We start from the raw sequence: 57,671 nt of genomic DNA on the forward strand, positions 1-57,671 counted from the left end.
GATGACCTGACATTGCGTCAGGGCGATGAGGTCCCGCCGGACGGATTTGCTGAAATCACGCTCGCGGCTTCTCACGCCGTGCTGTTTGACCCGTTCTCTCCGGGAATGGGCGATGGACGTGGTGTTCTGGTCGATCGTCATCAGCGGATTGTTGGCGGCGCACCGCTGATTGGTCCTGCTGAACTCGAAGATGGTGTTCATGCGATTCACCCGACGGCCAGCCGTATCTCTGCTGTCCAGCAAGCTCAGACGCGTGGTCATAAGAGTGGCGTGTTCTGGCTGACGGGCCTCCCGGGCTCCGGCAAGAGCACTGTGGCTCGTGCGACAGAAGTTTCTCTGGCAGGGCAGGGTGTGAAAGCCACCATTCTGGATGGAGATACGTTGCGGGTCGGGCTGTGCAGCGATCTGGGCTTCTCGCCGGAAGACCGTCGCGAGAACATTCGTCGTGCGGCGCATGTCGCGAAAATTCTGTCTGAGAGCGGCCAGGCTGTCGTTGTCGCACTGGTCTCGCCTCTTCAGGCAGACCGTGATCTGGCGCGCCAGATTGTAGGTGAGGGCTTCCACGAGATTTTTGTGGATACACCTCTGGAAACCTGCGAACAGCGTGACCCCAAAGGGCTTTATGCTGCGGCACGTTCGGGAAAAATTCCAGAGTTCACGGGTGTTTCAGCACCTTACGAAGCTCCATTATCTCCGGAGCTGCGCTTGGGAGCTGACCGGACGGAGGCAGAGACTGTCAGTGAATTGACGGGCTTTGTGCTTCGGGTTGTGCAGCCCTGATTGCAAATAAATAAAATGAATTGAGAAACGGCGGGCTTTGTCCCGCCGTTTTTTTTGCTCAAAAGCCGTCTACCTCACGGTGCACGTGTCACGCGATCCCGGTCACATAGTTTGTCCTGTTCTCGAAAGAGAGGGAGAATTACCTCATTCTGTGTTGATCGTTTTAGGCCAAAATCTGGCTGCGTAAGTAGGCGATGAATACGTCTTCTGACCCGTAACTCCACATAGACATCACATAAAAAGTAACATTTATCACGTATTTATGTGATGAAATTCCGTAGAACAATCAGCGTCGTTTGTCACGCATAATACCCAATTATATCAGATAATTATGCATTAACGGCCTTTGCCATATCCGTAAAACATCATTCTAAATCCCAGTGGTAACAGCCTTTTTGTGACGAAATTCTCATTGATGAAGTTATTTATAACAGTATAGTTGTTACGAATCGGGTGCTCAAATCGGAGATGGACGATGGAGCGTGACGCTATCTGGGTTGGTACAAGCTGGAAGATGAACAAGGGGCCTGCGGCATCTGTCGCGGCCGCGAACGAGCTTGCACGGATGTCTTTCCCGGCAGCTATCCAGCCGTTCGTCATCCCACCATTTACGTCTCTAAAGGATGTCTGTGACAGGCTCTCAGGAAGCCGTGTGGCAGTAGGTGCGCAGAACATGCACTGGCAGGACGAGGGCGCCTGGACCGGAGAAATTTCTCCGACCATGATTTCGGAATGTGGTGCGGAACTGGTGGAAATTGGTCACTCAGAACGCCGGACCTATTTCGGAGAAACGGATCAAACCGTTAATCTCAAGGTTCATGCGGCTCTGCGACATGGATTAAGGCCGCTTGTCTGTATCGGTGATACGGCTGATGAATATTCTTATAACGTAACAAATGAAACTTTGGCACGTCAATTGAAGATCGCCCTTCACGGGGTGTCTGAAGACGATATTCCGCAGGTTCTCATTGCATATGAACCTGTCTGGGCCATAGGTGCGTCAGGGCGCCCTGCAGATGCGGCTTTTGTTGAGAGAACGCATAATTATTTGCGTAAGGTCCTGATTAACATTGCCGGATCCAGTGCAGGCTCTGCCGTCAAGCTCCTCTACGGTGGAAGTGTGACGCAGGACAATGCGGCCGGTTATGTCGCTCTGCCGCATGTGAATGGAGTGTTCGTTGGGCGGGCTGCTTGGAATGTGGAGCATTTTCAGGCGTTGGCTGAGGGGGTCATCGCATGATGCCCCAGGCAACCTTTGAAACGCGCTCTGCCTCTGCACGCCGCCAAAACATTTTGGACTATGTTCGGGATCGTGGTGGCGCACAGATTGACGAGTTGGCCGGACGTTTTGTCACCAGCCGAATGACTATTCACCGGGATCTTCAGGTCCTTTCGGAACGCGGAGTTTTGCGTCGTGTGCATGGGGGGGTGACTACGCCACCAAAAGCATTTTCAGAGGGCAGTATTTCCCAGCGCAGTCATCGTGCGATGGAGGCCAAGCAGGCTATCGCGGCTGTGGCGGCAGGCCTTGTCGAAGAAGGTGAAATCATTGCACTGGATGATTCAACCACATCTCGCGTGCTGGCTGAGCGTCTGACTGACAGTGCGTCTCTTACAGTTGTCACGAACAGCATGGGTACTGCGAACCTGTTCACCAGCAAGCCCAATGTAAATCTTCTGCTGCTTGGTGGTCGCTATAACATCGATTTTGACGCGTTCTTCGGAACACTGTGTGAGCAGGCCGCGGCATCGCTGCGCGTCAACACGCTGTTCCTGTCCGTCGCAGCAATTCGGGGAATGACGGCGTATCATCAGGAGCAGGATATCATCAAAGCCAAGCAGGCCTTGATGAATATTTCCGATCGCAAAATCCTGCTCGTGGACAGTACGAAATTTGGTGTCATCACGCTCAATCGTTTTTCCGATTTAACGGAATTCGATGTGGTGATCACGGATTCAGGTCTCGAAAAAGACCTGGAGGACACGCTCCGCAATGCGGGGATCAATCTGAAAATTGCGGAAATCTCCACCGTCAGGGCGCGCGGATCAAGCAACTCCCCTGAACGTAACCCATAAAGACGGAGAAAAATCATGCGTATTGCGATTGGAGGCGATCGGGCCGGAGAAGGTCTTGCAGGCCTCATTGCTGCACATCTTCGCGCCACAACGCCGCATACGGTTGTTGATATGTCCCATCCTGAAGATGATCATCCTGAGCTCTACTCGGAGCTAAGTGAGCGGGTCGGTCTCGCGATCACGCACGGGGATTTTGATCGGGGAATCCTGTGCTGCGGAACGGGAATTGGCGTTTGTATTTCCGCCAATAAAATTCCGGGAATTCGGGCCGCGCTAACGCACGACACCTATTCTGCAGAACGTGCTGCCCTTTCAAACGATGCCCAGATCATCACCATGGGGGCACGTGTCATCGGGCCGGAACTGGCCAAAAGCATTGTGGATGCCTGGTTGGCGCATAGCTTTGACCCGTCTGGGCCGTCCGCAGGCAACGTTGCGGGCATTGAAGAATTGAGCCGGAAATATTCCGAGCATCATCTACAAACATCCAACTGCTGAAAATACTTCCCCTGCTTCCGATCTGATGCCGGAACGGGTTATCTGGAAAGACGACGAACATGAAAAAAGCTCTTTTCCTTGGTGCTGTTCTGGCCGCAACGCCACTTGCTGCACAGGCCGCTGACACAAGCACGCCGCTGCGCTTTGTTCTGATTCCGAAAGTTGTCCATCCGTGGTTTGACAAGCTCAATACGGGTGCTCGTGCCGCAGCAGACATGATCACCAAAACTACGGGACAAAAGATCGAAATCGAATACCGTGCGCCGCAAACAGCTGATGTCTCTTCCCAGAATGACATCATAGAAAGAGCGATTGCTACGCATCCTGACGGACTTATTCTTGATCTGCTAGACGAGAAGGGAAATCGCGCTACGATGGATGAAGCCATCGAGCAGAAAATTCCCATGACCGTTTTCGACTCTCTTCCTCCGGAGGGTATGAATATTACGGCAGTGGGCGCCGATTTCTGTGAGCAGGGAACGATTGCGGCCGAACGGCTTGCCACACTAATTGGCAAAAAAGGTGAAGTGGCCATCATGATGGGTGTGCCAACAGCGCCCAACCACACCTTACGTGCAGAGTGTGAAAAGAAGGTCTTTGCAAAATACCCGGATATCAAAGTTGTCGCGACCGGGATCGACAACGACAGCATCGAGACAGGTCAAAAACAGGCCTCTGCCATCATGCAGGCGCACCCCAATCTCGTGGGATGGGTTGCCTGTGATGCATCTGGTCCTGTGGGCATCGGGCAGGCCATTCGGGAAAGCGGGAAGGCAGGCAAAGTCCAGGAAGTCGGCCTCGATAACCTGAACGATATGCTTCAGCTCATTCGGGATGGTGTTGCGGAATCAACAGCGTCCAGCCGCCCGGAAATGCAGGGTTACTGGGCTGTCGTCTCTGCATGGCAGAGCGCGATGGGGCAGAAAACACCCAAATACATCGATACGGGCATCGACGTCATCACCAAGAAAACCCTCTGAGTCTGGCTCTGAGGCAGGAGTAACGATCATGGCGGTTCTCCAGGTTGAAGCTGTCCGTAAAAGCTATCCCGGTGTGGTCGCGCTCGATCACGTCGATCTGACGCTTGAGCCGGGCAAAATCCATATCCTGGCCGGAGAAAATGGCGCGGGTAAATCCACGTTGATCAAGACCCTGACAGGTCTTGTCACGCCTGACGAAGGAAAGGTCCTGATCGAGGGGCAGGATGCTCTGGCGGATCATAGCCTTTTCTCCCGTATTGCTTACGTACCGCAGGAACTGAATCTGTTTCCGTCCATGACGGTGGCTGAAAACATGTTCATGCCGTTCCATCGTTCGGGATTTGGTCATCTGACGATTTCCCGGAAGGCCATGGAAGCGGAGGCATCCCGTTTTATCGAGCGCTTTGGGATTCATGCCCGGCCGGGACAGACCGTCAGTCGCATCAGCGTATCAGATCAGCAACTGCTTCAGATTGCGCGTGCGGCCTGCCGGGATGAGTTCAAGGTTTTGATCCTGGATGAACCGACATCTTCCCTCACGGCGAACGAGACGGAACATCTTTTCCGCATCATCACCACGTTGCGGGACAGTGGCTGTGCAATTGTTTTTGTCTCGCACAAAATGGAAGAAATTTTCAGTCTGGGAGACACAGTGACCGTTCTGCGCAATGGTCGCAGTGTTGGGACGTACCCGATGGACGGCATGACGGAAGATCAGCTTATCCGTCTGATGTCTGGCAGTTCTGTTCAGCTTGAAGAGAAATTTCAGCCGCGGGGTGCCATTGATGATTCTGATATTCTTCTGAGTGTGGAAGGCCTGACGGGACCGGGCTTTTCAGATGTCTCTTTTCAGCTCCGTCGTGGCGAAATTCTTGGTTTTGCGGGGCTGGTGGGGGCTGGTCGTTCGGAAGTGATGCAGACCATGTTCGGGTATCATTCCGCAAAATCCGGACGGTGCATGTTTAACGGTAAAGAAATACCTCGCGGCAGAACAGATCGGGCTGTGGCTATGGGCATGGTCTATCTTTCCGAAGAACGAAAACACCACGGTATTTTTCCGCTTCTGAGCGTGCGTGAAAATATCAGTCTTTCCGTGCTCGAAAAGATGAAGCGCGGTGGCATCATTTCTTCTGGTAAAGAGAAATCAATTGTTTCTGAAACGATCCAGAAATTCGATGTGCGAACATCTTCTGTAGGCAAGAAAATTGTCTTCCTGTCGGGTGGAAACCAGCAAAAGGCCATTATCGGCCGTGCCATGGCGCGTCGTCCTCGCATCCTGATTTTCGATGAGCCCACCAAGGGTATCGATATCGGCACGAAATTCCAGATTTACCGCATCATGCAACAGCTCGCGGAAGAGGGTGTCGGCATCATCCTCGTCTCTTCTGAAATGACTGAATTGCAGCGCTGCGCAACGCGAATCATCACCATGTACGGCGGTCGGACCACCGGGTCGTTCGACCAGGCTACCACTGACGTCAATACGCTTGTGGGCGCGATCATCGGCGCCACGGAGACCCGTCATGTCGCTTGAAACCACGCTCCCTGGAGCAACTCCCACGCCGCCAAAGGCGTCTTCCATTCGCGCGCTTATAGCCAGAATGGTCGCCAATCCGCTGGGTGGCGTCATTGGTGCGATGATCCTGATTTTCGGGATTTCGTGTCTGTTGTCGCCGCACTTCCTGACGTCATTCAACATGATCATCATCGCGCGTGCGCTTGCGTTCATCGGCTTGGTAACCATCGGGCAGGCCGTCTTGATGATCCTTGGCGAGCTTGACCTGTCCGTTGGTGCGATTGGTGGCCTCGCTGGCGTCGTTGGCGGCATGCTGATGGTGCAAGTCGGTTTGAATCCCTGGCTCTCGCTGGCTTTGTGCCTGTTGATGGGAGCGGGATGTGGCTTATTGAATGGCCTGCTGATTACTCAGCTTCGCCTGCATTCTCTGGTGCTGACCATCGGTATGGCGGGCGTCTATGGGGGCGCCAATCTGGTGGCGACACGCGGCGTCGCCATTACCGGTGTGCCGCATGAAATCAGCTTCCTTGGTAGAGGTCTTGTCCTCGGCGTGCCGGTTCCATTTCTGGTGCTGCTGGTCTGTCTGACGGTTGTTGCATTCGTCATGATGCGTACGCCTGTCGGGCGCTACATTTACGCCATCGGGAGCAACCCGCAGGCTGCAAGAATGCTCGGTATTCGCGTCAATGCCATTCGTATGGGCGCGTTCGCGCTCGCCGGTTTCCTGTCTGCTCTGGCTGGCATTCTTATGGTCGCGCGTCTTGGAACAGCACAGCCATCCATCGGTGACACATGGGTTCTGTCTCCGATTGCGGCAGCCGTCATTGGTGGTGTTGCAACTACGGGTGGTCTGGGCAGCCCGGTAGGCGCTGTGCTGGGTGCTGTGATCATTGGGATCATTGAAGACATCATCGTCCTCTTTGGCATCTCGCCGTACTGGCAGTCCGTTGTGAGCGGAGGCATCGTTGTGCTCGCCATCTCTCTGGACTCCCTCGCCCGTCATTACCTCAACCGCGACGCGTCCTGACCGTCAGCAGCTTTTCATCCTGATAAAGGAGAGACTCACATGACCAAGATCTGTGGCGATGCTTCCGAATTCGCAGCCTCGGCCCTGCATGGATACAGCATGGTGCATCGAGACCTTGTCAAAATGGTCCGGGGTGGTGTTGTGCGCGCCAAACCGGGTTCAAAAGGTAAGGTGGCTGTCGTCGTCGGGGGAGGATCAGGGCACTATCCGGCATTCATCGGATATGTGGGAACTGGTTTTGCAGATGCGGCCATTGCTGGAGATATCTTCGCGTCTCCGTCAACGCAGGCCATTCAAAGCGTCGTGCGTCAGGCTGATCTCGGGGGAGGCATTCTTCTGGGCTTTGGCAATTATGCTGGAGATGTTCTGAACTTCGGTATCGCCGCCGACAGGTTGCGGGCAGAGGGATATGACGTTCGCATTCTTGCAACCATGGATGACGTGGCCAGCGCGACAGAAAATGAGAGGGAACGTCGGCGCGGTATTGCGGGTGATCTGACAATTTTCAAGATTGTGGGCGCTGCTGCGGAAGAAGGGCTGGATCTGGACGCTGTCGAACAGATTGGTCACCGCGTAAACCATCAGACACGAACATTCGGTGTTGCTTTCGATGGCTGCACACTGCCGGGCGAAGCAGACAAGCTGTTTCACGTACCGAATGCCCGTATGGCGCTTGGGCTAGGTGTGCATGGGGAGCCGGGGATCGGGGAGGAGAGCATTCCAACACCGCAGGTCCTGGCACAGATTCTGCTGGAAAAAGTCCTAAGCGAATTGCCTGCCGGGGCATCCCGGCGTGTAGCTCTGACTCTCAACGGGTTGGGAAGCACGAAACAGGAGGAACTGTTTGTTCTGTGGGAAGCACTGGCGCCCCTGTTGGAAAAAGCAGGTCTGACGGCTGTGGCCCCTCTGGTTGGAGAATATGTCACCAGTCTTGATATGGCAGGCTGTTCACTGACCTTGACCTGGCTTGATGAAGAACTGGAGCGCCTCTGGTGTGCTCCGGTTGATACGGCTGCGTTGCGCCATGGCTTGATTGAAGAGGTAGGTACAACCTTTGAGGACGCGCCAGCCGAGACCAGCGTGACATACATGAAATCGTCCACAGCAGAAGGGCGGCGAGGCGGTCAGTGCGTCTCGGGAGTTATGAGCACCCTAGCCGAGGCTCTTGCAGTGGCAGAAACTGAGCTGGGTCATATCGATGCGGTGGCGGGAGATGGAGATCATGGGCAGGGAATGGCCCGCGGTTCGGCTGCCGCTAAAGCTGCGGCCGCCAGAGCGGCGATTTCAGGAGCTGGGCCTGCAACCACGCTTTCAGCGGCGGCAGACGCTTGGGCAGATCGTGCCGGCGGAACGTCTGGCGCTTTGTGGGGCGAGGGCCTGAGAGCGTTCAGTCTGGCGCTGGACGACAATGCGCTTCCTTCTTCAACGCAGCTTGCTCAGGGAGTAAGGCAGGCAATGGAGCGCATCATGTCTCTTGGGAAAGCCAAGCCTGGGGACAAAACCCTCATTGATGCTCTCGTGCCATTTGTGGAAATGCTTGAGCAGGAGCTTTCAGGTGGTGCGGCTCTGCCCGTGGCATGGTCTAAGGCTGCCAATGCCTCACAAGCCGCCGCCGAGGCTACGAAAGATCTTCTTCCTCGCATGGGGCGCGCTAGAACCCATGGTGAAAGAAGCAAGGGTCATCCTGATGCGGGGGCTCTTTCTCTCGCGCTTTGTGTCGGTGTGGTGGGAAAGGAACTGCAGACTCAGCTTCTTGAAGGTGAGCAAAAACGCACAGTTTCTCTGGGGGAGTAAGGGAAAACCGGACGCTTTCTCAGAGAAACGCGTCAGGGGAGGCTTTTCTTGAGAACTCCTGACCTGGCGAACGTGAAAGGTCAGGAGCTTTCTCACCAAAAGCTCCTGATCCTTTTAACGGCTTAGCCGAAAGAAAGCTGGAGCGCTGAATCGTCTTGGCTCTCCAGAAGATATGGCCCTGCGTTCAGAACCTGAACTTCCAGCATCCCGATCGCATCAGCATTCCGGTTCCCCAGAGACACCAGAGCATTGCCATTCGTCCAACGGGCTTCACCGTTGGTTTCAGCGTACCAGCCCGCATCCTCGGATGCAGAAAGATGGGACGTGATGGAATGGCAAACCGTGCTGTCCCAGAGTTTGATTTGCCCAACCAGAACGCCGAGATTGCGACGGTCATCAACAAATGGACCAACAACATCTGCTGGGCGGCTGCTTCTTGAAACCAGACGAACCGATGTGACGCCCGGGTGGATCTGGAACAGAACCGATCCCTGCATTGTCCGTGATGGATAAATCACGGTGTTGTCCGTCGTGACCAAATGCAGATCATGGTCCTCAGTTTGTTCTGCGGGACGCGATGTTTCGCCGATATCCAGCTTGATCGCACGTTCCAGAAGCGCCGTATAAAGCGGTTCGACCTGCTCGCGGTTTACACCTAGCGGCGCGGCAGCATCAGACACCCATGTCTGATTGTTCAGGCGAACAACATCTCCGGTCTGTTCGAACGAAGTGCGGTTTCCCGTGTCCAGATAGCTTTCAGCTTCTGCGCCATCGGCGATAAGAACGCCGTGTGTTTCGAGTTCCACATGGAAGATTTCGAAAAAGCTCTCGGACGTATCTGTCGTGATGGAACGACCATTGACCAGCATCCGCGCCGGAACCATCAGATCATTCAGATGCAGGCAGTGCTCCGAGGTAACACGCAGGTCCTTGTGTGGGACATTGTTGGCGAGTGCGTTGGCCTTGATGCAGACGGGCCATTTGTCAGGGTCTGTACTGGCTTTGACGTCCACAAAACGACGGCCCACCCAGCGGATTGGCTCTGGCTGAAGTTTGCCATTCCGTTTGACCATGACCAGATCGCCAATCTGCAAGGTTTCAACAGCCTTTTCACCATCTGGCGTTAAAATCATGGTTTTGGACAGATAGCAGACCGTCACCCGGATGCCGCCGCTATCGTACTGACCCGACGACGCTGAGACGTCGAACGTATGACCATTATAGGCCGTCGTATCCAGGCCCACGGACTGTACAAGCTTACCTGCTGAATAAACATTCAAGGTCGAGCCACTGACACTGGCTGACATACTGGAACCAGCCTTGAAGTCTGCAAATGTCAGCAGAGAGCCAGAGGTAATGTCCAGACCGCTGATAATGGCGCCTGAATGAACTGTATAAATTCCACCGGAAGACACCGTGGCGCTAATGGACGACGCACCAGCCTGTACGGAGAATTCTCCGCCATTGGCAACAGTCGTATAATAGTCCTTGGATGGGCCGTAGCTGTTGCCGAACTCCTGGGCAAAGCCACCAGAAGAAACGGTGACGTTACTGAGTACACCGCCTCGATTATTGATTTCAGCGCCGGAAAAAACCGTGACGTCTGTGACCGTCGCTCCGGAATAGGTGTAGAGCCGAGCGCCATTGGCAGCATATTTCGCGCCGCCAGAACTCAGTACGATGCCAGAGGCGCTTCCACTTTTGACATTGACAACGCCGCCTGAAGAAACAGCGATGCTGCTGGCTTTCCCGCCACCTAAGACATTCAGTGTGCCGCCACCACGGACAACGAAACCGCTTTGTGTCGTACCGCTAACGGTCGTGGAGCTGCCTGAACTGACTGTCGTTGTCATGTGATTCCTATGCTTCGTCGTCGACGCTGAATGCGAATGGTTTGTTTTAAGTAAACTAATGGTATGATTTCAGGTGGTTTTTGTAAAATGGAAATATTGATTTTCACGATTTTCCACGGCCGAAAGACCAAAAAGAAAACACTGAGTTTCTAAAAAGTCCTGATATTTTCAGGAGAAATACTTTTTGAGAAAAATTCATTCTAGAGGTTGGAGTTAATTGGAATTTTCATGTTGGATTCCGAATGTGAGATGGAGAGAGGCCAGAAAAGCGCTCTGATATTTTCAAATCGATAGATGGTCTGCGGTAGCATAGTGGTTTCTGGAAATGCCTCTCTCCCGGCAAACCTGAGAGGCCCATTCGAGATGTGGAGAGACTGATGATCTCGATAACGTCATGTCCCGAGGTCTTTGCTTAGAACAGCAACCCTAAGAAAGTGTTGATTGGAAGAAACGTTGGCGAATGGAATTGAAGAGGAATTTCCGGAAGCGGGAGCTTCACTGTAAGAGAATTTCCTATCGTTGATTTTGGCATCAGGGGCCTGTCTGTAATCTCATGAGTGTTTCTTCTGTCCCCGTGCGGCGGCGTACGCAGGCTGATCGTAGCGCCTCGACGCGTGCCAAGGTTGTGCAAGCGGCCGTCAATCTACTTCAGACGCAGGGCTATACCGCGACAACAATACAACGCATCGCAAAAGCGGCGGGTGTCAGTCTTGGGGCGTTGCAGCACCACTTCCCCACAAAATCACTGATTATGGCCACGGTCCTGCGTCATTATGCTCTGAAGCGCGCGCGCCTCTACAGGCAGGCCATCAGCAACAAGGAAACACCTGAGCAGCGTGTTGATGCCATGCTGGATACGATGTGGGCACTCGTGACCGCCGGGCCGGAATTTATTGCGACGGTGGAAATAGAGCTGGCAAGGCGAAGCGATCCGGATCTGGAAGAAGTGACGGCTCCGGTTCTTGCCCGCATTGACCAGTTCATGACGCGGTGGTTGTCCGGAAAGCGGGGTGTGGCGCCCAGTCAGGAGTTTATTGATCTGCGACTTCTGAATGCTGCGCTTTTGCGCGGGTTAGCAGTTGAAACGGCACGAGGCATTCCGCTGGAGGATCTCTATCGCTCCTTTGAAGTCTGGCGCAGATTTGCCCGCGAAGAATTCCTTCGAATTGCCTTGAAAACTCCCTGATTGAGAGGGCTGGAAACGTCCTGCACGTGCAGGGTCGAATCATTCCGATACGCAAATAATTTATCTTGACGCACAACAAACAAGTAGGTTGTATTGCTTTTATAAGAATTTGAATGGGAGCGTTGAGAGACCTCCCTCCAGCACAACAGGGTCAGACATGACAATGCCGCCTCTTACTGCTTTGCAGGTTTCTCCCGCCGAAATGGCCGAACGCCATAAGAAGGTCCGGGAAAAAATGGAGGCAGCCGGCCATGCGGCGTATGTCTCTTTTGATCCCGACAACATTTATTACCTGACAAATTTCGCTAATTTCGTTCATGAGCGTCCATTTGTACTGGTTCTGACTGCCTCTGACGCGACGTTCATTGTCCCCAGGCTTGAGATCCCGCATGTGGAGCGGCACAAGGTTGGTGCCCTGACACTTGCGGAGTATGCCGAGTTCCCAGCGCCTGCTGGAGCACAATGGTCTGATCGTCTGGCGAGCATTCTGCCAGCACAGGGTACAATCGGTATTGAGGCTGCCTGTCCGGCTTATTTGCAGGCAGCGATCGGACCTCGGTGCCAGATCCTGAATATCGTCGATGACGTCCGGCAGATTAAGTCTGCCCATGAGATTTCACGTATCGCGTGGACAAGTGACGTGATGACCAAGGCTCTTGCCATGATGATGGGCAAGGTCAAGCCAGGTGTGATGGTGGCTCAGGCCATTTCAGACGTGACACCCTATTTTTACCATCGCTGCCTGACGGAAGCACCGGCTTATAATGTCATGTCCAGCAAGGCCGCCGGTCTTATCCAGCCACCTGCTTATACAGACGATCCGCATAATTTTTCATGCCTGACCGCACCTTGTGAACCAGGAGGCCCGTTCATGGGGCTTATTGCGGGGCGCATTAACGGATATGGCGCGGAAATCGAGCGAACGTTCTTTCTGGATCATATCCCCGAAGACGCGAAACGCCCCTTCGATACCATGATGGAAATGCGCCATACGGCATACGGCATGCTTAAGCCGGGTGCGATTGGTTCCGAAATTGATGCGGCCTGCCAGGCTATTGCGCATCGCGCGGGCTATGACACGCCGCTGCACCGAACCGGCCACAGTTTCGGTGTTACCAGTCATGAAGCTCCGTTCCTTGCTTTGGGTGAAGATAACGTCATTCAGCCGGGTATGATTTTCAGTGTTGAGCCGGGAATTTATATCAAAGGGCAGGGTGGATACCGGCATTCGGATACAGTTCTGATCACTGAATCCGGATGCGAAATACTGACAAAATATCCCGATGAAAAAGAAAATCTTATCGTTCGTTAGGCCTGAGGCACACGCTGATTTTTCCTGACGAAGTTTGTTTTTTCATTCTCCCTTGTGTCGGGAACGCTATCGATGACTATTTCAGAGCGGCTGGAGCAGCTTCCGTTTTCCCGCTTTCATTACAAGCTCCTTCTGGTGGGAGGAGCAGGGTACTGCTTTGACGGGCTTGATGGAGCCATTCTGGCATTCGTTATGCCCGCTGTTCAGCATTTATGGGGCCTGTCCCTGTCACAGCTGGGGCTATTGGGCAGCTCCGCGTTTTTGGGATATTTCATTGGTGCGCTGTGTGCCGGTTTGATCGCAGACAGATGGGGCCGCCGATCCGTCATGATGTGGGCTCTGGCCTGCTACTGTCTGGGATCTTTGGCTTCGGCCTTCTGTACAAACTGGCACAGCTTTATTCTGACACGGATGATCGCGGGTCTTGGGACTGGCGCTGAATCCGCCATTATCGCTCCATATCTTTCAGAGTGTGTGCCGCGCCGTTATCGCGGAGCCTTCACTGGTGCTCTGGCCGGCTTCTTCTCGTTTGGTTTCGTTGCTGCGGCTCTGCTGGGTTACGCCCTGATCCCGGGATCTGCAGACGGGTGGCGTTGGGCGCTGGCTCTGACAGCCTGTCCGGTGATTTTGCTCCTTTGGTGGCGCAGATCTCTACCAGAATCTCCCCGCTGGCTTCAGATCGTCGGGCGTGGACAGGAAGCTCATGCTGTTCTCAGTGGCATCGAAAAAGAACTAGGGCGCCCATCGGTGGCTTATGAGGCAGAAAGCGCGCCGTCATCACCATGCACGCGTATGTCCAAGCAATTCACGCAGCTTTTGTCGTCACGCCTGCGTAAGGTTACCGTCATGAGCTGGCTTCTCTGGATGTCCATTACGTTCAGCTATTATGCGTTCTTTTCCTGGCTGCCTACGCTTCTGATCGCTCGAGGTTTTACCATTGCGCATAGTTTCGGCTTTTCAATCGCAATCTACGTGGCGCAAATCCCTGGGTATTTCAGTGCTGTTTATTTCAACGAAGCGTGGGGACGAAAAGCGACCATTGTAGGTTATCTAGCTGCCGCGATGGTCAGCGCTCTTGGTCTGGGGATGGCGAGTTCTTCGACCGCAGTTCTCGTATCCGGCCTTCTGCTCTCCTTCTTCATGAATGGAACGTATGCCGGGGTTTACGCCTACACTCCGGAGATTTTTCCAACGTCTCTCCGCGCGACGGGCATGGGAACAGCATCGGCACTTGGTCGAGTAGGAGCGATTGCTGCCCCGCTCTTGATTGGTGCCGCATATCCCAAAGTAGGCTTTGCAGGAGTGTTTGGTCTGACCGCCGTCATTTTGTTCGGTGGCGCGCTCAGTATCCTCCTGTTCGGGCCGTCCACCAAAAACCGTTCTCTGGAGGCGATTACTGGAGATTACGGCGTGTAAGTCACGTCTGTCTCCACGCGTCTCTCTCTACCAAATTCGCTCATGCGAATGCATGAAATACGCCACCTTCATAACCGGAGATATTCCGGGGAGACCTGAAATGTTCCGATATAACAATTATTTTCTTTTGTGCGGCACCGCTCTTGCCATGACGTTTTCTGTCTTTACGGAAACATCTGTCGCGGCCCCAATCACAAAGGGCGCAGTTCACAAACATGCATCTCACCCCAAAGCTGGGGCAACTGTACAAAAGCCTGTGTTGTCTCCCGTTCAGCATAATCGCAAGGCCATGCAATCTTCGCAACCTGAGACGATTATGGTGCGGCAGACGAGAAACGTGTTTGGGCAGGCGGCGAGACAGAAGCAGGGCATTTCAGTCACTCATATCGATGCTGCGGATCTTGCAAGGCATCAGGTGACCGACGTTAAAGGTCTGATGAATCTTGCACCCAATCTCACAGTGCAGCCTCAAGGTGCGAGTTCCAGTGTCAATTTTACATTGCGTGGGGTGGGGCTAAACGATTTTACCTCCAACAATACGCCATCCGTCATGACCTATGTAGATGGCGTAGCTTTGCCTATTGGATATATGGCAGGCGCTGCGATGTTTGATATGGCGGGTGTGGATGTCAGCAACGGGCCATCGGGTTATACGCACGGACAAACCGTAACGGCCGGTGAGATCAACGTTCAAACGGCAGACCCGACGAAGGCGCTTCACTATGGTGCGTCTGAAGACATTGCGACCTATAATCGCAGCATTACCAACCTCTACGTTTCCGGCCCCATCACCTCCAACGTGCAATACCGTATTGCTGGTTTTACTCAGCAGGGGGGAGGCTTTCAGAAGAACATCAACACAGGCCAGACTTTGGGAAATGCCAATAAAGGCGGTTTGCGCGCAAAGGTTGCCTGGCAGCCTGACGATAAGACGGACATCGTTTTTAGCGGGAACTGGATGCAGGATAATTCCCAGGCTACTGGCGTCTATAATATTCAGGATCTATCGAGAAATACGCCAGCTTACAGCAATAACAGGGATACCTCGTGGGGCTTTCGCCCGGAATTTCTCAAGTTGTCAGGCAATGAGGGACAGACAAAACCATCTTATAACAACACCTTCTGGGGAGCAGGCGTTAATATCACGCGGAACCTGGGATTTGCGAACCTGACGACTATCAGCGCATTCCAGCAGATGTATGTTCATAATCTCATGGATCTGGATGGCACGCGCTATGCGATCTATGACGTGGACGTCAACACGAACGCCAATATGTTCTCGCAAGAGGTCAAGTTAGCATCGCGTAACCCGCAGTCACGCCTTCAGTGGACGGTGGGGATGTATTATGACCGCACGCAAATGCGTTCTTCCATTTTTAATGATTATTCCCAGTCCGGGTCCCGGCCTTATGTGCAGCGGACGAGCTATAATCAGGATCAGCAGGCGTTCAGTCAGTATGGCCATTTGCGCTTTGCCTTTACCAAGCGGCTGCATCTTCAGGCGGGCCTGACGCATGAATCCGATGACCGTACGCTCTATAATATGCGGACTATGCGGTATAACACTCCGGCGTATCCAACGCCTTTTGACAACCGGTATGGCCGACATGGTGCTCTGACCAATCAGTTTTCCGGAATGGGCGGCATTGAATATCAGGCGTTCAATAATCTGATGTTTTATGGGTCAATTCGGAAAGGGTTCAAGCCGGGCGGGTTCACAGCCAACAATACGGTTGTTGAATCGCAGCTTAATCCAACAAAGCCGGAATCCCTTCTGGCGTATGAAGTTGGCTTCAAGTCCGATTATCTGCATCACAAGCTTCGTATCAATGGTGATGCATTCTGGTACGATTATCATAATCAGCAGATGATTGGTTTGGCCGTTATCCCGCGTTATGGCGTGGTCGGCCAGTACGTCAATATTCCCAAGAGCCGTATCTGGGGCGTGGAGATGGAGATTGATGCCAACCCGATCCCGGGGTTGGTTCTGCACCAACATATCGGATACGAGCGCGGGAACTATAAGGATTTCAACGCTATCGACTCAACAGCAGTCGCTCTCGCGTACATCAAGACGGGCGTGCTGAGCGCGCAGTACAAGAATTTCAATAACGTCGATATGGGAATTCCGAAGCTGACGCTTGAGGGCTCTGCGTCCTACAAGGTGAAGCTCGGTGAGGCATGGGGGCTGACGCCCTATGTCGATTACAGTTACCGCGGATCCCAGTTAAATATTCCTGGGAATAACCTTTACCGGCTGCCAGCTTATTTCCTGCTGGACGCTGGTCTGACGTTCGCACCTAAGAGCGGAAAATGGTCCGTCTCGGCCTATGCAAACAATCTGCTGAACCGCCATTACGATGTAACACGGGACACGGGTTTGAATGGTATTTTCGGCGTTCCCGGAACACCACGCATGGTTGGTGGTCGCCTGAAAGTAGACTTCTGATCACGGCAGGCAGGTTCGACAAATTGACGCCCTTTCCTGAACAAGGGCGTCAAGGTTTTAAATCTTTCTGGTGACCCGTTTCGTGTAGTCGCTTGGTGAGTATCCGGTGCTTTTCTTAAACGCCGCAGCGAAAGCACCCAGACTCTCATAGCCTACCGCGGCAGCTACGCAGGTGACCCTCTCGCCACGCGCCAGTTTTTCCTGCGCGCTGAGAATGCGGAGCTTCTGGCGCCAGATTGAAAATGACATCCCCGTATCAGCGGTAAAATGGCGCACGAAAGAGCGTAAGGACATTCCGGCAAATTTTGCCCAGTCCTGCTGTTCTCTCACATCAGCCGGATCACCGCTCAGAGCTTCTGTCACCAGTTTTAGCCTGACGTCTTTCGGGGCCGGCAATGTGACGGAACTGCGAGGGATGGAAAGCAGTTCATCCCAGAAGCTTTCAGCCAGGCGCGTTGTACGGTCATCCCATTTTTCATCAGCAATAACAGATGTCAGGCGCTCGGCTTGAGCCATTATCAAGCGCGTACTATCTGCGACAAAAGGTCTGACCGGAAGGGATGCGCACCTGTCTTCACTGACATACAGGCTCCATCCAGAAATTGCTCCATAAGAGCGAGCATCGTGATTTGTCTTCGGCGGGACCCAGAGAAATTGTCCCGGGCCGATCAGCCAGTAAGCCCCTTCAGTTTTGACGACCATAATCCCGTGTTCCATCAGAATAATCTGGCCGGTTTTGTGGATATGAAGGTCCGTTATACGACGCTGAGGTTGGCTGATCTGTCCTGCCGATAACCACGAGATGTCAGTATCTGTGGAAAGCATCCTTGGTATGGGAGAAGATATTTTGGCGCACATGAGTCGAAATATGACCTATTTTCGAGAGAGCGCCATGTTTTTTCCCAATATGATGTCTGATGACATTCAGAAAAATTAATGGAGGCTTCATGTCATTGGAAAAACACGAGCGTACAATCCGCCAGATGTTCGCCACTTTTACGGATTTCACCTCAGATATCAGTGAACTCTCCAATTTCATGACGACGGACTATCGACAGTTCGTCGATGGACAGGAGATGACGCTCGATGATCTTTGCACCCATACCATGGCTTTACGCAGCGGCCTCCGAAAGCTGGATATTAGCATCCAACATCTCATCTGTGCCGGTGACAGCGCGGCTACGGTGCATTTCGCGCGCGCTACACGTCATTCCGGCGAGCATAGCCTGATCAAAGTTATTGCGTTCTACCGGTTTCGAGGCGCCCGTATCTGTCTCGTGGATGAACTGACGCACGTCATTGAAGGTCATCACGAAGATAAAGCATTGGGATCGTTGCAGTAACAGGTTGCCCTGATGGCTTTGTTTGAAGCGTATCAGGGTAAAGAGACAAATGAGCTGAGCCGCTTTCAAATCGATTGCAAAATCAGAGTGAAGGCGGCTCAGCCAGAAAATAATTCCCCAATTAAAGCTAAGTTTGAGTCAGTAAGTGTTTTGAGGGGAGACGGTGTGAAATCCGTAAGTTTTATACTCCGTGCGAACGGTATTGTTTTCAACATGAACCATCATGTAGCCCTCAGGGGTTCCAAGATGTAGTCCGTGCCACCAATTTCCGCTGACAGCACCGCCAGTGATGAATTGGATGCCGTTATGTTCCACCTGTTCCAGAACGTGAGTATGCCCCTGAAAAACAGCCAGGACGTTATGTCCAGAAAGTAGGGCGAGAATTTCTCGTGTATTTACCGTGCTCAGCGCCTGGTGCTTGAAAAGAGACGGGCTTTCGTCAGCATAGGTGTAAAATGCGGTCACCATGGGAATATGCGTCGAAATAATAATCGGTGCTGTTGCAGGGACGTTCTGAAGATAGGCTTTCAACCAGCTTACTTGCCGTGCGTCAAAGCGCCCCTCGTAATCGCGATCTGGCGTGATTGTTACGGAGTCCAGAACGATGAAGTGAACACCTTTATGCTCAAAGGCATAATAGGTTTCGCCAAATGCCTTACGGAAAAAATTCTTTCCGAATTCAGCATTCTGCGTTGAAGCCCCGCTCTTGGCATAGACCCCAAAACAGTCGTGATTGCCGACAGTATGGTAAACCTTTTTGCCAAGCTCCTGCTCAGTCATTTCATACAGATCAAGCAGTTTATGAGCGCGAGGAAGAGAGACTTCCATTGCGTCATAAACGTGATCTCCACCCTGCAGGACAAAATCTGCTTGTTCTTTGGAGGCTGCCCGAAAGGCCATCTGGCAGCCTTTCATGGCATCCAGTTCTGGCTGGAGATGCGTGTCCGTTATGAACAGGAATGAAAAAGGCTCGTGTGAGATGGCTGGCGTGCTTTGTCCAAAAGCGCCCTTGACCAGAGTGGTGGACAGCAAGGCACCTCCGGCTCCCAGAATGCCGCGACGTGATAGTGATGGCATGAGAATTTTCCTTGGCTGATCAGAAGAAATGTTTGCTCAGGGTGAAAAAGACCTGCCGTGGAGCACCGGCCTGGAGCGTCTGATAGGCCCCGGTTGGATCACTGTTCTTGAAGCCGGTGGTGCCAATGCTGGAAATGTATCCCTTGTCGAAAAGGTTCACGACGTTGACCTGTGCTTCCAGCCCCTTGAGAATTCCCGGGCGATGGAAACGATAACCGGCTGACAGGTTGAACAGGACACGCCCTGGCAGTGGAGAGTCGTTCAGGAACGTGTAGAAACGGCGGCTCATATATTGGCCACCGAACTGGCCCCAGATGGTCCCGTCGTCATAAGCGAGCTTGAAGTTTCCGATGTTGCGTGGGGCAGCCACCACCTGCTTGCCCGAAATGCGCAGAATGGACCCATCAGAGCTTTTGATATTATCGTTGTAATGCGCGTCGTTATAGGACCAGGCGCCGTAGAGAGACCAGTTCCGGAAAAAGCGCCAGGTTGCTGCGGCTTCTACACCGCGAGATGTTACGCTTCCCACGTTTTCAAGCACATTCTGGTTGCCCACAATGACAGAGCTCATGGAGGAGGCGAGAAGTCTATTTTCGAAATCGACGTAATAGCCTGTCAGAGATGCCTGCACGCTGTCGTTATGGAAACGGTAGCCAAGCTCTTCTGTATTGGTTGTTTCAGGTTTCAGCTTGTTGTGGATGTACGAAAATCCTGCCTGTGTCGTTGAAAACGGTCCGGTTGAAGCTGACGCCGTATAGGCAGACATGTTGCGTGCGAAATCTGCAAAGATTTCATGGTGGCGATTAAAGCGATACAGAACGCCAACCTGAGGCAGAAATCCATTGGATGCGGAAATGGAGGCATTAATCGGATTTGCGCTTTGGGCGGTTGTTACAGAGCTGCTCGACACCAAAGATTTGAAGCCAGCATTTACACGGAGCTTGGGTGTGATTGACCAGCTGTCTTCCAGGTGGAACTGATAAACATGCGTGCGGAACGTATATTGCCACTGCACGGCAAACGGATTTTCATAAAAGCGCTGGAAGTTTGATGGGGTTACCCCTTCCTGAAGCGGGTAGAGCTTTGCAGCCTGACTGAAAAGATTGTTTTCAAACCAGAAGCCGGCTTCGATTTTATGGTTCCAGCGCTGATACGCGAGACTGGTCAGAACGCCTTCACGTTGCATTCGATATTCTGTTGTCGAAACAGAAAGCGGCGACCCTCCAAGGTTGGCAGGCGTGGGATCGTACGGATCAGACCACGTGCCCGGTCCACGGTCATAATGACCATAAACCGTCGTGGAGCCTGTCAGGTGCGGGAGTAGGTGATAATCGAATTTTTCGTAGCCCACCATGTCCTGACGAACACCGCCCCCACGATAATATGTATCGTCTGGTGATGTGTATGGAGAGGGCAGAGTTTGTCCTGCCTGGTAAGCACGGGCAATCTGTTCAGCCAGCTTATAGTTGTTGCTGATGTCGTCATGATTATAGCCAAACCGCTTGATCAGGCTGGTGGAAAGATCAAGATAATCGTCCTCGCGACGGTCATCAAAATCCAGGTAAGTGGTGGCTTTGACGGCGTCGCCCAGAGGCTGAATATATTTGAAGTTGAGCTGCTGTTGCTTTTGTTGTCCCCAGCCTTTCCACTTGTCTGCATACTGATAATCATAGCTGGCGTAGAATTTTCCTCCGCCCGGTAAAATGCCACTGTTGAGTCGCACAAATCCACGCCACGTGTTCGAGCTTCCCACGGTTCCGGAAACATCCAGTCCATAATGATCTGTTGGATCAATGGACGAAAACTGGATCGTGCCTCCAAGATTGCTGGTTGAGGCCGTGCCCAAGCCACCGGTGCCTTGGGCAAGGGTGACGGGGCCGTTATTTTCTGTCTCCAGTGCGCGCCCAATGGCTAGGCCATTGTTGTTACGGTACTGCATGTTTCCGAGTGGAATTCCGTCCAAGGTATAGCCGAGCTGATCGGTAAAAAACCCACGAACGGTAATCTGCTGAGCCCACTCGTAAGCCCCAAGAGGGTCGGAAGACTGGAAATTGACGCCCGGGAGCTCAGAAAGCACGACTAGGGGAGAGGTCCCTGGTGCGGCTTTGTGCAACTCACTGCGTGAGAGTGTCTGAACCTGTCTGGATTGTCCCGTACCAAGAACGACCATAGCCTCTTCACGGACTGGGGTAGACTTTTCGGCTACGGGGCGCGGAGTTTTTTTTGGCAATGCACCCCCTGTTTTGACGGTGATGGCGCCGCTGACATCTCGGGAAACAAGCAGGCCGCTATTCTGTGTGAGCCGCCGTAATGCCTCATCAAACGTGTATTTTCCGTTTAATGCGGGAGCTGTGCGTGATCCCAGTGCTGCCTCTGAAAACAGGATATCCTGATGGCTGATACGGGAAAGTTCTGCCAAGGCCGAGGAAAGTGATTGCGAACCAATATGCAGTTCCAGCGAGGGGGGAGTGGCTGAAAAAGCTGAGTCTGGCAAGCTTGCGAAAATCGTCGCGGCCAGCATGGCCTGTCGGAAGGACGGTCTGAGGCGAAGCATGAATGAGTCTCCGAAGCATAAAGCCGCAATGGGTGTCTGCTTCGTTGACGAATGGGAGGCGTATCCCCTCAGTGGAAAATGATCGTTGTCATTAAAGCTTAACGATCGTGATGGTCTTCTCAAAGCTGGCGCGAATGGGCAGAAAATTTTCAAGCAGGCGCGCGAAGGTCTCGTTCTGTCCAAAATGATAGAACCCTGAAATTCGCAGATTTGCAGCAGAAGGACTGATCTCCAGCTTTCTGGTCGAATAGCGGTTCATTTCATCCGCAACCTCCCTTAACGGCGTATCTCGAAATGCCAGTCGTCCACTCCGCCAGGCGAGTACATCTTCCAAAGACGGACGATCAATTAGCAACCTATTATCCGGCAAAATCGTAGCGCGTTCGCCCACCTTGAGTATTTGCGATCCGGCCATATCCGGATGTGCCAGAGCTGCTGCTCCGTTTAAAACCGTAATGGTGTTTTTAAGGGAGGACTTCGACAGATTGAACGTTCCTGAAATTAGCCCAATATTCCACTGATCAAGGTTTATCGTATTACGGGCTTCACAGTTTTTGAGGTTAACTTCGACCTGTCCATACAACAGATCCAGAGTGTTTTTTTCGCTGTGAATGGCAACGGAGCTGTCACTATCCAGTAGAATTGTCATTGCAGGTGAAACGGACACTCTAATTTGTTGACCAGTTCTGGTTGCTCGTATCGTCGCTTCTGCCGGGGCTGGAAGAAGAGCAAATGAGCCAACAGCCATCGCTATAGCGCCAGCCAGCATTTTGCGGCGGCTGAAGCGATATGCGGCGATAGTGAGTGGTGTTTCCGCAGAGTGCGAAGCGACCTTCCCGGATGCACGCCAAATAGAAGAAACAAGCTCGTACGCCTGCGCGTTGGCGGTATTTTGGTGATACCATACGGAAAAATGCTCGCGATCCTGCTCCGAACAATCGGGAGCATTCAAACGCGCAAACCAGAAAGCTGCCGTCTCATGAAGGGTAGGCATAAATCTTAATCCAAAAGTCTTTTTGTCAGAAAGGCCAAAGCTTTGCTGATATGTTTTTCCACATTGCTAATTGAGCATCCGGAACGTTTTGCAATTTGTGGGTAAGACAAGCCTTCGAGCCGATGAAGTAGAAATATCTCTCGTGTCCGCGGGTCGAGATCTTTTATGGCGCCTTCCAATATGTCCAAGCGTTGTCGAGACATGACTGTTTCAACGGGCGTGGGGCCTGTGCAGGGAAGTTCTCTTATATCGTCGTCTTCAACATAGGCAACGGGGCCATTCTGTTCTCGTCGATGACTGTCATAGGCTGTATTTTGGGCTGTTTTTACAAGATATGCTTCTACATTACGGATGTTGGATGGTTTGAGCTCCAGAAGCTTCAGAAATGCAGATTGCAACAAATCTTCAGAATCTCTGCGTCCTGTCCGACGCTGAATTTTGGATGAGAGAAGAGACCAGCATGACTGCGATTTAACCAGTTCCGTCATCGTGTATCACTGAGGCAAAAAGCGGAAAGGTCATTCCTGGATATGGAAAACACAGGCATCTCTTCCGTTCGTGGATCAATGCTTTGCCTGCTAATGGAACGGGATGCGTTTTTGAAAGGAATATCTTCTCCTTTCTTAAAACCTTCACAGAGTTACAAAGTAAGCCAAGGTCATTATGTCGAAAGATTTTATTTTTAAGGCGCACTCGTGTGACGCTGTGAGCACATAGTATTTTGAACTCAGAAGCTTTCGATACATACATTTTTAGTTTTCAAATGTACGATTTAAAAAATTGTAAAATTTTTATGCCTCTTATTTAAGAGGTGTTTGGGAGGAAACGTATTTCGATACGAAGATAATATTTTTATATTAAATTCCATACATAAAAAAATCATTATAAAACAATATGATATGCGAAAATTTATGTTTGATGGCGACCTATAGAAATATTGTATGCCTCGAGGGTACAGATTTTTCCAGAATTGTCTTCATTTGTATTGATTTACAACGACATTATCTGTTTGCAGAAATTTGCATATTGGCGCTAAAGGGCAGACAATCTGCGCCAAAGAGTGGAGGCTCATGGACAGAGGATATACTGACCTCGACGCCTTGGACCGTGCTGCAGGACAGAGAATAGAATCATGATTGAGCAATTTAATAAGAACGAAGTTTATAATAATAAAAACGTTGAAGCTGAGACAGTCTTGAAGCATCGGCTTTTTGGCATGGTTCTGGGGCTATTCTTGGCGCATGCCTATGTGGCGCTGGCTCTTTACTACACATATATTGACGATAAAAATCACTTCCACACAAGCTGGATGGCATTGTTCGGTTGCTTTGTCTCATCAATGATTTTTCTGTATCATATTGGTATATCGAAAGCGATTTCTGAAAAAGAAAATGGGATTTACGGGCGGTATTTCGCTCCCTTTATGTCGTCTTCGCTTTGGGGTTTCGTTTTGGTTGCCATAACCGTCATAACGATTATTCAAGGCCAGGCTTGGTTTGCACCGTATGAATATCTTGCATGGCCTCTGGCATTTGCATCCATATTCGTTGGATATTTTATTGGTCCGGCGATGGACCGCTTTTTCGGTTTTATCCTGAAGTCGCTTAGAAAATAATCAAGCGTCTTATCGATGAAAAACAAAAAATTATTAGAAAAATGGAACGAATACGTAGGCCTTTATAACGGGCCTATGTACCTCGCGATTGTAGAGGCTTTGGCGGCCTCAATCCGTAATGGTATTATTCACGGTGGTGAACGGCTTCCTACACAGCGGGAAATAGCCAGTGCCCTTGAGACAAACCTTACAACCGTAACGCGGGCATTCAGGGAAGCGCATCGCCGTGGACTGATTAATGCAACAGTAGGGCGCGGCACTTTTGTCAGGATGGGGGCCGAGGTCAGCCATTGGCGATCTCCCAAAGCGGCCATTGTTGACATGACGATGAATTTGCCGCCGATACCTCAAAATCCCCCACTTCAACGCATTATGCAGAGTGATCTTGCGGCTCTTTTGAAGAAGCAGAATATCTCCAATCTCATGTCATACCGCGTAACGGGTGGGACACTGGAAGAGCGCCAGCATGCGGTAAGGTGGATTGAGCCCGTTATTGGATCAAGACGTCCAGATGATGTGCTGGTTGTACCTGGCGCTCAGACTGCTCTTGCGGCAGCCATGAGTATTCTGACTAGCCCGGGCGACATTATTTTGACGGATCGTATTACCTATTCAGGGATACGGACCGTTGCTGATCAACTCGGGATTATTCTTGTCGGGGTAGATGGCGACGAAAATGGGTTCTTACCCGAACAACTGGAAATAGCCTGCCGACAATATCAGCCAAAAGCGCTTTATTGTATTCCCGCTATTCAGAACCCGACGACCGTAACAATGTCGCTGGAGCGCCGTAAGGACATCCTGAAGATTGTCCACGATAATCGTCTCTATGTCGTGGAAGATGATCCTTACAGTTTGCTGCACGACAATCCCATCCCTGCATTGGCCGCCCTCGACCATGGCCGTGTAATCTATATCTCTACCTTGGCGAAGGTTCTGAGCCCTGGCTTGCGAACCGCTTATGTGGCTCTGCCAAACGCCGAAATGACCAGACGCTTTGCTGTGGCCGTTCGCGCGTTTGCCCTCACAAACGCAGGACTATTGAGTGCACTGACATTGCGCTGGATGCAGACGGGACAGTCCAAAGAGATTTTGGGGTCTATTAAGCAGGAATTACGACTCAGGCAGTCGATCGCCCGAAACATTCTGGGGGATAGCCACGGCATGGATCCCAATGGTCCGCATGTGTGGTTAAAGCTTCCTGAGTGGTGGAGTAGCGTGGATTTTGTATCATATGCGCGCCATCGTGGTATCGCATTGGTCCCGAGCAACGTGTTTACAGTGGATGGTGACTTTCCGCAGCGAGCCAGAATTTCTCTCGGAAGTATCCTTGATATTTCCAATCTAGAAAATTCGCTCCATGATATCGTGACTATTCTCAGTCACAAAAGAGCTACAGATTTTTTATCGATCGTATGATGTGTAGAGCGGATGGATTCTGATCCATCTGTTGTCTGATTACCCTGTTATTGACGGGAGTTTTCAATATTCCGGGAGAACAGGCCTACCACGCCGCTCCTCGCTGTATGGTGATCGTGGTCTCTTCCTAAAAACGGACTAGTCTTGGGAAAGCGGGCCTGATGTTCGCTTTGTCCCTGTGGTGACAGACAAAGTTCAACCGCCAGCAATGCGGTCAGATGTGACAAACTTGCATCATGGAATGTCACATCTGGGTGATAAATAACATAAATATCATCGAAATATGAAAATACTCACTTTTATGATGTTCCTTTAGGTGCTGTAACGTTAAAGAAGCACCCACCCCGAATGACCCTGCTCACGGACGGAAGAAGACCCTAATGACGCAGTCCCTTGATGTTTCACGACGGCTCAGCGGAGAAGCGCTGACCAACTTCATCGCCACCATCTCTGCAACGGGTGGTCTGCTTTTCGGGTATGATACCGGGATCATATCGTCAGCACTTCTACAGATTCGGGAGCAGTTTCATCTCGATACGATCGGGTCCGAGATTGTAACGTCCGCCATCATTCTCGGTGCGCTGATTGGCTGTCTTGGGGCAGGTGGCATCTCAGACCGGTTTGGCCGCCGCCGGACGGTCATGCTTGCTGCCGCCTTGTTTCTTGGTGGCACTGCGCTTGCATCGGCTGCTCAAGGGGTTACGGTTCTTATCGTATCGCGTCTGATTCTGGGGCTTGCGATTGGTGCGGCGTCTCAGATTGTCCCCATTTACATTGCAGAAATTTCGCCGCCCAACCGGCGTGGACGCCTGGTTGTTGGCTTCCAGCTTGCGATTGTTTCGGGCGTCACGATTTCCTTCCTGACAGGCTATTTTCTCCGGGACAGCAGCTGGCGGATCATGTTTGGCATCGGCATGCTGCCGGCACTGATTCTCTTTGTCGGAATGGGTTTTCTGCCTAACAGCCCACGGTGGCTCGCGCTCAAAGGACGCACAGATGAAGCTCTTGCTGTTCTGCGTCGGGTGCGGTCTTCGGAAGAAGTTGCCCAGAATGAGCTTCAGGCCATCATAGACAACCATGATGAGCAGGCTCCTTGGTCAGAACTTGCCAAGCCTTGGGTTCGACCAGCGCTTATCGCGTCTGTTGGTATTGCGCTGCTCTGTCAGCTAACCGGCATCAACGCGGTTTTGTACTACGCTCCAACGATCTTTGCGGATGCAGGCTTCGGACAGGAATCTGCTCTTCTGACGTCCGTTGCGGTTGGCCTGGCGATGGTCTGCGCGACGGTCTTTGGTGGTTGGGCTGTCGATAACTGGGGCCGCCGGACACTGATCCTACGTTTGCTGCCTGGTGCAGTTATTTCCCTGATCGTGCTCGGTGCAATGTTTGCTCTTCATATGAAGGGCGGTGCTGGCGCATGGATCACGGTTCTCGCGATCATGGGTTACACGATCTGCAACACGGGTAGTCTGTCGGTTGCGGTCTGGCTGGTTGGTGCTGAGGTTTATCCGCTGTCCTGCCGTGGCAAAGGTATGAGCCTTGTCGCGGGTAGCCATTGGGGAGCAGATCTTCTGATCTCCCTGACGACTCTCTCGCTGGTTCAGGGGCTGGGTGCGCACATGACGTTCTGGCTTTTCGCCCTCGTCAATGCAGCGGCATTCCTGTTCGTGCTGCGCTACGTGCCGGAAACCAAAGGACAGTCTCTGGAACAACTTGAAATGAGCCTTCGAAACGGAACCTTTGCCCCCGTTCACAAGTCCTGACTTCAAGGAAAGCAATGCCTCAAAAAAAGCCGGCTCTCGCATGGAGCCGGCTTTTTTTATGCTCAGATTCGGCCGATCGAGCTGTAGTCAAATCCGGCAGCCCGCATGGTCGCGGGGTTCCAGATGTTTCTGAGATCAGCGATTGCCTTCCCTCGCATGGCTTTGCTCAGGCGGTCCGGATCAATGGCGCGAAACACGTTCCACTCCGTCAGAACGACCAGAATGTCAGCGTCGGTAGCTGCTTCCAGTGCATCCTCACAATAAATGACCCCGTCAGGAAGAAGCGCACGGGCAGGATCCATGCCCTCGGGATCAAAGGCCTGAATCCGGGCGCCTGCGTCATGAAGATGGGCGAGGATAGGTAAGGAAGCAGCCTCACGCATGTCATCAGTGTCTGGTTTGAAGGTCAGGCCTAAAACACCCACGGTCTTGCCTTGGACGGAGCCTCCAGCCTGAGCAATAATGCGTTCTGCCATGCGGCTCTTGCGGTCTTCGTTTACCGCCACGGTGGCTTCCACCAAGCGGGATGGGGCGCCAGCGTCACTCGCGATTGCTGTCAGGGCGCGTGTATCTTTCGGGAAGCATGACCCGCCATAGCCGGGCCCGGGATGCAGAAAGCGCCGACCAATGCGCTGATCGAGGCCCATGCCACGCGCGACATCATGGATATTGCCTCCCACTTTTTCGCAAAGATCAGCCATCTCGTTGATAAACGTGACTTTCATGGCGAGAAAGGCATTGGCCGCGTATTTGGTGAGCTCCGCCGTCTCAAGATCGGTGATGACGATGGGTGCCTCGATAAGATGCAGAGGGCGATAGACTTCACGCATGATTCTTGTCGCCCGCTCGCCCTCATCGGGACCCGATGTATCGATTCCGATGATCACGCGATCCGGACGCATGAAGTCCCCGATCGCGTTACCTTCGCGTAGGAATTCGGGATTTGAGGCAACGTCGAATGTGAGCTCGGGACGTGTTTCTCTTAGGATCCGCGCCACTTCGCGTCCCGTTCCGACGGGAACCGTAGACTTTGTAACGACGAGCAGGCCCTCTTTGGCCGATCGGGCGATTTCTTCTGTTGCAGCATAGACGTAGGTGAGGTCTGCATGACCATCACCTCGTCGGGTCGGGGTGCCGACGGCGATAAAGACAGCATCCGCCCCACTAATGGCGGCTGACAGGTCGTCTCCGAATGTTAGGCGCCCGGTCTCGGTATTCTTGGCAACAATGGCATCAAGACCCGGCTCATAGATGGGAATACGGCCTTCACGCAGGGCTGCCAGTTTCTTGGGGTCCCGCTCGACAACGGCTACATCTGAACCGAATTCGGCAAAGCACGCACCGGAGACCAGTCCGACGTAACCACCACCGATCATTGCTATACGCATAACAGAAACTCTCCAAGCGCTATGGGGTCTGCATAACCTGCGCACATTGAGGGAGCAAATCGGTGACGTCCCAACTGCTGGAATGGTGTGTCATCGCGTGGGGCGAACGCAGGCATTCGATGATGCAAAGGAGCGGAGTGCGGCTGGAAGCATTGTCAATTCGTTGGAATCCGCCAAAAGATCCCGTCCCTTTTTCGACCACTTCGCAATGCTCAAATTTGGGCTGTCAAAACGTCCGCTCACACGTATTGGGATATCGAGAGCAAAAAAGCTTGTTGAGAATGGTCGGCTCGCGAAAACAAGGTCTAACCACCGACGGTTCAGATCAAAATCTGCCTTGGCAGCCAGAACACCGGTACTCGTTTTCAGGCGCAGCGGAACAACTTTCCCAATCCCCTGGTGCATCTCCAGAACACCAAGCATACAGGTGATCGGTGTCGTTCCCTTGGCGTGCCGGAACAGTAGCCGAAGATCCATGGATGCAGCTTCCACGATTTCACGGGCAATTTCGCCTTTTTCCATGCTGACCGCGGCAACCAGATCGGCCTTCCGCGTAGCTTCGTTCAAAGTGCGGACATTATTTGCTGAAGCGATAATACGGATCGACAGGGCACCTTTGACCGGGACGGGAGCGAGACCGGCGGTACGGCGAAGGCGATCAATATCACCATGGGATAGAGCGATGTTGGCTGTGACGCGCGAATGTCCGCCTTGGTCTTCCATGTGACCGTTGGCCTGAAGCCCCGCGCCCAGATAACCTAGTGCTAAAGTGCTGACGTCAATGCGACCCGGTGTTTGGGATGCCTCCAGTTTCAGTTTCGAGAATGTAAGGGCGTTGTAGAGGATCTCATCTGCGGTGAGTTTGACGTGCAGAACCGGATCCGGATTGGCAGGGGCAATCAACGGAATATCGGTTGATCCGGAAGATTTTCCGGATGAGAGGGCTTTATTCAGATCATTGAGATCTACGCGGCCCAGATTCAGGTCTGTCGCAATGATATCGGGCTTGCCGTTACCGCCTTCGTTGAGATCGAAGGTCCCACTTTTTATTTTGCTGTTCTGGAAATTGCCTGAGGCATTCGTAAGATGCCAGTTGTCTCCGGTATGGCTGAAGGTTCCTTTCAGAGCCAATGGAACAGCAGGGTGAGTGCCCGATAGCCCAGCGAGTTCGAACACTGGAGACGCAGTTGGTGTGGAAAGGGCAATATTGCCGTTCACACCATCAAAGTTCAGAGCGTCTGTCAGGGTGCCGTCGAAATCGATGACAAGATCGCCAGAAGTAATATGTGCTTTAGCCCCATAGGGCTCTGGCGCGCGGCGTAGAACCTCAAGCGGCTGCATGGTGGCATCCAGCGTGACGGGAGTGCCGTTGTACGCGCCCTGAAACGCCATAATCAAAGGTGATGCATCATTATCGGACTGAAAAGTCACATGCTGCATGCCGACTTGATACGAAGAGCCCTTTGCGGAGCGATAAGTGACATCGCTGTCCGTAATCGTAGCGTTACGCAGTCCCGGAAACCAACTCAGGTCTGGCTTGTCAGAGCCGGAGTGTTCGGTCTCTGCATGATCGGAAGTTTTTTGAGGCTTAAAGCGCCAGTTAGGCGTCCGGTCCGGCGTTCGTTCAAAAAGACCTGAGAAGTGGTCAATCGTAACATCGCGTGTTTCAATTGGCCCATGCAAAAGTGAGGTCACTCTTATCCTAGCATGCAGGGCGCCCACACTCACCATATCTGGACGGCTCCCTCCCGGAATATTGGCCAGATGTAGGTCCTTGGCGTCTATCGTGATCCAGCTTCCAGCGCGAACGCGTAGAGAACCGATCTTGACCGTTCGGCCTGTGGCTTTTTCGAGCTTCTGGGTCGCAAGTGCAGAGAAATCTTTCTGGTCGATCCAGAACCAGCCGCCTCCGATGATCGCACTACAAACGACAAGAAGGCAGAGGAACGCCCCAAGAAGCCATTTAAGCAAGAGAAAGTCTTTCCAAATACCGAATATAAAATTCTACAATAACTGGAAGATCTCTGGAGCGGGAGAGTTTGTCTGGAAAAAATAATTTTCCGGAACATTTCATTGGGTTTCAAATGAATGCTGTTCAGAATGTTGACTGAATGCGTCCGACAACCGCATCTCCGTTGCGACCATAGAGGTTAACGGTGGCGGAAGAGCGACTGACAATGAAGTGGTTATAGTCCAGCATAAATTTAAAATAACGATTGGGATACCAGCTCAGGCCTGTCGCCCAGACAGTCTGCTGTCCACCACGGACGCCATCTGTATCGTCAATGCGGCTGTTTAGATCCGCCACACTGTAACGGGCTGCGATTTCCAGAGCTCCCCAACGATCATGCAGCGGGTCAAATTCCTGGTCCGGAGAAACGCCTGGGGCAAGAAATCCTCCTTCCTGAATGCTGTATCGTCGCGGGTTCCCAAACAGCGTGTACCCAACGGCCCCATACCACCCCTGAAATCCAAGTGAGGGCAGGCCGCCCGAGCGTTCGACACCAATGCGATAATACTCGGCTTTGACCAGGAGCCGCTTCCATCGCAATGCAAACTCCGGCCCTGCCGACCAGAGCTGTGCAACATTACTGATAGCGCCTGTGGTCATAAGAATGGATTCACCCAGATTGATTTCCGGGCGTTGAGCAAAGGTATAACTGCGGCCGGTTGCGCTTTTTGCCACCTTGAAAGACGCAATGGATGAAATGCCGACATGCATGTCCACATCTTTGGTCACGATCGGGCGCCCTGCGACCCGGAAAGTCCCGCCTGTCTGACTATCTGTGATGTTGTCCCCGATGCTGGCGTAATAACCACGTTCGTTGCGGTTACCCCATTCCTGGCCAGTGAAGTAACTGCCAATCCACCAGCGATCGGCATAGTGCATGCCGCCGACACTGAATCTGGCATCGTTAGCGGCGATCGTACGAACAAGGTCAATGATTGCCGGACGTTCGACAAACATGAAGTCATTCGAACTTTCCGCATCTTCTTCCGTCACACGCGGTTGAAAATATCCAACGGTCAAGACTGTGTTGTGGAGGCCGGCATAATTGATGTTGGCTTCATAAAGGCCGACCTGCCCATCATTATTGCCATGCCCAAAGTCGGGCGTGACGTTTGCGACCCAGTCTTTGTAGCGGAAAGTGAACGGAATGCGGAGACGCCGACTGTTGGACGTGAAGCTGTTGAAGTTGCCGCGGTCCTCCCCATTCCTACGTGAAACGCTTGGGAAACCTCCAAAATCTTCCTGAAAAGCCAGACCTATGGATAAGGCGTAGGCACCATCAGATGTCTTGAAGGTCGGGCGTCCATTGGGGAAGCCAATCTTGATCCCCCCAACGCTGACTTCCTCATCCTGGGCTGTGGCGGCCCGGAAATCCCGCCACGATGTCACGATACCGCGGTCAGATGGCGGCGTGTCCTGCGGGTGGGCACCAGGTCTGCGGATTGTAAGTGGGGCAATTGCCGGCATGGCCTGAAGGAGGGGAGGAGGCGGGAGAAAGGCCGCGCGTTGCCGGTAGGGATTCGCTTCTGTCTCTTCGCGCTGATGTGCCAGGACGGCTCGTGCCTGCCTGAGTTCCTCATTGCGCTCTTTCTTGAGTTTCTGAACTTCAGCCTGCATCGCCCGGATCTGGCGCTCCATGATTTCCAGTCTATCGGCAGAGAAAGCGGGAAGGGCGGGAGCCAGAGATAATAAAAGGGTCGTTGCTGCGAGGGAACTCAAACGGGGCAAAGAGACATACATAAGCAAAAGGGCGTCCTGGAGGGGCAGCTCGTCTGTCGGGGCCAATATCGCAAGCGTAATACAAGCGAAGGCCAACTACTTTAGACAGAAACCACAATGAGGTGCGTGTCATTGTGCGACAGGAAACTGGCTGCTGCGGACGATATTGTTCTTGTCTCATGCTCCATAAATGAAAAAGGCGGGTCGGATCCATGATCCGCCCCGCCTGTCTGAGAAAAGGTAGAGTGTTAGAAACCAGCCTGAATTCGGGCTGCAATAGAGTTTCCAGTGCGACCGTACAAATTGGTCGCCTGCATGCTGCGGGACACGATGAAGTGGCTGTAATCCAGCATGAAGCGGAAATGACGGTTGGGGTACCAGTTTAGGCCACCCGTCCAGACAGTCTGCTGACCACCACGGATGACATTGCTTGGGTTGGGATCGTTCAGGTTGCTGTTGAGGTCGATCACGCTGTAGTGGCCAACAACTTCAAGAGCGCCCCACTGGTTGAGAGCAGGGTTGAACTCTTCAGAAGACTTGACGCCAGGGGCACCAAACGCGCCTTCCTTATAGTTGTACATGCGTGGGTCGCCGAGGATCGTGTAAGCTGCGGAGCCGTACCAGCCCTGGAAGCCAGCAGACTTCAGGCCAGCGCCAGAGCGCTGAACGCCAACATGATAGTACTCACCCTTGACGATCAGGCGCTTCCAGCGAACGCCCAGTTCAGGACCGGCAGCCCACACCTGTGCGGCATTGCTGATCGTGCCCGTTCCAGCAAGGTTGGCTTCACCGATATCAAACTCGGGACGCTGACCAAAAGACGTGGAGCGCGAGCAGGAGGTGGTGCTCGTTCCAGTGTTGCAGGCTACGCGAAATGCGGAAATGCCTGATACGCCCACGTGGACATCCCAGTCCTTCGTGGCAACCGGACGGCCTGCAACACGAAGCGTTCCGCCTGTCTGGCTGTCAACGGTGTTGCTGCTGCCGCCACCATAATAGGTGCTGCCATTGTCAGAGCCATTGCGGTGGCCCCATTCCTGGCCCGTGAAGTACCCTGCAACCCACCAACGCTTTTCATAATGCAGCCCGCCAACACTGAAGCGGGCATCGCCAGCAGCGATGTTGCGGACCATGTCGGTAATGCTCGGACGTTCAAGCGTGAAGAAGTCGTTGGAGCTCTCGGAGTCCTCTTCCGTCACGCGAGGCTGAAAGTAACCGGCGGTAAGGATTGTATTGCGGAAGCCCGTGTAGTTCAGGTTGCCTTCATAGAGTCCGACATAGCCGTCGTTATGGTTCGCACCAAAGTCAGGCGTAACGGCTGCGACCCAGTTCTTGTAGCGGAACATGAACGGAATACGCAGACGGCGCATGTTGGAGGTAAAGCTATTGAAAGCGCCACGGCTTTCACCACGGCGTGGGCCCGAATTAAAGAACCCGCCAAAGTCTTCATGAAAGGCGAGGCCGATGGAGAGTGCGTAAGCTCCATCAGAAGACTGGATGGTGGGGCGGCCCTTCGGGAAGCCGATTTTCACACCGCCGACAGTAACTTCTTCGTCCTGGGACGTTGCGCGCTGGAAGTCAGCCCAGGAGGTGATGTCTGCACGGTCTGACGCCGGGCGGCCACTGTCCGGACCACCTGTGCCCTGCCGCACAGTGATAAGCGGCGCCGTGGATTGCTGGTGTGAGCCGATGTAGCTGCTGCGCTGACCGTAAGGATTGTTTTCAGCCTCTTCACGCTGGCGGGCAAGGACGGCTTTGGCCCGCTTGATCTCGTCGTTATGCTCTTTCTTCAGGGCATTCAACTGCGCCTGCATCGCGTGGATCTGACGTTCCATGATTTCCATCTGGTCAGCCGCGTGTGCCTGTCCAGCGAATATTCCAAGAGACATCAGGGTCGAAGTCGCCAGAAGAGCAGTTGTTCTTCGGAGAGAAAAAGTCATTGCCGTGGTGCGTCCTTGCATGAATGGCAGGTGATCCACAGCGGAGGTATCTGATTCCGTTTTTCGAAGAGTGGGAAGGTTTCATGACGGGAAAAAGACTCATTTATGACAAAGCCTGTCATCTCTTTGAAAATATGTGTCTTTTAGGAAAAGACGAATTTCTCCCGTTATTTGGCTCATTCGGGGAATGAAAAATGGGTGTGATATTTGTGCATCAGGCCCTCTGAGTCTGTCATGAAACTATCATGAGGCTCCCCCTGTTTCCCTTGAAGGGCTGGGGCTAGTACATAACTCCGTTTACCAATGCCCGGTTAGGGATCATCATGATTAAGAACAAGCTCGCGCTTTTCGGTTTTGTCGCAATGACGGCCCTTGGTTCTGTCTCGCTGTCTTCCGCCCGTGCTGCGGAAATCACGGGTGCAGGTTCCAGCTTTGCCGCTCCCATCTATGGAGCATGGGGTGCTGGCGCCAAGACGCAGATCGGCGTCAACGTGAACTATCAGAGTGTCGGCTCCAGCGCCGGTCAGGATCAGGTTATCGCTCGTACCGTCGACTTCGGCGCTTCGGACAAGCCGATGGCTGGCGATCGTCTGGCTGCTGAACACCTGTATCAGTTTCCGACCGTGATGAGCGGCATTGTCGTTGTCGCCAACGTTCCTGGAATCGAGCCAGGCAGCCTGCGTCTGGACGGCCCGACGCTTGCGGCCCTGTATGATGGCGAAATCACGGAATGGGATGACGACCGCATCAAGGCCCTGAACCCGGGTCTGAAGCTGCCGGAAACGGATGTTGCGCCGGTTCATCGCGCGGATGGTTCTGGCACGAGCTTTGTCTTTACGTCTTATCTGTCCCAGGTTTCCCCTGAGTGGAAGCAGAAGCTGGGTGCTGGCACGTCAATCGCATGGCCGGGTGGCTCTGGTGCTCGCGGCAACGACGGCGTGGCAGCAATGGTCAAGCAGACGGAAGGTGGCATCGGCTACGTCGAATATTCCTATGCTGCACAGAACCATCTGAATATTGCCCAGATGAAGAACCATACGGGTGCGTTTGTCTCCCCGACGCTCAAGAGCTTCGTGGAAGCCGCAAACGCTGCTGACTGGGTTCATGCTGATCATTATGCTGTGAACCTGCTCGACACGGCTGGCGCAGGCGCTTGGCCTATCGTGACTGCAACATTCGTTCTGGTGCCGACAAACCCGAAGGATGCAAAGGCAGCCAAGGCTGTTCGTGACTTCTTCGCCTGGGGTTTCCAGAACGGTGACGCGGACAATGCCCGCCTTGATTATGTTGGCCTTCCGAAGAGTGTGAAGGACAGCGTGCTGGCTGGCTGGGGGAAATAATCTTCCAGTCTTCCCTGTTTTCCTGATCGTTTCTGCTTTTTCGGGGATGGTCAGGGCGCATAAAAAGGCGTTGAGTACCGAAACGGGCTTCTCTTTAATGAGGGGCCCGTTTTCCTGTTTATCGCCCTGCCATGACGTGGTGTACTTTTGTCCACTTCCTCCACCCCTGATGCTCCTGTAACGACCCTTTCGCCGGTCGTTCGGATTTTGATCGGTCTTATTTTCATCCTTGGACCGGTTTCGACAGATATGTATCTGCCAGCATTTCCCATGCTGGAACATGATCTGGGGCAGGGGGCGGGTTCAGCCCAGTTGACGCTAACAGCCTGGCTCGCCGGGTTGGCGATCGGGCAGTTTACACTCGGCCCACTTTGTGACCGCTATGGACGTAAATTACCGCTTCTGCTGGGGCTGGTGGTCTATGTGATTGCGTCTGCCCTGCTGGCCGTGGTCACAAACTTCCACCTGTTCTGCATTCTGCGTTTCATCGCGGCCATGGGAGGGGCGACAACGTCGGTAGCGCCACGAGCCATGGTGCGGGACGTTGCTACCGGGCCTGCTGGTGTGAAGCTGATGTCCCAGTTGATGCTGATTTTTGGTCTTGGGCCGCTTCTGGCACCTTCCATCGGCAGTTTCCTGCTGGATCTGGGGGAGTGGAGACTGATCTTCTGGGTTGGCGCAGGGTTCGGAGTGTTGCTGTTCATTGGAACGTGGTTCCTGCTGCCAGATACGTTTCCACCAGAGAAGCGGTTTGCGCTCCCTTTTACAGGAGTGGTCACCCGGTATTGGGGGCTGATTACAGAGCCGCTGTTCTGCTCTGCTGCCATGGTTGCGAGCTTTGGCACCTTTACGATGTTTGCCTATCTTTCCAATGCCCCGGCTCTTTTTGAAGGCATTCTGCATTTTTCGCCGCGTCTGTTCGCCATCTTCTTCGGGCTGAACGCGGTAGGCTTCGTCATTGGATCACAGATCAATGCACGGATGGCGCAGCGCTTTCTGTTTACCAGAGTCATGGAATACGGAATGCTGGCTGTTCTGACTTTCACACTGCTTGGTGTGCTGGTTTGTTCGCTGGGGCTGGTTGGGCCACAAAACCCCTGGATACTCTGTATCCTGATCTTTTGCACGACGTCGTCGCTCGGATTTGTCGGGCCAAACGCTGGTGTTCTGGCCCTGACGCATCACGGGCATCAGGCAGGAGCAGCATCTGCCCTGATTGGTACACTGAACTGGACCATCGCAGGAGGCGCAGGCGTTTTAATGGCGCTGCTACCGTCACACTGGATCGGGTCCACATCAGTGGGCATGATGATCGGAATCATGGGCTGCTGGATCAGCGACTTGTGGCGTCGTCGTCTGGATCCGAATTCCTATTTATCCGTTCGTCACTGAAGCCCTGCTCGCGAAGAGCCAAGGCGTGACCAAAGGCTGAATGTCAGCCTTTGGAAGAAACGCGGTCAGCTGCAACAGTAGCGATCATCAGGGCGCCGATAACAGGCACGAATGCGACCATTGAGAACTGGGCGAGAAGATTGGTTGGCAGGCCGATCAGGTGGATCAGGGTCATGGACGTCATGGAATTTTTCTCCGTTTTACTTGCCGTTGATGGCGTGGGACGGGAGAAACTCCAGAAACCACTTTCAAGGCAACAAATGAAGACGCGGGATCAGACCTGCGTTTAACGCATAAATCCCTGCCAGAACTTTGCTGCAATTCATGAAATGCCCTCCCCTGACCCGAAGCAGCGATTATTTCACGTTTCAGTTCAGGGGTGTTCTATTGTCGCTTCCCTAGCAATTTAGGGTATCAAAATTTTGGAACTAGCCCATTCGCGCAATAAAATTGCGCGAGGCCTCAATTTTTCTTGGGGGACGAAAGAGAAAGCCCGTCGCGTCGTAGCCCGTGCCAACTGAGAAGCGTGTCCGCCAGAAAGAAGAAAAGAGCGCCAACAGTGCAGGCCAGAGCTATGCCGAAAAAGGCTAGCAGCCATGTGGATGTGCTTGCATCGCGCAGCGAGCCGACGAAAAGAGCCATTGCCGCGCCGCAGGTCGAGGCCCCGCCGATGGCGTTGAGCATGATGGCGGCGTCCAGAACAAAGATTCGCCGATGGAGTCTGAGTTCGTGGGCTGCCAGCCGTTCCGGTGTATAAAAAGGGTCTGGCGTATCGGTGTCGGACGGTGGGGCGGCCAGTTTTTTTCGTACGTCTTCGAGGTGGTCTGCCACGCGGGCAAGACGTGTGTTGAAAACGTTGATCAGTGTTCCAATGCCAGAAAGCATGAAAACTGGCGTCAGTGCGACTTGAATCAGATGGGCGGCGCTGTCGACCGCATCGGGGTCATAAGAAACAGGAAAAGGCATACCGCTCTCTATACTGTATCTTCCGAGAGCGAAAAGATGGCGTGCTCTGGAAAACATACCCCCGGATGGAGTAGGGAAAGACGACCATTTTCAGAGATGCTTGTCTTATGCCGATTTATCCCCGTCTATTGCGCTCCGCCTGTGCGATGCTTGGCCTGGGGATTGGTATGGCTCCGCTGGCATTCGGGCAGGCCGTGATGCATTGCTCGGGAACGGCGGCACAAGTTGAATTCGCCTGCCACACCTGGACGGAAATCGACCGCTCCGTTCATGGCGGTACGGATACTGTTATCATTCCTGTCGGTGGTACGGAGCAAAGCGGGCCTTACATGGCTGTCGGCAAGCATAATGTGCGGGCGCAGGTTCTGGCTGACGAAATTGCCAGACAGGCCGGGCAGACGTTTGTAGCCCCCGTCATTGCTTATGTGCCGGAAGGTTCAACCTCCCCGCGAACCTCTCACATGCGTTTTCCGGGAACGATTTCCGTGCCGCCTGCCGTGTTTGAGGGAATGCTGAAAGGTGCTGCTGAAAGCTTTCGTGTGCAGGGTTTCCGGAAAATCGTTTTTCTCGGAGATCATGGGGGCTATCAGGCGTCCATGGCGCATGTGGCCCAGGAGTTGAATACGCGATGGAAGGGTCAGGCTGCAGTTCTGGACCTACGCGATTATTATGAAGTTATTCCCCATCAGTATGCTGATGCCCTGAAAGCGCAGGGCCATGCAGCAGAAGTGGGTATGCATGCGGAGCTGAGCGATACGTCCCTGATGCTGGCCGTGGATCCGTCCCTGGTCCGTCAGGAAGCACTTCGCACTGCTCCAAAACCCAGTGTCACCGATGGCGTTTATGGCGGGGATCCGCGCCAGGCTACGCCCGGACTGGGACGTATCGGCACAGAGATGCAGATACGCACCGCTGTAACGGCACTTCAGTCCTTCAACAGGAGCCATCCATGAATTTCAAGACCCCCCTTCTGGCGGCGCTGACGCTGCTGGGAGCCTCTGCGGCGCAGGCCCAGACCACGGCTCCTGCGGACGCAAGTGCACCGATCCCTGTACCTCCGGCCCCGGCGGCTCCAGCAGCTCCGCCAGCTATGGTGCCTGTCTCAGCGCCAGCACCCGCTGTTTCATCTGTTCCCGTGGCCGCTCCGGCTGCTTCAGATGCGGTGCAAACCATTCCGGGCATGCCAGCCGTGATTGATCCGCACAATATTTATAGCGAGACCACGCCGTCCCATATTTCCCCGGCGATCGCTCATGATCCGGCGCGGGTTTATGTCCCGAACCTGCGTGGAAACAGCGTCTCCGTTATTGATCCGGTGTCTTTTCAGGTTGTGGATACCTACCCCGTTGGTCGCTCCCCCCAGCACGTCGTGCCATCCTGGGATCTGCGGACGCTTTGGGTGACCAACAACAGTGAGGGACGTCCGGATGGCTCCCTGACGCCGATCGACCCTGTGACCGCAAAGCCCGGCGCAAATATCGCAGTAGACGATCCTTACAACATGTACTTCACCCCGGATGGCAAGTACGCGATCACGGTAGCTGAAGCCCACAAGCGTCTTGATTTCCGCGACCCGCACACGATGGAGCTAAAGGGCTCAGTCGAGACGCCGGAGTGCAAAGGCGTCAATCACGCTGACTTCTCCATTGACGGCAAGTACGCGATCTTCACCTGCGAGTTTGGCGGTTATGTTGCCAAGGTCGATACCGTGAACCTGAAGATGATCGGTATGCTGAAGCTGTCCAAGGGCGGAATGCCGCAGGATATTCTGACGGCTCCAGACGGGCATAAGTTCTATGTTGCCGACATGATGGCTGACGGTGTGTTCGTTGTGGACGGTGACTCCTTTACCGAAACTGGCTTCATCCCAACGGGTATCGGCACGCATGGTCTGTATCCGAGCCGTGATGGCAAGGTCATGTATGTGGCGAACCGCGGTTCGCATCGCATTCACGGCAAGCGCGGTGGTCCGGGTGGAGTGTCCATCATCGATTTCGCGACGGACAAGGTCATCAAGACCTGGATGATTCCGGATGGTGGCAGCCCGGATATGGGCAATGTCAGTGCTGACGGCAAACTGCTCTGGCTGTCTGGTCGCTTTGACGATGTGGTTTATGCCATCGACACGGACACGGGGGCTGTCCGCAAAATTCCTGTTGGAGCAGAGCCTCATGGCCTGACCGTCTGGCCGCAGCCAGGCCGTTACAGTGTGGGTCACACTGGCATTCTGCGCTGATCTGAGATGAGCCGATGATGGAGACGTCAGTTGATGTCTCTACTGTTGAAAGCCCGGCAGAGATGCCGGGCTTTTTTTTATTACAGAGATCAGAGCGCCTCTGCGCGCGCTGGCGTTTGGCCGTTGTCGTTTCTGGTTTCACTTCGCGTGATGCCGGGCGCTATAGGCGAAGTCTGTGAGTGTGGACCAATTAGGGTCTCTTCGAGAGGGCCTTTTGGAAAGATGCTCCCTATTTCGCATGGACATGACGCCCGTGATGTGCGCACGAATACTTGCAAGAATTTTCCTCCCATATCCGGTAATGTCCGGAAACACATGAGAGAAAAGGTGACTCGAAGATGTTGATTGCTTCGATGTTGTGCTTCACTTTAACGGTTATTGCAGGCGTATGGCTCGGCCTTTGCGTTCTCCGGAGTAAGCGTCCGTTGAAGGCTCTGTTGCCAGTCCATGTCGGGTTTGCCCTACTCGGCGCAGTTTTCATGATTGTCGCACTGGCGAATGGTGACAGCCGACTTATGCTGAATGTCGCTTTAGCCGTGGCTGTTGCTGCCTTTGGCCTTCTCATGGGGTGGGCAAGGCGGCGGGGCTATGTGATTGCCCCGCTCTACATGTGCCATATTCTGCTGGCAGTGATGTTTTACCTGTCTCTGGTCAGCTTCACGCTCTTCCCAAACTTTTAAAACGCCTTCTGTAGGAATCAGGCTTTCTCAGGTGAGGGCTGAACGGTCCGCGGTCCTGTGTCGTTGGCGACCGTGAACTGCATGGTGTTGCCTGGTGGTGTGGTGGTGTAAGCTGTCGGCGTATAGAATTTGACGCCTTCTTCCGCGAAGCGGTTGGTCACGATACGGTTGAATTCGCGTTTGACCTTCCACTTCATCATCGGTGTGGTTCGGATGCTGCCAATCAGGGTGGCGCCTCCGCTGTCGCTCTGATCCACGCCCAGATCTGTGTAGTCGGACAGGATCATTGGCCCGAAAACCGGGTCAGCACGCATTTCCTTGACGGCTTTTTCCATGATGGCAGAGACGCGTGGCAGGTCTTCCGACAGATCAAGCTGCTGCTTGATGACGATCTGGTTGTAGCCGCGTGCCGTGTTGGCAATGGAGGACACGGACGAGAACGGAATGATGTGCAGATCGCCCGTAATGTCGCGCACCTTTACAGTCCGGATTGAGAGGTTTTCCACGGTTCCCGAGACGCCGCCTGTCGTAACCCAGTCACCGACCTGGATTGCGTCTTCAACGAGCATGAAGAAGCCCGTGATGAAATCCTTCACCAGACTTTGGGAACCGAAAGCGATGGCTGCGCCAAGGATACCTGCACCGGTCAGAAGTGGCGTTACGTTAATGCCGATCTGCGAGAGTGTCGTCACGGCAACGATGATGATGATGATGGCCAGAAGAACGGTGCGGATGATCGGCATCACCGTACGCAGGCGGGTTGCTCGGGAACGCTGGCCTGAGGTCTCGAAAGACGAGAGCTGCCGGTTCAGCATGATGTTGACCATTTCCCAGATTGCAGCAGCCACAGTCGCTGCAATCAGCATCGTCAGTGCGGTATCCATCAGACGACGGCCCAGGGCGTTCTTGATGAAGAAACCGAAGGTTGGCAGGCCCCATGCTTCTGTGATGGCAACCAGCGTGAGGAACAGAATGGCCCCCGTCAGCACCATGCGTGCAACAGGGTAGTATCGGTCAGCGCGTTTCTGAAGTTCCGGAAACCGTTCCACAAGCTGTGGATTGACGCGGAAAAACCGGTCCTGAAGCCCGTAGGCCAGAACCGCACCCAGACGGGACGCTACGAGCACACCGATCGTGACGCCTGTCGTTTTGAGAATCCAGGCGTAGCCGCCCTGCAGATGGGCTGCCCAGACAATCCAGAGGGAAATATCCAGGAACATGGCAGGCACCCACCACAGGCGCGTGATGGCGGCAATAACCGTCCACATTCCTGTTTTCTTGCCAACCGTGCTGGGCTGAAGCGCATTGCTGACAATGTGACGGATGCGCCAGATGAAGGCGGCGATCAGCACGTGTTCAACAAGAACGACGGCTCTGATCATGGCATCCGTCCCACGGGGGGCCAGATTGAACTGTGCGCCAAGTTCAGAGAGGCAGATGACAATGGCGGGAGCCGCAACCAGTACGTTCCACCACCGTGTCACCATGAAGGCTGTTGGCGTGCTGGCTGGCAAGAGCCGGATGGTCGGTGATCGTGGAGTGAGACCCGTCTCGACCAGAAGGTAGAGCGTGCGTGCTCCGGCATAAGAGTATGCGAGCGTCAGGATAACGTTCACAGTTCGCTCAGTCAGGGGCAGAACAAGCACCGCCAGACCTGCCAGAAGCAGGAATGCCAGAACAGGCAGGGCTTTGAGCAAAAAGTGTCCCAGAGCGTAAGGAATACGGGACAGGAAACGGAGCGTCTCGACCTGACGTCTCTGGTCTTCTGCACGGGTCTGGCTGGAGTTGCTGCTGGCGTCGGTGTCTGCTGGGAGAGGTGCCGGATCTGTTTCAGGGAGCGCCTGAATGTTCCGGACTTCCCGCGCCTGTGCCTTGAGCGTCAGGTTCTGGAGCGGTTTGCGCAGCATTAGCGCGATGGTCCGTTCAAGCCCCAGACCACATGCAATAACCAGCGCGGCAATTCCAAATGCATGCAGGATTGGCGCGCGTGTTTCTGCCGACAGCATCTGTGACCTGAACCAGTGGCCGACCAGCCCTAGATCACTGAAGAGGTTCAGGAAGTTGTGAACATATCCCAAAGACTGCGTACGAACGCTTTTCAGACCGTTATCAATCTCTGGCGACACGTCCGGCATGGTCGCGGCCTTGGAGGCAGGGCTTGCCGCAAGCGTGTCTGTCTGTTTGACACCACGCGCCATGAGGGAGAGCGTGTGTGTGAAGTTGTCACGCTGTTTGGGGTCATTCAGAACATTCAGAAGCTGCTGGGCTTCCTGAGCCGACAGGGGAGCCGACGTGGGGCTGACTGTCGCCGCTGCGGCTTTTGCAGGTGTTGTTTCTGCCCAGCTGAAGGGTGTTGCCAGCAAGGCCGTCAGGAAAACCAGAAAGGCCATGAAGGAATGGCGTTTCTTTTGACGGGGTGTTCGTGACTGGGCTGGCCGTGAAGGGGAACACATCGGTCTGAAATGTCCTTGATATGCCTTGAAGCTGGAGCATGTCCGCGCAAGGTGGGGTCTGTTCTGGCCGGGAGGGCCCTTTTCAAGCAGGAGTGCCACAGGATGAGGCACTCTGTCCAAAAAGTGATGCGTTATTCTGCGGCTTCCAGTGAAGGGATTGAGGCCGCTGTCCTGCTTTCATTGGCCTCCAGCGCTTCCAGTGCATCTGCATGGTCGATCCCCCACAAATAGAGCTGTTCAATGGGCTCGACGAAGACCTTCCCGAGAGATGTCAGGCTGTATTCCACATTGGGTGGCATGATCTGGTGGATCTCACGACAGACGAGTCCTTTTTCTTCGAGCTCTCTTAGTGTCTGGGTCATCATTTTTTTCGAGAGACCAGGAATGCTTCGCTGAAGGCGACCGGGGCGTGAACTTCCTCCCAGAAGGTGGAGCGTATGGAGGATCATGGTCGTCCATTTCCCGCTGAAAAGTCTCAGAACCCGGCGTGGCGCGCAGTCTTCGTCAAAGGGAGCCCGGCGATAGCGGGCCGGAAGGGAAGTTGTCATTTCTTGGGAACCTTTTGGTATCCAGGGCACAATATGGTGCCGTCTGGAACTGTTGGCGCCAAGGGCTCAAATGGATGGCGAACCACTTTTCGGGAAAGGAGACCCTGATGTCCCGTATTGCTCTTGTTGTCGGATCAACTGGAATTGTTGGCCAGACGCTCGCGACGCGTCTCGTTGCCGAGGGCTGGACTGTCTACGGACTGGCACGCCGGCCCCGGCACGACATGGCCGGTGTTCTGCCGATTGCGGCAGACCTGTTGGATCTGAACAACCTTAAGTTGGCCCTGAAGGATCTGACGCCCACACACGTATTTTTCTGTTCCTGGCTTCGTCAGCCCACGGAAGAAGAAAACTGTCGCGTTAATTCCGCGATGGTCCGCAATGTGTTTGAGGCACTTCCCGCCCCAGAGAGGCTTGAGCACGCTGCGCTTACAACGGGTATGAAGCATTATCTTGGGCCATTTGAATCTTATGCTTCAGGTGAGCCACCCCAGACGCCATTCCGGGAGGACATGCCGCGTCTGCCCTTGGCTAATTTCTATTACGATCAGGAAGATGTGCTGTTTGCCGCTGCGGAAAAATACGGCTTTTCCTGGAGCGTACATCGTCCCCACACCATCATCGGATATGCAGTTGGGAATGCGATGAATATGGGAAGCACTTTGGCTGTTTACGCGACGATCTGCCGCGAAACAGGACGTCCCTTCGTTTTCCCTGGCTCGCCTGTACAGTGGGATAGCCTTACCGACCTGACTGACGCCCGTCAGTTGGCCAGGCAGCTTCTCTGGGCGTCAACATCTGAAAGCGGATGGAATGAAGCCTTCAACGTGGTGAACGGGGATGTGTTTCGCTGGAAATGGCTGTGGCCTCGCCTTGCTGCATGGTTCGGTTTGGAAGCAGCACCTTATCCCGGCCACGCGACAGATCTTGAGGAAACCCTGTCGCAAGATGGAGACTTGTGGGCGCAGATTACTGAGAAATATGGCCTGACCGAAAGTCGGATCGATCACCTGGCGTCTGCCTGGCACACGGACGCGGATCTGGGGCGTCCTGTCGAATGTGTGACGGACATGTCCAAGAGCCGTCTGGCAGGGTTTGACGGGTGGCAATATACTCCAGACTCGTTCTTTGATTTGTTTGAGCGCCTGAGAGCGGAGAAACTGATTCCCTGAGACAAAAACCATAAAACAGGATTTATTTAGTCCTGTTTGTGGAAAAGCACTGTTTTCTCAGACATAGAGTGTTATGCAGGCTGTCCTGTTTTGTCCTGAGGGAATGAGACTACCTTGCGTCGTGTGTTAAGTCTGTTGGCCCTGCTTGCAGCGGGGATATGTGGTCTTGGTGTCAATGGGGCGTCTATTGCAGCGGAAAGCCCTGCTGTCGTCTCAGCCAATGATACGGCAACTCTGGTTACTGACCGTGATTCCATCGGTCCGGACCAGTCATTGCGTGTTGGGTTGAGGCTGCAACTTAAACCGGGCTGGCACACATACTGGATTAACCCCGGAGATGCCGGGGACACTCCGACGCTGGATGTAACGGCGCAGGGCGCGGCAACTGGCAAGACTTCGGACATCCACTGGCCGATGCCAGTTCGCCTGAGCGAAGGCGGTCTCATGTCCTATGCCTATGTCGGAGATGTGCTGCTTCCAGCCAGTCTGACCTTAAAAGGGACTGGCGGGACCACACTTCATGCGCATGCAGAATGGCTTGTTTGTGCCGAAGTCTGCATTCCTGAAAGCGGTGATTTTTCGCTGGCACTCCCTGCGTCTTCCGGTCCCGCTCCTGAAGGCGCTCAGGCTGGCCTGTTTCAGGCCGCAGATGCGAAAATGCCGATTCCGTCTCCCTTCAAGGCGCATGTTTCTGCTGATGGTGTCCTGACGCTTGAAGGCAGAGGACTGTCCTCCACAGCAGTTTCGGAAGCCTGGTTTTTGCCGGAAGAAGGTGGCCTGATTGATCAGGTTGCTCCGCAGCCGCTGAACGTTGGCAAAGACGAGCTTTCTCTTCACCTGAAGTTTCTGAAAACTGCTCATCGGGATGCGCCGCTTAAGGGGCTGGTCGTGTTGAAGGATGAGGCTGGTCAGGAAAGCCCTATCCAGATTTCTGCTGAACAGACGGTGGGTCCAACCAAAGTAGAAGATGCCGCAGCAGCGCCCGCGCCTGCTTCCGCAGACGCCGTACCAACGGGTGCTGGTTGGCTCCGTGTGATGCTGTTCGCTTTTGTCGGCGGTCTGATCCTGAATCTCATGCCCTGTGTTTTCCCGGTTCTGGCCATGAAAGCCTTATCACTGGCCAAGATGGGCGGTGTGGGGCGACGAGTGCAGTTGCAGAGTGCACTGTTTTACACGCTGGGCGTTACAGGAGCCTTCGCAGTTCTTGGTCTTCTGATGATCGGACTGCGCCTTGCCGGATCTTCAGCCGGATGGGGCTTCCAGTTCCAATCAGCGGGATTTGTGGTTGGTGTGTGCTGGCTGCTGTTTGGCATGGCGCTGAACTTGCTTGGCGTCTTTGAAATCAGCGCGGGGCGGTTAGGTCAGTTGCATCCACACGGTGCAGGTCATGCTGGCGACATGATGACGGGGCTATTGGCTGTCATCGTCGCGACGCCTTGCACGGCTCCGTTTATGGGAGTCGCCATTGCAGGAGCTTTGGGTGGCCCCGCTGTGATGGGGCTGCTGGTCTTTCTTTCCATGGGACTTGGGTTGGCAGCTCCTTATGTGCTGGTGGCCAGTGTTCCGGGTCTCGCATCGCGGATGCCAAAGCCGGGAGCATGGATGGGTGTGTTGAAGCAGGCCTTGGCCTTCCCACTTCTGGCAACCTGTGTGTGGCTACTGTGGGTGGCGACAATTGAGCGTGGTGTGAATTTCGTAGTCGTGGCAGGCGGCGGTCTTGTGTTGCTGGGCTTTGCGGCCTGGATCTACGGTATCGGGCAGCATCGCGCGATGCGGGAAGGTGGAAGGGGCACGGTTCTCTTCTGCCGTGTTGTAGCCGTTCTGTGCATGGTCGTATGTGGGGCAGGCTTGTCCCGTAGTCTTGCCGAACCGGTATCTGCAACAGCGACGTCTCCTGCCATATCAGCCGACAATCAAATTCAGTCGTTTTCAAATGAGAAGCTGGCAGACCTTCGTGCAAAGGGAGATCCGGTTTTTGTCGATATGACGGCGTCCTGGTGTATCACCTGCATGGTGAATGAACGGGTGGCGCTCGATGTGGACTCTGTCCGTAAGGCGTTCAGTGCGCGGCATGTCGCTTATCTCAAGGGCGATTGGACCAACAGGGACGCTGGAATTTCCGCTTACCTGAAAGCCCACGGGCGCGATGGCGTCCCTCTCTATGTTTATTATCCGGCGCATGGATCGGAAGTTGTGTTACCGCAGATACTGACGCCAGGTCTGGTTCTGGGAATTATTGGCCACTAAGTTCTCAGCTCATTTTGATACAAAAAGCCCTGCTTCACATGTGAAGCAGGGCTTTTTTTGTCTGACGGTCTTAACGATTTGTGTGCTGCGGATCATCCTGTGGGTTCACATAGGTCATGGTAAACGGACCTGTTCCCGAAACCTGCACAATGGCGCCTTGTGTCCCAGCTTTGAGTGCGTGCGGAACATTGGGAGGGAGATGAACAAACCCTCCGGCTGTCAGGATTTTTTCATCGTTCGCTGTGATGCTCTCGCCAATGTAATGATGCACACTTCCTGCGAGGACCGTGAGCATTTCATCCATGTTGTGCGTATGGGGGGGAATGGTTGACCCTGCGGGCATCATAACACGCATGGTAAAGGGGCCAGGCTTGTCTGAGGCTCCGTACAGGAAGGACATACGTGTTCCACTTGGGAACATGGGAGGCGCAGCTTTCCAGACAACATTCTCTCCGCCCTGAACAATTCGAATGTCGGCAGTCGTCTGTGCGAGGGCGCCGCTCCCTGACAGACAGCAGATGAGGGCGCTGGCAGAAAATATCCTGAGAAAAGACATTGGATTGTCCTTAGATGTTCTGGCTTATGCCTGCTCTTCCTAACGCGGTGTGGAGTTTGTCGTTCAGCATGCTGCTTCTGAAGTTATATCTCTGTCGGGTGTAGGAAGGTTTTTTCCACTTCTGCAATCACCAGTCTCGCGGCTCCGGAAAGTTGTCGCGCCTGATCTACACATAGAGCGAGTGTCAGTGGGGATACGTCCCGGTTTGAAATGGGGACAAAAGCCAGTTCGCCACTGAGAATTTCCTTCATAGCATCGAGCCGACTGAGAATTCCCAGTCCGACGCCCTCCAGAACCAGTGACTTTATCATCTGGATATTATCAGAGGATGCTGCAGGCTGGACGCTGACATTGCTGTCAATTTCCAGAATTTCAATCTGTCGCTGCAGCGCAAGAGGCTGCTGCGGCATAACCATCGGGTATTCAGCACAGATGCTGAAGCGGGCGTCCTTGTGTTGGGCAATCGGATGGTCGGGAAGACAGACGAAGCCTAAAGGATAATCGATATGGGTTCGGATCAGCAGGCCACGGGCCTGTGTCGGGTTCAGGAGAAGCGCAAAATCAACGTCTCCGCTGATAAGTGCTTGCTGAATGACAGCGTTATCCAGAACGTGAGTGCAGATTGTGATGCCTGGATGGCTTTTTCGGAGGTCTTTGAGAATGCGCGGCAGAAATCCTGTCGTCAGAGCATCTGGCAGAGCGATGTCCACCTGTCCCCGTCTTAATCCGCGCATATCTTCCAGTTGGGTGCGGACTTCCTGCATCTCCCGCGTCCATTGCTTGCCCTTGGTGTAAAGGAGTTCGCCAGCAGCGGTCAGTCGCAAGCCGCTGGGCAGCCGTTCGAAGAGGGGGGTGCCGAGCGCTTCCTCACCGTGCAGGATCTGACGATCGATGGCAGATGCCGCAATCCGCAGATGTTCAGAAGCCTTCCGGATCGACCCGTATTGGGCAACGGACAGGAAGTAGCGAAGGAAGCGGGAAAAAACCGGCATGGGATACGCTCTTTTTTCGAGAACGGCAGGGACGTTTTTCTGAGATATACGAGATTACCCCTCTATGAAACACTTCAGAGCGGCAGGTGAACCCTGTCATTTTGACATAGGAAGAAACTCTGGTCATTTCTTATGAAAGACCACGATCCTGTGCCCGTTCTTTAGGATAAGATGCTCATGACACGTTCTCCTTCCCCGACTGACGGCCTGGCCACCCTTTCGGCGCAGGTTCATGAGGATCTGGCGAAGATCAGGTATGCGACGGGGAACTGGAATATTCCGGTTCAGAAAGATGGGGAAGATGTTCTGGATGTTGCCATCATTGGCGGCGGACAGGGTGGTCTGACGGCCTGTTTCGGGCTGCGTCGTCAGGGTGTGACGAATGCACAGGTTTTTGAGCGCGCTGCGAAGGGTGGGGAAGGCCCTTGGGTGACATTCGCCCGAATGATCACGCTGCGGACGCCTAAGCATGTAACGGGGCCGGATCTGGGTGTGCCCAATCTGACGCCACAGTCCTGGTATGAAGCCCGGTATGGCAAGGAAGCCTGGCAGTCGCTCGACAAGATCTCGCGTCATGACTGGCAGTCTTATCTGGACTGGGTGCGTGATACCCTGGAGCTGCCGGTCGTCAACGATCAGGAACTGGTGCATGTGGAGTGGACGGACGGCCTGCTGCGCCTGACCTTCCGGAATGCTGCAGGTGTTGAGACGAAGCGCTGGGCGCGTCGGATGGTTCTGGCTACGGGGATTGACGGTGGCGGAGCATGGTTTGTCCCGCCGTTCATTTCGGAGAACCTTCCGAAATCGGTTTATGCCCATACGCACGAAACCATTGATTTCGACGCTCTGAAGGGCAAGCGGATCGGCGTTCTGGGTGCGGGTGCGTCCGCTTTTGATAATGCTGCGACGGCGTTGGAGTCCGGTGTCGGGCGTGTGGACTTGTGTCTGCGTCGTACGAAGATTCCGGCTATCAATCCGTATCGCTGGATGGAAAACGCGGGCTTTCTCGCACATTTTTCAGAACTGCCGGACCTGACCCGCTGGCGCTTTATGCGCTGCATTTACAATCTGAACCAGCCGCCGCCGCAGGATACGTTTTGGCGTTGCCGCAAGCATGAGAACTTTGCGTTCCATCCCGGTACGCCGTGGAATTCTGCGCGGATGGATGGCGATGAGATTGTGGTCGAAACGCCCAATGGCGAGATGCGCTTTGACTTCCTGATTATTGGCACGGGTTTCTCGATTGATTTGAAGCACCGTCCGGAAACACAGGATTTTGCGGACTCCGTCATGCTGTGGAGCGATCATTTCACGGCGCCGGAGGGAGAAGAGAGCACGCTTCTGTCCAGCCATCCGTATCTGGGCCAGCGTTTCCAGTTTCTGCCGAAAGATCCCTCCGATCCGAAGGCACCGATGCTGGCGGCAATCTACAACTTTACGTTTGCGTCCATGCCCAGCATGGGTCTTTCAGGGGCGTCCATCAGCGGCATGCGCTTTGGCGTTGAGAAATTGACGCGCGGTATTGCGCGTGACCTGTTTGTTGAAGATGGCGAGAAGCATCTGGAAAGTCTGCTGTCCTACGACACGGAAGAACTGATCAGCCTTGATCCGCCAACGGTTTGATGGGGGGCAGTCCAGATGAGCACGAACACCTATCCCCGTGATATGATCGGCTATGGCCGCACGCCGCCTGATCCGAAATGGCCCAATGGCGCGCGGATCGCGGTTCAGTTCGTCATCAACTATGAAGAAGGCGCGGAAAACTCGGTCCTGCATGGAGATGCGGGGTCGGAGGCTTTCCTGTCTGAAATGGTCGGGACGAAATCCATCGTGGGCGCGCGTTGTGCGCAGATGGAAAGCCTTTACGAATACGGGAGCCGCGCTGGGTTCTGGCGTTTGCAGCGCCTGTTTGAAAAGGCTGGCATGACCACAACCGTGTTCGGTGTGGCCAAGGCTTTGGCGCGCAACCCGGATGCGGTGGCCGCCATGAAGGAGAGTGGCTGGGAAATTGCCACGCACGGCCTGCGCTGGATTGATTATCAGGATTTCCCGGAAGACGTGGAGCGCGAGCATATTCGTGAGGCGATTGCGCTTCATACCGAAGTGGTCGGGGAGCGCCCGTTGGGGTGGTATCAGGGCCGCACCAGCCCCAACACGGCCCGTCTGGTCGTGGAAGAAGGCGGCTTTGTTTACGATGCCGATTCCTATGCGGATGATCTTCCCTATTACGATCGTACCCATGGCAAGCCGCAGTTAATCGTGCCTTACACGCTTGATGCCAATGACATGAAGTTTGCGGCACTCAACGGCTTTACCGAGGGCGAGCAGTTCTTCCGATATCTGCGGGATACGTTCGACATGCTGTACGCGGAAGGGGGGCGTATGATGTCTATCGGGCTTCATTGCCGTCTGGCCGGCAAGCCTGCGCGTGCGCTGGCGCTTCAGCGTTTTCTGGAGCATGTGGCATCCCATGAGGATGTCTGGGTCGCGTCCCGGCTGGATATTGCGCGGCACTGGATGAGTGTGCATCCGGCATGAAGACTTCCGATGTGAATGCCATGACGTCGGATGTTTTTGTCCAGACGTTTGGGGGACTTTACGAGCATTCGCCCTGGGTGGCTGAAGGGGCTCTGGCAGCGCGGCCATTTGCTGGTGTAGAGGCCATGCTTGCGGCGTTTTCTGCCGTTGTGCGGAATGCGGGCGAAGAGGCTCAGTTGGCATTGGTTCGGGCGCATCCTGAACTTGGTCATCGCGCGGGAATTGATCCGGATCTGACGGCGGAGTCTGCATCCGAGCAGGCTTCTGCCGGGCTGGATCGTATGACGCCTGCGGAATATGAACGGTTCAAGACGCTGAATGCGGCCTATGGGAAGGCTTTTTCCATGCCGTTTGTAATTTGCGTGCGCAAAGTTGCAGCGCCGGGTCAGGTGGCCAAGACGGTCATCATGGATGAAATGGAACGTCGTCTGGGCGGGACGCCCGAGGCGGAACTGAAGGAAGCCCTCTCGCAGATCGATGCGATTGCAGGGTTGAGACTGAAAGATCTGGTGGCATCATGAGCTCATTATCCACGCATATTCTGGATACGGTCTCGGGCCGTCCGGCAGCTGGGGTGTCTTTCCGGCTTTTTCAGGAAGACGCTGTTCTTTTCGAAGGCGTGACGGACCATGATGGGCGTTGCCCCGCCTTGCGGGAGATCCCGCTGGAACGTGGCACCTATCGTCTGGAATTCGAAATTGGTGCGTATTTTCGGGCGGCGGGGCATGTGCTGTCTGATCCGCCGTTTCTGGATATCGTGCCAATTGTGTTCGGTCTGGGTGAGGGCACGCATGCGCATGTTCCGCTGCTCGCTGCGCCTTATGGATATTCCACATATCGTGGAAGCTGAAACCTGATGGCGTCTGATACTTCTGCGGTTCATCCGGTTGATGAGAAGCTCCCGCTCTGGCGGTTGGGGGCTTATGGCTTCCAGCATATTCTTGCGTTCTACTCAGCCGCGGTGATTGTTCCGATCCTTGTGGCAGGGGCTTTGCACCTGCCACAGGAAACGCTGATTCATTTGATTGATGCGGATCTGTTCACCTGCGGGATTGCGTCCTTGTTGCAGTCAGTCGGGTTTGGACCGGTGGGTGTTCGTCTGCCGCTTCTGCAAGGTGTGACGTTTACGGCTGTTGGCCCGATGATCGCCATTGGGTCTGCGGTAGGCGGTGGAACGCCGGGGCTTTTGTCGATCTATGGATCGGTGATTGTGGCGGGGATCGTCAGTTTGCTCATCGCACCATATTTTGCGAAGCTGGTTCGGTTTTTTCCGCCTGTGGTGACGGGGTCGATCATTCTGGTGATTGGGCTAGCGCTTTTGCCGGTGGCTGCCAATGACATCGTGTCTGGCCATGGACCGGGCATGGTGCAGGATCAGGTTCCGCTGCGGAGTCTGTGTTACGGGCTGGGAACACTGGCGAGTATTCTGCTCGTACAGCGCCTGTTTCGTGGCTTCATTTCAACGATTGCTGTGTTGATCGGACTTTGCATTGGTACATTGGCGGCGTGGCTGATGGGCGATGCCCACTTTGGAGGCGTGGCGTCTGCGCCGCTCGTGTCCATCACGCAGCCGTTTTTCTTTGGGACGCCAGCTTTCCATGTAGTGCCGATCCTCTCCATGGTGATCGTCATGGTCATCACCATGGTTGAGACGATCGGCAACGTTTATGCGACTGGCGAGATCGTCGGGAAAACCATTACCCGAGAGGATATCGCGCGGACGCTGCGAGCTGATGGTATTGCAACGCTGTTGGGTGGGGTCTTCAATTCCTTTCCCTACACCTGCTTTGCGGAGAATGTCGGCCTGGTTCGTATGACGGGCGTGAAGAGCCGCTGGGTTGTGGCGTCTGCGGCTGTCATCATGATGATGCTGGGGTGTCTACCAAAACTCGGAGCAATTGTAGCGGCGGTTCCGTTACCCGTTCTTGGCGGGGCCGCTCTTGCGATGTTCGCGACAGTGGCTGTGGTTGGTGTTCAAACCCTGACGCGGGTGGATTTCAACCGTCAGAGCAATGTCATCATCGTGGGAACCAGCATCGGACTGGGAATGCTCGCGACGGCACAGCCTCATATCTCCGATACATTTCCGATGTGGGCACAGATTGTCTTCGGAAGCGGTATTACTCTTGGGGCATTGTCCGCCATTTTTCTGCACCTGTTGTTCAACGTCCGTCGGACACTGGCTGTTGATCCGGAAGCAGAAATTGTAGTGGCTGATCTCCCAGATGAGAGAATTCTGATGGGGCTGCCTGTTGAGTCTGAAGGGCCGGTGACCGATGGGCGGCAGCGCAGATTCGGCTGAAGCCCTTCGGGTCAGATATTAATCCCGGCTGTGAACCTTCTGACCAGCCACATATGTAGCCTCGATGCTACGGTCATCGCCTAGCATTGTGAGGGCAAACAGGAGATCGGACAGGGTCTCAGCCGTCTGGGTCCGGATTTTCCCGAGAGGTGTTGCAGTAGGATCGAAGATACAGAGATCTGCATGCAGGCCGGGTTTGATGGCGCCAATATGATCCTCAAGCCCTAAAGACTGAGCACCTCCGGCGGTTGCCAGCCAGAGACCCTGAGCAGGATGAAGTTTCGTGCCTAACCCCTGAGCGACCTTGTAGCCGTCTGAGAGGACCTGAAGCAGAGACAGGGAGGGGCCAGCTCCCACATCGCTGCCAACGCCGACTTTGACACGTCGCTCGGGTTTCAAGGCATTGAATAGGGGGAATGACCCGCTGCCCAGAAACTGGTTGGAGCCGGGGCAGTGTGCGATGGAGCAGCCTGTATCATGGCAGCGCTGGAAGTCTTCTTCCTGTGCATGCACAGCGTGAGCCAGAATGGCGCGAGGGCGCAGAAGCCCCGACTTGTTATACACGTCCAGGTAGGATGAACGGTCGGGAAAGAGTTCCTTGACCCATTCGATCTCAGACCGGTTCTCGAGCAAGTGCGTCTGCATGAAGAGGTCAGAGCGGGTAGCAAGGAGAGATCCAGCCAAATCCAGTTGTTCGGGTGTGCTGGTAGGGGCAAAGCGTGGTGTGACGGCGTACAGCTGTCGTCCGCGACCATGCCAGCGTTCGATAAGAGCGGCAGACTGATCGTAGCCTGTCTGGGGGGTGTCTCGCAGGTTGTCAGGCGCATTGCGGTCCATCAGGACCTTCCCTGCGATCATGCAGGTATTGAGGCGTTCTGATTCCTCAAAAAATGCGTCTACGGATTCCGGATGAACCGTGCAGTACACGGCGGCCGTTGTTGTACCGACGCGGAGAAGCTCTTTCAGGAAACTGCGGGCGATCTGGCGTGCATAAGTAATATCTGCGTAACGGGCTTCAGCAGGGAAGACATAGGTCTCCAGCCATTCCAGAAGCTGTTCCCCATACGAGGCGATCACAGGGAGCTGGGGATAATGGACGTGGGTATCGATCATTCCGGCTGAAATTAGCCGGTCTGGATAATGATCTACGGTAGTACCTTCCGGGATTTGGTCTCTCAGATCTTCCCATGCGCCTGCAGCGGTGATGACGCCATTTTTGCAAAGAATCAGGCCGTCTGGCTGGTGCGTGAGTGCAGCCATTGGGTCGACCGTAAAAGGGTCAGCATGGAAGGTCAGGAAGGGGCCACGGATTGCAGTATGCTCTGTCATGATCCTTTGGGTATCGCATAGCATTTCCGCTCTGGGAACGATCTGTCTTGAATGGGTGAACGTTTCTTTTAATGTCCAAAGATCTTGAGTTCATTTTAACCTTGGCACTGTTTTGTGGCAGACTGTGGAAAGTCTCTTTTCAAGAGACGAATTCAGGTTTGAACATGGTTTTGGACTTTTAATATTAGCCTGCTTTTGTGGGTGCGGTAGAGGCGGGTTTCTGTCTCTGTACGGCCTGCGGGAACGGTTTGGAGACGCTTTTACTGATGTCTGATGTGACCTCTGTTTCTTCCCAGCCTGCAGAAACTGTAACGCCTGCCTCCGGTCTTCCACAGGAAGGTGCTCCTCCTGCCGACGGTAATCCCGTGCAGAAGGAGGACGAGAAGAGCCCCTATCTGGCCATTCCATCTGTTCCCGTTGTGGAAGGAGGGCAGGGCGTCCGCTTTGACTTCAATGATGGTGCCCGTGTCATGGTGCCGGATATTGCCCCGGAACTGGGGCAATGGCATGTGAGACTGTCAGATTATGCGACCGGGAATATTCTCTTCGATGCCCGTCTAAAAGGCGGCATGGTCTCATCCACCAAAAAGTACTTTGTTCCATTCCTGATTGATGTCTGGCTGGAAAAGCCTGACGGTACGCGGGAGGACATTCTGCACCACGAGCTATCCCTCACGGGAAGGCCTGTTTTGGTGCAGTTGCCTGTTGGAACGCTTGGAGACACGATTGCCTGGCTCCCGGCAGCTATTCGCCTTGCGCAGCAGACGGGCGCGAAGGTGTCCTGCTCCGTTGCAGATGTCATTCTGCCTCTGGTGAAAGAGGCTAATCCAGACATCACATTGGTGGGGCACGATGAAGCTCAGGCAAACAAGACGTTTACGTCCGCTTTCTACGCTTCATACAATATAGGTCTGTTTTTCACGGATACGGAACTGACACATCAGCCAACGGACTTCCGGCATGTAGGTCTGCATCGGACTGCAGCTTATATTCTGGGTGTTGATCCCTGGAACGATAACCCTCCTGGCATCACAATCCAGGATGGGGATACCCCACCTATTGAGGGGCCGTATGTCGTAATTGCGACGCAGGCCAGTACTCAGTGCAAGTACTGGAATAATCCGGCTGGCTGGCAGGAAGTGATTGGTTTCCTGAAATCTGCCGGATACCGCGTGATCTGCATTGACCAGAAAACGTTCCATGGAACAGGGTATGTGTACAATCATATTCCCCATGGCGCAGAAGACGAAACAGGCAGCCGTCCGTTGTCGGAACGTGCGCGTTGGCTGAAGCACGCCAGTTTTTTCATTGGTCTCTCCAGTGGACTGGCTTGGCTGGCGCATGCTTCGGGCACACCTGTCGTCATGATTTCGGGCTTTACGCATCCGAATAATGAATTCTTTACGCCCTATCGCATCATCAACTGGCACACCTGCAATTCGTGCTGGAACGACCCGAGACATCAGTTCGATCACAAGGATTTCTTCTGGTGCCCCCGCCACAAGGGAACGGAGCGGCAGTTTGAATGCACGCGTCTGATTACTGGATCGCAGGTCATTCAGACGGTGCGTCGCGTGATCAAGGATCGCGGACTACCTCTCGCAGAAGCGGCAACTGCCTCAGTCGCCTGAGGCTCAGGTTCAGGAGTTTTCTGGAATTGAAGGCGCTAGCCTGATATTGGCGGGGCACATTATCACCTGATCGTGGGTCTGCCTGCGGTCGCAGAGCTGGATGGTTGCCCTGTGTCTGATGCTCTTCCGCCGATCCGTATCGTCGCCCTTTACAACTTCACGCCGTTTGAAGACATCGTTGCGTTGCGCGGGCCTTTGCAGGAGGTCTGCGACCGCGAGGGGATCAAGGGCATTCTGCTTCTGGCACCAGAAGGTATTAACGGAACGATTGCCGGGTCAGATGACGGAATGGAACAGGTTCTGGAGCATATTCGGGCGATGCCAGGATGTGAGGAGCTTGAAATCAAGGAGTCCCGTGCGCCGGAAATGCCCTTCCGCCGCATGAAGGTGCGTCTCAAGAAAGAGATTGTTACCATGGGGCAGCCGAATATCGATCCTCGCAAGGATGTTGGTCAGTATCTGGCACCGGATGAATGGAATGCTCTGATCTCTGATCCGGATACGATCGTGATTGATACCCGGAATGACTACGAAGTCGCGATCGGGACATTCAAGAGGGCTGAAGACCCCAAAACACGG

General features: G+C 54.0%; 47 protein-coding genes (2 of these 47 cut by a window edge). 30 read left to right on the top strand and 17 right to left on the bottom strand.

The annotated features are described in order from the left end of the window. The 8 genes from cysC to ABDK75_RS01105 form a co-directional block, all read left to right on the top strand. Window positions 1-780 carry the end of an adenylyl-sulfate kinase gene (cysC, locus tag ABDK75_RS01070; protein ID WP_346004729.1) on the top strand. It extends 1,101 nt beyond the left edge of the window, so 780 of the gene's 1,881 nt are visible here — the last part of the coding sequence; the start codon falls outside the window, past its left edge; it ends in the stop codon at window positions 778-780. 475 nt (window positions 781-1,255) lie between these two features. Then, window positions 1,256-2,020: a triose-phosphate isomerase gene (locus tag ABDK75_RS01075; RefSeq protein ID WP_346004730.1), complete on the top strand. Its 765-nt coding sequence runs from the start codon at window positions 1,256-1,258 to the stop codon at window positions 2,018-2,020. After that, complete coding sequence (locus ABDK75_RS01080) at window positions 2,017-2,856, top strand: DeoR/GlpR family DNA-binding transcription regulator (RefSeq protein ID WP_346004731.1); 840 nt, start codon at window positions 2,017-2,019, stop codon at window positions 2,854-2,856. Before ABDK75_RS01075 ends, ABDK75_RS01080 begins: the two co-directional genes overlap by 4 nt. A gap of 15 nt (window positions 2,857-2,871) precedes the next feature. Beyond that, complete coding sequence (locus ABDK75_RS01085; RefSeq protein WP_046900499.1) at window positions 2,872-3,354, top strand: RpiB/LacA/LacB family sugar-phosphate isomerase; 483 nt, start codon at window positions 2,872-2,874, stop codon at window positions 3,352-3,354. A 59-nt stretch (window positions 3,355-3,413) separates the two neighbouring features. Further along, a complete protein-coding gene (locus ABDK75_RS01090; RefSeq protein WP_046900500.1) occupies window positions 3,414-4,334 on the top strand; it encodes a substrate-binding domain-containing protein in 921 nt (306 codons plus the stop codon). A gap of 28 nt (window positions 4,335-4,362) precedes the next feature. After that, a complete protein-coding gene (locus tag ABDK75_RS01095; protein WP_211495621.1) occupies window positions 4,363-5,868 on the top strand; it encodes a sugar ABC transporter ATP-binding protein in 1,506 nt (501 codons plus the stop codon). Further along, window positions 5,858-6,877, top strand: coding sequence for an ABC transporter permease (locus ABDK75_RS01100; protein WP_064275248.1), 1,020 nt, complete (start codon window positions 5,858-5,860; stop codon window positions 6,875-6,877). Before ABDK75_RS01095 ends, ABDK75_RS01100 begins: the two co-directional genes overlap by 11 nt. Window positions 6,878-6,916: 39 nt before the next feature. Further along, a complete protein-coding gene (locus ABDK75_RS01105) occupies window positions 6,917-8,671 on the top strand; it encodes a dihydroxyacetone kinase family protein (RefSeq protein WP_346004732.1) in 1,755 nt (584 codons plus the stop codon). 122 nt (window positions 8,672-8,793) lie between these two features. Here ABDK75_RS01105 and ABDK75_RS01110 read toward each other — a convergent pair whose 3' ends face one another. Further along, entirely contained in the window at window positions 8,794-10,524 is a 1,731-nt protein-coding gene (locus tag ABDK75_RS01110; RefSeq protein ID WP_346004733.1) for a Hint domain-containing protein, read from the bottom strand. A 553-nt stretch (window positions 10,525-11,077) separates the two neighbouring features. Here ABDK75_RS01110 and ABDK75_RS01115 point away from each other — a divergent pair. The 4 genes from ABDK75_RS01115 (at window position 11,078) to ABDK75_RS01130 (ending at window position 16,887) form a co-directional block, all read left to right on the top strand. Further along, window positions 11,078-11,710 (top strand): TetR/AcrR family transcriptional regulator, encoded by a 633-nt coding sequence (locus ABDK75_RS01115; protein WP_211515696.1) that lies wholly within the window; start codon window positions 11,078-11,080, stop codon window positions 11,708-11,710. A 163-nt stretch (window positions 11,711-11,873) separates the two neighbouring features. Beyond that, window positions 11,874-13,022 (top strand): Xaa-Pro peptidase family protein, encoded by a 1,149-nt coding sequence (locus ABDK75_RS01120; protein WP_346004734.1) that lies wholly within the window; start codon window positions 11,874-11,876, stop codon window positions 13,020-13,022. 72 nt (window positions 13,023-13,094) lie between these two features. After that, on the top strand, window positions 13,095-14,438 hold the full coding sequence (locus ABDK75_RS01125; RefSeq protein ID WP_346004735.1) for an MFS transporter: 1,344 nt from the start codon (window positions 13,095-13,097) through the stop codon (window positions 14,436-14,438). A 100-nt stretch (window positions 14,439-14,538) separates the two neighbouring features. Then, a complete protein-coding gene (locus ABDK75_RS01130; protein ID WP_346004736.1) occupies window positions 14,539-16,887 on the top strand; it encodes a TonB-dependent receptor domain-containing protein in 2,349 nt (782 codons plus the stop codon). 57 nt (window positions 16,888-16,944) lie between these two features. On the opposite strand, the gene ABDK75_RS01135 is transcribed toward ABDK75_RS01130, so the two are convergent. Continuing rightward, window positions 16,945-17,745 carry a helix-turn-helix transcriptional regulator gene (locus ABDK75_RS01135; protein WP_346004737.1) on the bottom strand — a complete coding sequence of 267 codons (801 nt, stop codon included), beginning with the start codon at window positions 17,743-17,745 and terminating at the stop codon, window positions 16,945-16,947. A gap of 89 nt (window positions 17,746-17,834) precedes the next feature. Here ABDK75_RS01135 and ABDK75_RS01140 point away from each other — a divergent pair, with 89 nt between their 5' ends. Beyond that, the gene (locus tag ABDK75_RS01140; RefSeq protein WP_346004738.1) at window positions 17,835-18,230 is read left to right on the top strand and encodes a nuclear transport factor 2 family protein; all 396 of its coding nucleotides are present in this window, start codon (window positions 17,835-17,837) and stop codon (window positions 18,228-18,230) included. A 138-nt stretch (window positions 18,231-18,368) separates the two neighbouring features. On the opposite strand, the gene ABDK75_RS01145 is transcribed toward ABDK75_RS01140, so the two are convergent. From ABDK75_RS01145 to ABDK75_RS01160, 4 genes are all read right to left on the bottom strand, one after another. Beyond that, window positions 18,369-19,307, bottom strand: a complete 939-nt coding sequence (locus ABDK75_RS01145; protein ID WP_346004739.1) for a metallophosphoesterase — start codon at window positions 19,305-19,307, stop codon at window positions 18,369-18,371. Between the two features lie 19 nt (window positions 19,308-19,326). Next, window positions 19,327-21,861 (bottom strand): TonB-dependent receptor, encoded by a 2,535-nt coding sequence (locus tag ABDK75_RS01150; RefSeq protein WP_346004740.1) that lies wholly within the window; start codon window positions 21,859-21,861, stop codon window positions 19,327-19,329. A 91-nt stretch (window positions 21,862-21,952) separates the two neighbouring features. After that, complete coding sequence (locus ABDK75_RS01155) at window positions 21,953-22,855, bottom strand: DUF4880 domain-containing protein (RefSeq protein ID WP_346004741.1); 903 nt, start codon at window positions 22,853-22,855, stop codon at window positions 21,953-21,955. Between the two features lie 5 nt (window positions 22,856-22,860). After that, entirely contained in the window at window positions 22,861-23,343 is a 483-nt protein-coding gene (locus ABDK75_RS01160) for an RNA polymerase sigma factor (protein ID WP_099211444.1), read from the bottom strand. Window positions 23,344-23,987: 644 nt separating this feature from the next. Here ABDK75_RS01160 and ABDK75_RS01165 point away from each other — a divergent pair. The 3 genes from ABDK75_RS01165 to ABDK75_RS01175 all read left to right on the top strand — a co-directional run bounded on the left by ABDK75_RS01165 (window position 23,988) and on the right by ABDK75_RS01175 (window position 27,652). Beyond that, complete coding sequence (locus tag ABDK75_RS01165; RefSeq protein WP_099211446.1) at window positions 23,988-24,470, top strand: hypothetical protein; 483 nt, start codon at window positions 23,988-23,990, stop codon at window positions 24,468-24,470. 15 nt (window positions 24,471-24,485) lie between these two features. Then, on the top strand, window positions 24,486-25,889 hold the full coding sequence (locus ABDK75_RS01170) for a PLP-dependent aminotransferase family protein (RefSeq protein WP_346004742.1): 1,404 nt from the start codon (window positions 24,486-24,488) through the stop codon (window positions 25,887-25,889). A 380-nt stretch (window positions 25,890-26,269) separates the two neighbouring features. After that, window positions 26,270-27,652, top strand: coding sequence for a sugar porter family MFS transporter (locus ABDK75_RS01175; protein ID WP_346004743.1), 1,383 nt, complete (start codon window positions 26,270-26,272; stop codon window positions 27,650-27,652). Window positions 27,653-27,714: 62 nt separating this feature from the next. On the opposite strand, the gene ABDK75_RS01180 is transcribed toward ABDK75_RS01175, so the two are convergent. The 4 genes from ABDK75_RS01180 to ABDK75_RS01195 form a co-directional block, all read right to left on the bottom strand. Next, window positions 27,715-29,040 (bottom strand): UDP-glucose/GDP-mannose dehydrogenase family protein, encoded by a 1,326-nt coding sequence (locus ABDK75_RS01180; protein WP_211515708.1) that lies wholly within the window; start codon window positions 29,038-29,040, stop codon window positions 27,715-27,717. Between the two features lie 90 nt (window positions 29,041-29,130). Further along, on the bottom strand, window positions 29,131-31,011 hold the full coding sequence (locus ABDK75_RS01185) for an AsmA-like C-terminal region-containing protein (RefSeq protein ID WP_346004744.1): 1,881 nt from the start codon (window positions 31,009-31,011) through the stop codon (window positions 29,131-29,133). A 124-nt stretch (window positions 31,012-31,135) separates the two neighbouring features. Further along, window positions 31,136-32,791 (bottom strand): porin, encoded by a 1,656-nt coding sequence (locus ABDK75_RS01190; RefSeq protein ID WP_346004745.1) that lies wholly within the window; start codon window positions 32,789-32,791, stop codon window positions 31,136-31,138. Between the two features lie 227 nt (window positions 32,792-33,018). After that, a complete protein-coding gene (locus ABDK75_RS01195) occupies window positions 33,019-34,710 on the bottom strand; it encodes an OprO/OprP family phosphate-selective porin (RefSeq protein ID WP_046900973.1) in 1,692 nt (563 codons plus the stop codon). Between the two features lie 323 nt (window positions 34,711-35,033). Between ABDK75_RS01195 and pstS the strand changes: the two genes are divergently transcribed. Together pstS and ABDK75_RS01205 are read left to right on the top strand one after the other, a co-directional pair. Beyond that, window positions 35,034-36,050 carry a phosphate ABC transporter substrate-binding protein PstS gene (gene pstS, locus ABDK75_RS01200; RefSeq protein WP_046900519.1) on the top strand — a complete coding sequence of 339 codons (1,017 nt, stop codon included), beginning with the start codon at window positions 35,034-35,036 and terminating at the stop codon, window positions 36,048-36,050. Window positions 36,051-36,197: 147 nt separating this feature from the next. Continuing rightward, on the top strand, window positions 36,198-37,442 hold the full coding sequence (locus ABDK75_RS01205; protein ID WP_064275263.1) for a multidrug effflux MFS transporter: 1,245 nt from the start codon (window positions 36,198-36,200) through the stop codon (window positions 37,440-37,442). Between the two features lie 43 nt (window positions 37,443-37,485). Here the strand turns inward: ABDK75_RS01205 and ABDK75_RS01210 are convergent, their stop codons facing one another. Further along, complete coding sequence (locus ABDK75_RS01210) at window positions 37,486-37,626, bottom strand: hypothetical protein (RefSeq protein WP_157091237.1); 141 nt, start codon at window positions 37,624-37,626, stop codon at window positions 37,486-37,488. A 278-nt stretch (window positions 37,627-37,904) separates the two neighbouring features. Further along, window positions 37,905-38,408, bottom strand: coding sequence for a DUF2721 domain-containing protein (locus ABDK75_RS01215; RefSeq protein WP_064275264.1), 504 nt, complete (start codon window positions 38,406-38,408; stop codon window positions 37,905-37,907). A gap of 107 nt (window positions 38,409-38,515) precedes the next feature. Between ABDK75_RS01215 and ABDK75_RS01220 the strand changes: the two genes are divergently transcribed. The 3 genes from ABDK75_RS01220 to ABDK75_RS01230 all read left to right on the top strand — a co-directional run bounded on the left by ABDK75_RS01220 (window position 38,516) and on the right by ABDK75_RS01230 (window position 41,324). Further along, the gene (locus ABDK75_RS01220) at window positions 38,516-39,361 is read left to right on the top strand and encodes a creatininase family protein (RefSeq protein ID WP_346004746.1); all 846 of its coding nucleotides are present in this window, start codon (window positions 38,516-38,518) and stop codon (window positions 39,359-39,361) included. After that, complete coding sequence (locus tag ABDK75_RS01225) at window positions 39,358-40,644, top strand: YncE family protein (protein ID WP_346004747.1); 1,287 nt, start codon at window positions 39,358-39,360, stop codon at window positions 40,642-40,644. Before ABDK75_RS01220 ends, ABDK75_RS01225 begins: the two co-directional genes overlap by 4 nt. A 338-nt stretch (window positions 40,645-40,982) precedes the next feature. Then, entirely contained in the window at window positions 40,983-41,324 is a 342-nt protein-coding gene (locus tag ABDK75_RS01230; protein WP_064275267.1) for a hypothetical protein, read from the top strand. 17 nt (window positions 41,325-41,341) lie between these two features. On the opposite strand, the gene ABDK75_RS01235 is transcribed toward ABDK75_RS01230, so the two are convergent. Together ABDK75_RS01235 and ABDK75_RS01240 are read right to left on the bottom strand one after the other, a co-directional pair. Continuing rightward, the gene (locus ABDK75_RS01235; RefSeq protein ID WP_346004748.1) at window positions 41,342-43,714 is read right to left on the bottom strand and encodes a mechanosensitive ion channel domain-containing protein; all 2,373 of its coding nucleotides are present in this window, start codon (window positions 43,712-43,714) and stop codon (window positions 41,342-41,344) included. A gap of 194 nt (window positions 43,715-43,908) precedes the next feature. Further along, entirely contained in the window at window positions 43,909-44,325 is a 417-nt protein-coding gene (locus ABDK75_RS01240; protein ID WP_346004749.1) for a helix-turn-helix domain-containing protein, read from the bottom strand. A gap of 107 nt (window positions 44,326-44,432) precedes the next feature. Here ABDK75_RS01240 and ABDK75_RS01245 point away from each other — a divergent pair, with 107 nt between their 5' ends. Both ABDK75_RS01245 and ABDK75_RS01250 read left to right on the top strand, forming a co-directional pair. Continuing rightward, entirely contained in the window at window positions 44,433-45,497 is a 1,065-nt protein-coding gene (locus ABDK75_RS01245; RefSeq protein ID WP_346004750.1) for an SDR family oxidoreductase, read from the top strand. Window positions 45,498-45,620: 123 nt separating this feature from the next. Then, a complete protein-coding gene (locus ABDK75_RS01250; protein ID WP_346005814.1) occupies window positions 45,621-47,744 on the top strand; it encodes a protein-disulfide reductase DsbD domain-containing protein in 2,124 nt (707 codons plus the stop codon). A 70-nt stretch (window positions 47,745-47,814) separates the two neighbouring features. Here ABDK75_RS01250 and ABDK75_RS01255 read toward each other — a convergent pair whose 3' ends face one another. Together ABDK75_RS01255 and ABDK75_RS01260 are read right to left on the bottom strand one after the other, a co-directional pair. Further along, entirely contained in the window at window positions 47,815-48,300 is a 486-nt protein-coding gene (locus ABDK75_RS01255) for a cupin domain-containing protein (RefSeq protein WP_064275269.1), read from the bottom strand. An 83-nt stretch (window positions 48,301-48,383) separates the two neighbouring features. After that, window positions 48,384-49,292: a LysR family transcriptional regulator gene (locus tag ABDK75_RS01260; protein WP_346004751.1), complete on the bottom strand. Its 909-nt coding sequence runs from the start codon at window positions 49,290-49,292 to the stop codon at window positions 48,384-48,386. 171 nt (window positions 49,293-49,463) lie between these two features. Here ABDK75_RS01260 and ABDK75_RS01265 point away from each other — a divergent pair, with 171 nt between their 5' ends. Genes ABDK75_RS01265 through ABDK75_RS01285 form a run of 5 tightly spaced genes read left to right on the top strand, consistent with a single transcriptional unit; the run spans window position 49,464 to window position 54,132 of the window. Further along, the gene (locus tag ABDK75_RS01265) at window positions 49,464-50,915 is read left to right on the top strand and encodes an NAD(P)/FAD-dependent oxidoreductase (RefSeq protein WP_317215306.1); all 1,452 of its coding nucleotides are present in this window, start codon (window positions 49,464-49,466) and stop codon (window positions 50,913-50,915) included. A gap of 15 nt (window positions 50,916-50,930) precedes the next feature. Continuing rightward, window positions 50,931-51,830, top strand: a complete 900-nt coding sequence (puuE, locus tag ABDK75_RS01270; RefSeq protein ID WP_346004752.1) for an allantoinase PuuE — start codon at window positions 50,931-50,933, stop codon at window positions 51,828-51,830. Continuing rightward, window positions 51,827-52,351, top strand: coding sequence for a 2-oxo-4-hydroxy-4-carboxy-5-ureidoimidazoline decarboxylase (gene uraD, locus ABDK75_RS01275; protein WP_346004753.1), 525 nt, complete (start codon window positions 51,827-51,829; stop codon window positions 52,349-52,351). The genes puuE and uraD overlap by 4 nt, the downstream gene beginning before the upstream one ends. Next, a complete protein-coding gene (uraH, locus tag ABDK75_RS01280; protein ID WP_215766604.1) occupies window positions 52,348-52,680 on the top strand; it encodes a hydroxyisourate hydrolase in 333 nt (110 codons plus the stop codon). The genes uraD and uraH overlap by 4 nt, the downstream gene beginning before the upstream one ends. Before the next feature lie 6 nt (window positions 52,681-52,686). Beyond that, the gene (locus ABDK75_RS01285) at window positions 52,687-54,132 is read left to right on the top strand and encodes a nucleobase:cation symporter-2 family protein (protein ID WP_264648977.1); all 1,446 of its coding nucleotides are present in this window, start codon (window positions 52,687-52,689) and stop codon (window positions 54,130-54,132) included. A gap of 18 nt (window positions 54,133-54,150) precedes the next feature. Here ABDK75_RS01285 and guaD read toward each other — a convergent pair whose 3' ends face one another. Further along, a complete protein-coding gene (gene guaD, locus ABDK75_RS01290; protein ID WP_346004754.1) occupies window positions 54,151-55,461 on the bottom strand; it encodes a guanine deaminase in 1,311 nt (436 codons plus the stop codon). 266 nt (window positions 55,462-55,727) lie between these two features. On the opposite strand from guaD, the gene ABDK75_RS01295 reads away from it, so the two are divergent. Both ABDK75_RS01295 and ABDK75_RS01300 read left to right on the top strand, forming a co-directional pair. Further along, the gene (locus ABDK75_RS01295; protein ID WP_346004755.1) at window positions 55,728-57,092 is read left to right on the top strand and encodes an autotransporter strand-loop-strand O-heptosyltransferase; all 1,365 of its coding nucleotides are present in this window, start codon (window positions 55,728-55,730) and stop codon (window positions 57,090-57,092) included. Between the two features lie 111 nt (window positions 57,093-57,203). Continuing rightward, window positions 57,204-57,671, top strand: partial view of a rhodanese-related sulfurtransferase gene (locus ABDK75_RS01300; RefSeq protein ID WP_346004756.1) — the 5' portion only. The gene runs 474 nt beyond the window's last position; only the first 468 of its 942 coding nucleotides appear in the window; its start codon is at window positions 57,204-57,206; the stop codon falls past the right edge of the window.

Source organism: Gluconobacter sp. OJA (genome assembly GCF_039638325.1).
Lineage (GTDB): Bacteria > Pseudomonadota > Alphaproteobacteria > Acetobacterales > Acetobacteraceae > Gluconobacter > Gluconobacter cerinus.

Excerpts from the sequence above, each read along its gene's own strand:
- ABDK75_RS01075 (WP_346004730.1), top strand. The coding sequence starts at position 1,256 with ATGGAGCGTGACGCTATCTGGGTTGGTACAAGCTGGAAGATGAACAAG.
- ABDK75_RS01080 (WP_346004731.1), top strand. The coding sequence starts at position 2,017 with ATGATGCCCCAGGCAACCTTTGAAACGCGCTCTGCCTCTGCACGCCGC.
- ABDK75_RS01085 (WP_046900499.1), top strand. The coding sequence starts at position 2,872 with ATGCGTATTGCGATTGGAGGCGATCGGGCCGGAGAAGGTCTTGCAGGC.
- ABDK75_RS01090 (WP_046900500.1), top strand. The coding sequence starts at position 3,414 with ATGAAAAAAGCTCTTTTCCTTGGTGCTGTTCTGGCCGCAACGCCACTT.
- ABDK75_RS01095 (WP_211495621.1), top strand. The coding sequence starts at position 4,363 with ATGGCGGTTCTCCAGGTTGAAGCTGTCCGTAAAAGCTATCCCGGTGTG.
- ABDK75_RS01100 (WP_064275248.1), top strand. The coding sequence starts at position 5,858 with ATGTCGCTTGAAACCACGCTCCCTGGAGCAACTCCCACGCCGCCAAAG.
- ABDK75_RS01105 (WP_346004732.1), top strand. The coding sequence starts at position 6,917 with ATGACCAAGATCTGTGGCGATGCTTCCGAATTCGCAGCCTCGGCCCTG.
- ABDK75_RS01110 (WP_346004733.1), bottom strand. The coding sequence starts at position 10,524 with ATGACAACGACAGTCAGTTCAGGCAGCTCCACGACCGTTAGCGGTACG.
- ABDK75_RS01115 (WP_211515696.1), top strand. The coding sequence starts at position 11,078 with ATGAGTGTTTCTTCTGTCCCCGTGCGGCGGCGTACGCAGGCTGATCGT.
- ABDK75_RS01120 (WP_346004734.1), top strand. The coding sequence starts at position 11,874 with ATGCCGCCTCTTACTGCTTTGCAGGTTTCTCCCGCCGAAATGGCCGAA.
- ABDK75_RS01125 (WP_346004735.1), top strand. The coding sequence starts at position 13,095 with ATGACTATTTCAGAGCGGCTGGAGCAGCTTCCGTTTTCCCGCTTTCAT.
- ABDK75_RS01130 (WP_346004736.1), top strand. The coding sequence starts at position 14,539 with ATGTTCCGATATAACAATTATTTTCTTTTGTGCGGCACCGCTCTTGCC.
- ABDK75_RS01135 (WP_346004737.1), bottom strand. The coding sequence starts at position 17,745 with ATGTGCGCCAAAATATCTTCTCCCATACCAAGGATGCTTTCCACAGAT.
- ABDK75_RS01140 (WP_346004738.1), top strand. The coding sequence starts at position 17,835 with ATGTCATTGGAAAAACACGAGCGTACAATCCGCCAGATGTTCGCCACT.
- ABDK75_RS01145 (WP_346004739.1), bottom strand. The coding sequence starts at position 19,307 with ATGCCATCACTATCACGTCGCGGCATTCTGGGAGCCGGAGGTGCCTTG.
- ABDK75_RS01150 (WP_346004740.1), bottom strand. The coding sequence starts at position 21,861 with ATGCTTCGCCTCAGACCGTCCTTCCGACAGGCCATGCTGGCCGCGACG.
- ABDK75_RS01155 (WP_346004741.1), bottom strand. The coding sequence starts at position 22,855 with ATGCCTACCCTTCATGAGACGGCAGCTTTCTGGTTTGCGCGTTTGAAT.
- ABDK75_RS01160 (WP_099211444.1), bottom strand. The coding sequence starts at position 23,343 with ATGACGGAACTGGTTAAATCGCAGTCATGCTGGTCTCTTCTCTCATCC.
- ABDK75_RS01165 (WP_099211446.1), top strand. The coding sequence starts at position 23,988 with ATGATTGAGCAATTTAATAAGAACGAAGTTTATAATAATAAAAACGTT.
- ABDK75_RS01170 (WP_346004742.1), top strand. The coding sequence starts at position 24,486 with ATGAAAAACAAAAAATTATTAGAAAAATGGAACGAATACGTAGGCCTT.
- ABDK75_RS01175 (WP_346004743.1), top strand. The coding sequence starts at position 26,270 with ATGACGCAGTCCCTTGATGTTTCACGACGGCTCAGCGGAGAAGCGCTG.
- ABDK75_RS01180 (WP_211515708.1), bottom strand. The coding sequence starts at position 29,040 with ATGCGTATAGCAATGATCGGTGGTGGTTACGTCGGACTGGTCTCCGGT.
- ABDK75_RS01190 (WP_346004745.1), bottom strand. The coding sequence starts at position 32,791 with ATGTATGTCTCTTTGCCCCGTTTGAGTTCCCTCGCAGCAACGACCCTT.
- ABDK75_RS01195 (WP_046900973.1), bottom strand. The coding sequence starts at position 34,710 with ATGACTTTTTCTCTCCGAAGAACAACTGCTCTTCTGGCGACTTCGACC.
- pstS (WP_046900519.1), top strand. The coding sequence starts at position 35,034 with ATGATTAAGAACAAGCTCGCGCTTTTCGGTTTTGTCGCAATGACGGCC.
- ABDK75_RS01210 (WP_157091237.1), bottom strand. The coding sequence starts at position 37,626 with ATGACGTCCATGACCCTGATCCACCTGATCGGCCTGCCAACCAATCTT.
- ABDK75_RS01215 (WP_064275264.1), bottom strand. The coding sequence starts at position 38,408 with ATGCCTTTTCCTGTTTCTTATGACCCCGATGCGGTCGACAGCGCCGCC.
- ABDK75_RS01220 (WP_346004746.1), top strand. The coding sequence starts at position 38,516 with ATGCCGATTTATCCCCGTCTATTGCGCTCCGCCTGTGCGATGCTTGGC.
- ABDK75_RS01225 (WP_346004747.1), top strand. The coding sequence starts at position 39,358 with ATGAATTTCAAGACCCCCCTTCTGGCGGCGCTGACGCTGCTGGGAGCC.
- ABDK75_RS01230 (WP_064275267.1), top strand. The coding sequence starts at position 40,983 with ATGTTGATTGCTTCGATGTTGTGCTTCACTTTAACGGTTATTGCAGGC.
- ABDK75_RS01235 (WP_346004748.1), bottom strand. The coding sequence starts at position 43,714 with ATGGCCTTTCTGGTTTTCCTGACGGCCTTGCTGGCAACACCCTTCAGC.
- ABDK75_RS01240 (WP_346004749.1), bottom strand. The coding sequence starts at position 44,325 with ATGACAACTTCCCTTCCGGCCCGCTATCGCCGGGCTCCCTTTGACGAA.
- ABDK75_RS01245 (WP_346004750.1), top strand. The coding sequence starts at position 44,433 with ATGTCCCGTATTGCTCTTGTTGTCGGATCAACTGGAATTGTTGGCCAG.
- ABDK75_RS01255 (WP_064275269.1), bottom strand. The coding sequence starts at position 48,300 with ATGTCTTTTCTCAGGATATTTTCTGCCAGCGCCCTCATCTGCTGTCTG.
- ABDK75_RS01260 (WP_346004751.1), bottom strand. The coding sequence starts at position 49,292 with ATGCCGGTTTTTTCCCGCTTCCTTCGCTACTTCCTGTCCGTTGCCCAA.
- ABDK75_RS01265 (WP_317215306.1), top strand. The coding sequence starts at position 49,464 with ATGCTCATGACACGTTCTCCTTCCCCGACTGACGGCCTGGCCACCCTT.
- puuE (WP_346004752.1), top strand. The coding sequence starts at position 50,931 with ATGAGCACGAACACCTATCCCCGTGATATGATCGGCTATGGCCGCACG.
- uraD (WP_346004753.1), top strand. The coding sequence starts at position 51,827 with ATGAAGACTTCCGATGTGAATGCCATGACGTCGGATGTTTTTGTCCAG.
- uraH (WP_215766604.1), top strand. The coding sequence starts at position 52,348 with ATGAGCTCATTATCCACGCATATTCTGGATACGGTCTCGGGCCGTCCG.
- ABDK75_RS01285 (WP_264648977.1), top strand. The coding sequence starts at position 52,687 with ATGGCGTCTGATACTTCTGCGGTTCATCCGGTTGATGAGAAGCTCCCG.
- guaD (WP_346004754.1), bottom strand. The coding sequence starts at position 55,461 with ATGACAGAGCATACTGCAATCCGTGGCCCCTTCCTGACCTTCCATGCT.
- ABDK75_RS01295 (WP_346004755.1), top strand. The coding sequence starts at position 55,728 with ATGTCTGATGTGACCTCTGTTTCTTCCCAGCCTGCAGAAACTGTAACG.